The sequence below is a fragment of the Parafrigoribacterium soli genome, from assembly GCF_040227235.1.
GTDB lineage: Bacteria > Actinomycetota > Actinomycetes > Actinomycetales > Microbacteriaceae > Parafrigoribacterium_A > Parafrigoribacterium_A soli.
This window is the reverse complement of sequence record NZ_JBELNZ010000002.1, coordinates 229,649-285,815: the sequence shown is the minus strand read 5'-3', so window position 1 is coordinate 285,815 and position 56,167 is coordinate 229,649. Positions and strand designations below refer to the sequence as shown.

The window sequence follows — 56,167 nt, the reverse complement described above, 5'->3', positions numbered from 1 at the left end:
CTTGTTCGAATGCCAGCTCGTCGCGAGGGGACCGGTTTCGGCTTCACCATCGCCGACGACCGCGGCGACGAGCAGGTCCGGGTTGTCGAATGCCGCACCGTAGGCGTGGGACAGCGAGTAGCCGAGTTCACCGCCCTCATGGATGGACCCCGGCGTCTCGGGTGCGACGTGGCTTGGAATGCCGCCGGGAAACGAGAACTGCCGAAACAGCTTTCGCAGGCCGTCCTCGCTGTGGTCGATCGTGTTGTACACCTCGCTGTAGGTGCCATCGAGGTAGGCGTTGGCCACCATGCCGGGCCCGCCATGACCGGGTCCCGCAATGTAGATGGTGCTGAGCGAACGCTCCCGGATGACGCGGTTCAGGTGCGCGTAGATGAAGTTGAGACCCGGCGTGGTGCCCCAGTGCCCGAGCAGTCGAGGTTTGATGTGGTCCCTGCTGAGGGGTTCGCGAAGGAGCGGATTGTCGAGCAGGTAGATCTGCCCCACCGAGAGGTAGTTCGCCGCCCGCCACCACGCGTTCAACTCGTCGAGAGCGGCCGAGGGCAGTTCTCGATTCTCAACGTAGGGCCAGGCGCCGGTCTGATTCCGGTCGAGTTCGGGCTTGTTGTCGCTTGGTGAATTCGCGCTCGTCACCAAGCCATTCCAGCAGGTTCGCGCACTGGTCTCTAGTGCCGAAGGTCCCTTCGCCTAATGGATGAGGACCTTCAGCGCATCGTGCTCCGCGGCGTTGCCGAACACCTCGTAGGCCTCGAGGATCTGGTCGAACGAGAACTCGTGGGTCACGAACTTCTCTGCAGGCAGCTTGTGCTGGGCGACCAGCTTCAGCAGCATCCCGAGCGTGTTCGTGTTGACGAGGCCCATGGCGATGTCGATGTTCTTGATCCAGAGTTCGTTGAGCGCGAGTTCGGCCGGTTTTCCGTGCACTCCGATGTTCGCCACGTGACCGCCTGGGCGCACGATCTGAGTGGCCATCGTGAAGGTCTGCGGAACGCCCACGGCCTCGATCGCCACGTCGACGCCGTGACCATCGGTCAGCGCCATGACCTGTTCCTTCCAGTCCCCTGCGCCGGAATTGACCGTGTCCGTGGCGCCGAAGTCGTGTGCGCGCGCGAGTCGGGCGTCATCGAGGTCGATGGCGATGACCCTCGACGGGCCATACAGTCCCGCCGTCATGACCGCGGCGAGACCCACCGGTCCCGCTCCGATGACCGCGACAACGTCGCCCGGGGTGACGTGGCCGTACTGCACGCCGATCTCGAATCCGGTGGGCAGGATGTCAGACAGCAGGATGCCTTCGGAATCGCTGACGCCTTCCGGCACGGGGTACACCGAGTTCTCGGCGAACGGCACTCGCACGTATTCGGCCTGGGTTCCGTCGATCATGTAGCCGAAGATCCAACCGATTCCGGGCGTGCCCTCGGGATCGAGGCAGTGGCTGTACAGCCCCTTCCGGCAGTTGGGGCAGCGTCCGCACGAGCTCACGCAGGCCAGGATGACGCGATCGCCGACGTGCAACCGCGTGACGCCCGAGCCCACCTCCGTGACGATCCCGATTCCCTCGTGCCCGAGGATGCGGCCGACCTCAACCTCGGGCACGTCGCCCTTGAGAATGTGGAGATCGGTGCCGCAGATGGTCGTGGCAACCATCTTCACGATGACATCCGTGGACTGCTGGATGACGGGCTGGGGAACGTCCTCCCAGCTCTTGAGTCCTGGACCGTTGTAGACAAGCGCTTTCATGACTGCTCCTCATGGACCGAGCGATGAGACAGGTGCGTCTCTTTCGCTCAGTCAAACCCCGTGGTGCAGGTCGCTTACAGAGTCGAAGGTCCCACGCGCGATGCGCCCGTCAGCCGCCAACGAGGGTCGCGAAACGTTCGCGGGTCTGCTCGTCGGAGGGAGTCATGAAGACCAGTCGTGTTCCCAGCCTCGGCGCGAGCCAGGTCGTCGACAGGTCGAATCGCATGAGGCCGACCTGCGGATTGCGGATCTGCTTCCACTCTGGCACCGCTTCGGACACGTCGTGCGAGTTCCACAGCCGGGCGAACTCTGGCGAGGCGGCGAGAAGTCGGTTCACGAGCGACTGCCATGACGGGTCATCGCTGTGCGTGGGCCACTGTGCGCGCAGGCGCCCCACCGAGCGACGAGCGAGCCCGTGCCATTCAACGATCGCCCGGCGCCATTCCGGGTCGGTGAAGGTCAGCCACAGGCTGTTGCGCTCCATCTGCGGCACCTCGTCGAGATCGCCAATGAGCCGTGCGTAGCCGCGGTTGTAGGCGAGGATGTCGAACCGGGCATTCTGCACGTATGCGGGCCACGGGTCCACGGCCTCCAGCACGCGGAGCATCGCCGCGTCGACCGCATGATCCCGCTCGATCGCGGGTGGCGTGGAGCCGACGAGACTGAAGACGTATGACCGTTCGTGGCGGTCGAGACGCAGGGTGCGCGCCACCGCTTCCAGCACCTGTTCCGATATCCGGATGTCGCGACCCTGCTCGAGCCAGGTGTACCAGGTGACGCCGATGCCGGCGAGGGCTGCGACCTCCTCCCGGCGAAGCCCCGGCGTGCGCCTGCGCCCGCCCGGGGGCAGACCAACATCGTCCGGCATGATTCTCGCGCGCCGGGAGCGAAGGAACTCGGCGAGTTCGGTGCGCCGATCGGTGGACGACGCACCCGCCGACTGGGGGGTGGCCGCAGTACTAGGATAAACACGCTCTTGGTACCCGGTTGTCATGCATTGACTATAGCTTCATGACCACCATTACAGACAGTCCAGCGCACCTCCGACCGCTCTCCCGCCTCGGCGTACTCGTCATGCTCACCGCGCCGTTTCTGGCGGGTCTCGACTTCTTCATCACGAACGTCGCGCTGCCGACGATCGAGCGCTCGCTCGGCGCATCCGCGGGCTCGCTCGCGCTCATCGTCGCCGGCTACGGAATCGCCTATGCGGTGTTCCTCGTGCTTGGCGGTCGGCTGGGCGACGAATACGGCAGGCGACGGCTGTTCGTGATCGGGCTCGCGTCGTTCGTCCTCGCGTCACTGCTTGCCGGGCTCGCGCCCACGCTGCCCATACTGATCGCCGCTCGCGTGGCGCAGGGAACCGCATCGGCGCTCATGACGCCGCAGACGCTCGCGACCTTCCAGAGCACCTTGGCGGGCACCGCGAGGGGTCGCGCCATCGCGAGTTATGCCGCTGCGGGCGGGCTCGCGGCCGCCGTCGGGCAGCTCCTCGGCGGCATCCTCGTGTCGGCGTTCGGCTGGCGATCGATCTTTCTGGTGAACGTGCCGGTCGGACTGTGTGCGCTGCTGCTCGTGCGGTTCTGTGTTCCCGCCTCGCGATCACAGGCGCGGGTGGGCGTCGATGCCGTGGGCACCGTGCTGCTCGGCTGCTCGCTTGCCCTCTTGCTCATCCCGCTGACGGAGGGGCCGGCAGCGGGATGGCCGTGGTGGACCTTCGCGTCCCTCGGGGCATTCGTCGGCCTGGCCGCTGTGTTCGTCCGCTGGTCGCTTACCGCCGCGAGCCGAGGCGTAACCCCGCTGCTCCCCCTCTCTCTCGTGCTGGGCGCCCCGTCGATGCGGCGTGGCCTGCCCGTGCTGGTCGTGTTCTTCGCCGTCTTTGGAGCGTTCATGTTCGTGTTCGCGCTCGTGGCGCAGGACGGCCTCGGACTGTCGTCGCTTGCGGCCGGGCTTGCCATCACGCCGGTCTGCGTGGCGTACTTCATCACGTCGTTTCGAGTGCCCCGGCTCGTGGAGCGGTTCGGCAAGCGAGTGCTGATTGCCGGACTCGTGCTCGAGGGCGTCGGGTTCGCCGGTGCGGTGGCGGTCGTTGTCGCGTGGTGGAGCGTTCTCGGTGGAGCTCTCGCACGCTCGTGGGCACCCGTCGCGCTCGTTGTCATCGCGCTCATCATCGTGGGAATCGGACAGGCACTCGGGGTGGGCGCACTATTCCGGCTGGTGCTCTCGCAGGTGCCGGTATCATCCGCGGGCGTGGGAGGAGGGGTGCTCGTCACCACTCAGCAGGGGGCGCTCGCTCTCGGTGTGGCCGCGCTCGGCTCCGGGTTCGCTGCGCTGGCGGCAGGCCCAGGCGTGGTCACGGGCACGCTCGTTGTGGGCGGCATCCTGGTGGTGGTGACCCTCACTCTGTCCATCGCGGCGCGCGTCCTGCCCAGCGACGAGGCGTGAGGCTGCGTTCAGCAGACCGGGCCGTATGGTACGCGGCGTCGTTGCCGGGTGCCAGGCCTTCCACCCTGCCGCCCGCGAGCGTTGACTGGAGGAGAGATATCTAAGGAGACACGATGGCAGTGAAACTGAATGATGAAGCACTCACCCACGCTCGCGACCTGGTCAAGAAGGGCAAGGTCGTGCACGACGAACGTGGCGACTGGAGCGAGGATGCCCCCTCCACCGACCAGCAGAACGAGTTCATCGAGCGCGAGGGCTGGCACGAGTACGGGCTCTGGCACCTGGGAATCGATACGGATGAGAGCGAAGAGACCAAGGGTCGCTACAGCTTTCCCTTCGGCGACTTCTCCAGGGTGCATCGCTGTGCGGTGATCTCGCTCGAATCGCGCGCCGCCCAGAACGACCACGACGACATCTCGACCTCGACGAAGAACCTGCTGAAGCTCATCGATTCATGAGGCGGGTGCGCACGCCGAGCGTGCGGCGCAGTTGTACCGCTGGCGGGAAGGCCTAGTGCGCGCGGAGCATGGCGGAGAACGCCATGATGGTGAGGACCACGACGATCACTCCGGTGACGATCATGCTGGCGATGACGACTGTTTCCATGCCGCCATTCTCCCCTAGATCGTGTCGACGATGTTGACACGGGACACAACGCACGCTCATCCGAGGGATGTACCGTGTGGAGGTGTCGAGGTCTTCGATGACCCATTCCCGAAAAGCGGAGGACGAGCATGAGCAATTCAACGAGTGACGGACGGGGCGGCTCGTATCGCCGCGGTTTCGAGCGGTCGGGCTTCGAGCGGGCCGGCTTCGAGCTGTGGGAGGCGGCCGGTAGGGTGCGCGCCGCGTTCGAGGACGGTTTCGACAGGCACGTCGCGCCGAAGTTCGGCCAGGGTGACGTGCGTGCCGTCATCCTGACGCTCCTTGCGGAGGAGCCGATGCACGGCTACCAGCTCATTCGCGAGATCGAGACCCGTAGCGATGGTGCGTGGAAGCCCACGCCGGGCTCCGTCTACCCCACCCTTCAGTTGCTTGCAGACGAGGGTCTCGTCACCGCGCAGGAGGCCGAGGGGAAGAAGCGTTACTCGCTCACGGAGAGTGGAAGGACGGAGGCAGCGGCTGCGGGACCCGCACCGTGGGAGACGCCGTCGGTGCACGACGCGGCCCTGCTGCCGAAGGCCGGCGCGAAGCTCGCCCACGCCGCCTCCCAGGTGGCCCACAGCGGCACCCCCGAGCAAATTCGCGAGGCGGTTGCCGCGATCGACGAAGCCAGACGAACGCTGTACTCGATCCTCGCCAAGGACTGACCGGATGCCGCCTCGGGGCGGGCCGGGACGCGCGATGACCGGCCAGGCACATCCGCGCGCCCGCTATCGCCGCATCCTGCGCTTCGCCGCGCGCTACATCGTGCGCGAGTGGTGGTTCGAACTGTTCCTGCCCCGGATCGGACTCGCGCGCATCGGACGGCGCGGAAGGATTGAGCGAGCCCGCGGGATCGCTCGAAACTTCCATTCCCTCGCGATCGAACTCGGCGGCCTCATGATCAAGGTCGGCCAGTTCATGTCGTCGCGGCTGGACGTGCTGCCACCCGAGATCACGAGCGAGCTCGAGGGTTTGCAGGACGAGGTGCCGCCGGTCGACTTCGAGCTCGTGCGCGAGCTCGCCGAAGCCGAACTCGGCATGCCGCTGGCACGCGCGTTCTCGTATGTGGATCCGACACCGGTCGCCGCGGCCTCGCTCGGACAGGTGCACCGGGCGAGACTCGTGCCAGCGGATGCGGCGGACGTGGGCTTCGAGAACGTCGTGGTTAAGGTACAGCGCCCCGGCATCGACGCGATCGTGCGAATCGACATCGCGGCGCTCCGCAGGATCGCCGGCTGGCTCGACCGGGTGCGGTTCATCTCGCGCCGCGTGGACCTGCCCGCGCTGCTCGACGAGTTCGCCGCCACCAGCATCCAGGAGATCGACTACCTGGGCGAGGGCGCCAATGCCGAGCGGTTCGCCGGGCATCCGCGGGTGCGCACCCCCGCGATCGTGTGGGAGCGCACGACGCGTCGAGTGCTGACACTGTCGGACGTGACCGCCATCAAGATCAACGATCGGGATGCGCTGCGAGCGGCCGGCATCGACCCGTCGGCGGTCGCGGACGAGCTTGCGAGCGCGATGTTCGACCAGCTCTTCGTGCACAGCTTCTTTCACGCGGACCCGCATCCGGGCAACATCTTCGTCACGCCCGGCCGCGACGCGGATGCGAGCGACTGGGCGCTCACCTTCGTCGACTTCGGGATGATGGGCGAGGTTCCCGATGTGCTGAGGAATGGGCTGCAGCGACTCATTGTGGCCGTAGCCTCCAGAGACTCCAAGGCCCTGATCGCGAGCATCCGTGACATGGGAGTGCTGCTGCCCTCTGCCGAAAGCGCGCCGCTCGAGCACGCCATGAACGAACTGTTCGACCGCTTCGGAGGCATGGGATTCGCCGAACTGCAGAAGGTTGACCCGGACGAGTTCAGGGACTTCGCCGACAAGTTCGGCAGGGTCATGCGCACGATGCCCTTCCAGCTTCCCGAGAACTTCCTGCTCATCATCCGCGCTGTGTCGGTGACCTCGGGCGTGTGCACGGCGCTCAATCCGGCGTTCAACGTGTGGACGGCCATCGAGCCATACGCGAGGCGGCTCACGCGCACGGAGGGCGCACGCACGGTGCGCAACCTGGCCCAGCAGGCGGTCGACACGGCGGGAGTGATCGCGCGACTGCCCCGGCAGCTCGACGAACTCGCGTCGCTGATCCAGCGCGGCCAGCTCTCGGTGGAGACCCCGGGCGTCGATCGCCGCCTCAAGGCGCTCGAAGTGCTGGTCAAACGAGCGGGCGCATCGATTGTCTTCACGGCGCTCCTGATCGGCGGCATCCTCCTCAGGGAGAGCGATCCGATCCTGGGTGGTGTGCTCATGTGGGCATCCGTGGTTCCGCTCGTCTACTCCCTGCTCGCGGGCGTCTCCGGTCGCGACCGCTCCTGAATCGGCGGGGCGGGGCCGCGCGGCCGAGTAGCGTTGACGGCATGACGACTTCTGAAGCGACCGCAACGACCTTCTCCGAACTCGGGCTGAGTGATGCGGTGCTGAAGGCGGTCGCCGACGTCGGCTACGAGACGCCCTCCGCCATTCAGGCCGCGACGATTCCGCACCTGCTCGCCGGCCGCGACGTGGTGGGGCTCGCCCAGACCGGTACGGGCAAGACCGCCGCGTTTGCGCTGCCCATCCTGTCCCGCCTCGACGTGACGCAGAAGAGCCCGCAGGCGCTCGTGCTCTCCCCCACTCGCGAACTCGCCCTGCAGGTCTGCGAGGCGTTCGAGCAGTACGCGGCCCACCTGCGCGGCGTGCACGTGCTGCCCGTCTACGGCGGACAGGCCTATGGCGTGCAGCTCTCGGCGCTGCGCCGCGGGGTGCACGTCGTCGTCGGCACTCCCGGGCGCATCATGGACCACCTCGCCAAGGGCACGCTCGATCTGTCCGAGCTCAAGTACCTCGTGCTCGACGAGGCGGACGAAATGCTCAAGATGGGCTTTGCCGAGGACGTCGAAACGATCCTTGCCGACACCCCCGACGACAAGCAGGTCGCCCTGTTCTCGGCGACCATGCCCGCCCAGATCCGCCGAATCTCGAAGAAATACCTGAGAGACGCGGAAGAGATCACGGTCAAGAACAAGACCACGACCTCGGCGAACACGACCCAGCGCTACCTCATGGTCTCCTACCCGCAGAAGGTGGATGCCCTCACCCGCATCCTCGAGGTCGAGAACTTCGAGGGAATGATCGTCTTCGTTCGCACCAAGAACGAGACCGAGACGCTCGCCGAGAAGCTGCGCGCCCGCGGCTACTCTGCTGCGGCGATCAGCGGCGACGTGGCTCAAGCCCAGCGCGAGCGCACCGTGAACCAGTTGAAGACCGGCAAGCTCGACATTCTGGTGGCAACGGATGTCGCGGCCCGCGGCCTCGACGTCGACCGCATCAGCCACGTCATCAACTACGACATCCCGATCGATACCGAATCGTATGTGCACCGCATCGGACGCACGGGCCGCGCCGGACGCAGCGGAGCCGCGATCAGCTTCGTCACCCCGCGCGAACGCCGCCTGCTCGACGCGATCGAAAGAGCCACCCGGCAGCCGCTGACACAGATGCAGCTCCCCTCGGTCGACGACGTGAACGTGACGCGACTCGCGCGATTCGACGATGCCATCACCGAGGCCCTCGGCCAGCAGGAGCGCATCGCGGCCTTCCGCGACATCGTCGGTCATTACGTCGCGCATCACGATGTGCCCGAGGCGGATGTCGCTGCCGCTCTCGCCGTCGTCGCCCAGGGCGACACTCCCCTGCTGCTCGAGCCCGAGGATCCGCGGGCCAGGCGCGACGAGCGCTACGGTCGCGGCGAGGCGGATGCACGGCCCGAGAGGGAGCATCGCGAGGAGCGGCGTGCCCGGTCGACCAAGCCGATGGCGCCGTATCGCATCGAGGTCGGCAAGCGGCAGCGGGTGGAACCGCGACAGATCGTAGGAGCGCTCGCCAACGAGGGCGGCCTGAGCCGCGATGACTTCGGCCACATCCAGATCCGCCCGGACTTCTCCATCGTCGAGCTGCCGGCCGACCTTCCGCGTGATGTGCTCGGCAGGCTTCGGGACACCCGCATCAGCGGAAAGCTCATCGAGATCAAGCCGGATCGTCGCGGCGGGCCCCGGCGCGATGACCGGGGCGAGCGCGGTGATCGGGGCGATCGCCCTGCGCGCAAGCCACGCTATTGACGCGAGCGGTGCGGAATAGCTCGCTGCGCGCGCGGGTTGTCAGGCTTATGGACCTCAAGGACATTCCCCTGACCACCATCGACGGTGAGTCAACATCTCTCGCCGCGTACGACGGGCAGGTCAAGCTCATCGTGAACGTCGCATCGCGCTGCGGCCTCGCCCCGCAGTACGAAAAGCTCGAGGCGCTGCATAAGCAGTACGCCGACCGCGGCTTCACCGTGCTCGGCTTCCCGAGCAACCAGTTTCTTCAGGAGCTGAGCGACTCCGAGAAGATCAAGGCGTACTGTTCGGCCACGTGGGGAGTCACATTCCCCATGTTCGAGACGATCAAAGTGAATGGCAAGTCCCAGCATCCGCTCTACGCAGAGCTGACCAAGACGGCGGATGCCCATGGCAAGGCGGGCAAGGTCAAGTGGAACTTTGAGAAGTTCGTCGTTACAGCGGATGGAGCGGTGCACCGCTTCCGCCCCACCACGGAACCCGATGACCCGGCCATCGTTGGTCTGATCGAATCCTCGCTCTCCCCCGCATCCGCCTGATCGTGCCCGTCGCGCGAGCTAGTCGTACGCTCGCGCAACCCGCCAGTGGCGATCCTCAAAGCGCAACTCGAACATGTGAGTGACGCCATCGTCGGTGGTCCCCTGCAGCCGCCAGCCCGACGAGGATGCTCTGGATGGGAGATGGGTGAGTCCGAAGAAGTCCTCCCCCAGTACCGTGGGCGTGTCGCTCACCCGATAGCGCCGACCCTGCCAGACCAGCCGTTCAGGAACGCCGTTTTGCCACCACACCGACACGGCGTCTGCGGTTCTCATGACATTCATCGTGACTCTCCCAACGATCGAACCTATGTTCGAATTAGTAGAGCCTAAGCCCGTCGCGGATGACACGCCAAGCCCCGAGATGACGACGGCGCGGAATCGCTCTCCCCATCTTGACTCGAACGGCATTCGAACCTATGTTCGAGCAAAACCGGTGCGAGATGAGGGGAGCCGAGATGCCGCAACCGAAGTCCGATCGTGCTGCCTTCGCCCCCCGCTCCTGGACGCGGCTCGACCACCGGCTGCAGGAGGTGAGCCCCGGCACGTTCCAGGTGCGGGACCGAGGCGGTCGCCAGCTCGGCTGGATCACCACGCTCGGCCCGCGTTTTCGCGCGCACGGCGACGCGCAGTCGCTCGAACAGTCCGCGGTGCTCGGCACCTTCCTCTCGGGAACGGCGGCGCTGCGACTCGTGATCGGCAACTACGACATGACGGTGCTGCGGGCGACGGTGCTGCGGGAGGTGCAGGAACTGGAGCGCGAGTTCGAGGCTAAGCGGCATCCGTCAGCTGGGGACCATCGTCCTTCGAGCCGAACGGGCGCACCTCACGAAAATCGAGGGACTCGGCCACCGGAACGGACGCAGCGACCGCAGCGTCCATGAGCGACTGGTCACCGGCCTGCTGCGGGTCGAGCCAGTCCTCCCAGAACTCCCTGGGCAGCACCACGGGGTTGCGGTCGTGGATCGATCGCAGGTGCGGTGCGGCATCCGTGGTGATGTGTGCGGCCGTGAGCACCCAGGCGCCGGGATGCTCCTCGGGCACCGCGAGGTCACGCCACCACCAGAACAGGCTCGCGAACGCAAGCGCGCCATCCTCCGAGTGGATGAAGTACGGCACCTTCTTGCCCGCGCGCAACTGCCACTCGAAGTAGCCGCTCGCGGGCATGAGGCCCCGGTGCGCCTTGAGCGCGTAGCCGAACTTCTGCCCGGCCGATTCCGCGCGGATGTTGATCTGCGGTCGGCCGGCGAGCGATCCCTGCCTCGGGCGCGCGAGGTTCCACACGGCACTGTCGAGGTGCCGCAGCCCATCGTTCGACGACTGCCGCACGAACTGCACCCGGTCGGTCGGATGCACGTGCCACGACGGCACGGGAATCGGATCGCCGATCACCGTGGTGTCGAAGATCTCACCGAGCTCCTCGTTGCCGAGGCTGGAAACAAAGCGTCCGCACATGAGACCACGCTAGTTGCGATCAGGGTCGAGCGGGAGGCGCATCGAGGCCGCCCATGCGTTCGAGCGCCGCCTGCACGAGCGCGGTAGCGGCATCCGGAATCACGTGCTCGTTGAGGTAGGTGCCCTCGAGCCAGGACAGCACCTCGTCTGCCGGCAGGCCCACCGCCTGCCAGTCGATGCCCGGGATCGCCATGGTCACCGGCTCGCCCGCGGGGTTCAACCAGGCTTTCGCGATCGGCTTGGGCTCCTCGGCGGAATCGCTCCAGAACAGGGCGACCGGATGATTGTCGCCCTCGACGTGCTCCTGGTTCACCTCGCCGGCGCCGAGCCACGGCAGGGTGAGGATCTCGCCCTCGATCTCCACCTCGAGGAGATCGAGCTGGGCGGGCTCGGTGGAACAGGCGTACAGGGTGTAACCGGCTTCGAGCCAAGCCACGGCCTCCTCGATGTCCTCGAGGAGATCGGGCATCACCGAGTGTGCCCCGGTGATGAGCGCCGAAGCCCACTCGACGAGCGCCGCCGTGTCGCGGCCGGGCCATGGGCTCTTGTCCCGGTGCTCGCCATCCTCCCCGTGGAAGTGGTGCTGCACACCGTCTCCCCCGGTCGTCAGGTGGAGTTCGCCGCCGGGTGCGGCGATGTAGAGGGCCGTCTCGCGTTCCTCGTCATCCCAGTCCAGGTCGAGCTCCGGGCGGGCGAATCGTGCGGGAAGGAGAAGTCTCGAGGCCGGCTTGTCGCCGAGTTTCAGCACGGCACCGAACGTGCGGTTCGGCAGGCGGAGGCTCATGTCTGTCACGGGTGCTGTTCTCCTTGAACTCTGTCTATCGAGGATAGGGGCATTTGCAGAGCCTCGTTGAAGGGTCGTCGAGCACGGCTGGGCTACGATTCATCGAGCGGTACCGGCCGAGTCGAACAGAGGTGATCCCATTACTGCGTCGCTGATCCTCGACCTGCTCTTACTGCTTGCCCTCGTCGGATACGCGGTCTATGGCTACCGGGTCGGCCTGGTGGTGAGCCTCGCCGGCATCCTCGGCATCGCGGTGGGTGCCATCGCCGCCTTCATCGCCATCCCGCTCGTCGCCGGCTGGGTGAACGACAACGTCTGGCGGATTCCCGCCGTGCTGATCTCGATGCTCGTGCTGCTCGCGCTCGGCCAGGTGCTCGGTCTCGCGGTGGGTCGCGTGATCCGTCGCGGTCTCTACCGCACGCCGTTGAAGATCGTTGACCGGCTTCTCGGTTCCGCGCTCGACCTCGTCGTTGCCGCCCTGCTCATGTCGATGCTCGCGTTCAGTATCAACGCGCTCGGCGTGCCCTTCCTCTCCCAGGCGATCGGTTCCTCCCGGGTCATCTCGACGGTCAATGCCCTGACACCCGATCCGGCCGAGGCCTGGCTCGCCCAACTGCGCTCGCTCGCGGTAGAGGATGGGCTGCCGGTGATCGTCGACGCGCTCGCGCCGCACAGCGCTCCGCCCGCGCCGAAGGTCGTGCCGGACAGCAAGGCTCTTGCCGCCGCAGCGAACTCCGTCGTCAAGATCACGGGGAACGCGTTCCAGTGTGGTCAGAACCAGTCCGGCTCCGGCTTCGTCGTCTCTCCCGGCCGCGTCGTCACCAACGCGCACGTCGTCGCCGGCGTGACCGCTCCCGTCGTCGAGCCGCGCGGTGGCGGAGCCTTCGCGGGCCGCGTGGTCTACTTCGACCCGGCTCACGACCTCGCCGTGATCTCGGTCAAGGGACTGCCGACGGCTTCGATCCCGCTCGGCAGCAACCTCGCGCCGGGCGCCGCGGCCGCTTTTGACGGCTACCCCCTCGGCGGCCCGTTCCAGACCGGTGCGGCAACCGTTCAGAGCGTCCCCACCGTGGAGATGCGCGACATCTACGGGGACAATCCGCAACCGGTGGAACTGTATTACCTGTCCGCCACCGTGCAGGAGGGCAACTCGGGTGGCCCGCTGCTGAACGAGGCCGGGCAGATCACGGGGGTCGTGTTCGCGAAGTCGACGACCTCGGCATCCGTCGGCTACGCGCTCACGATGAAGGAACTCTCCCCCGTGGCGAGCCGCGCCGCCGCCTTGTCGACGCCGGTCGGATCCGGACACTGCATCAAGCGTTAGCTGTCAGACTTGCTGCACACCCCACGGAAAGCTCTCGACAGCGCAGAAGGAGATTCGCCGCGTGCTGAATGACTGGCCACTCGATCAACTGCAGCAGTACCGACCAGAGATTGCCGAACCGCCCGGTCTGTCCGACTTCTGGGACGGCACGCTCGCCGAGACCCGCGCGCACGACCTGAACGCGCGGTTCGAGCTCGTCGATACGGGGCTCACCCTCGTGGACACCTACGACGTCACTTTCGCCGGGTACGGCGGACACCCGGTGCGCGGATGGTTGCGGGTGCCCGCGGGTGCCACGAGCGCTCTGCCCACCATCGTCGAATACCTCGGCTACGGCGGCGGCCGCGGGCTCGCCCACGAGCCGGTGCTCTGGCCGCTCGCAGGTTACGCCCACTTCCTCATGGACACCCGCGGTCAGGGCTCGGTGTGGAAGGTCGGCGCCACCCCGGATGCCGAGCCCGGCTCGAACCCGGAACAGCCCGGTTTCATGACGCGCGGCATTCTCTCGCCAGAGACGTACTACTACCGCAGGCTCATGACCGACGCCGTTCGCGCCGTCGAGGCCGCGGCAACGCATCCGTCTGTCGATGCGGAGCGCATCGTCGTCAGCGGCACGAGCCAGGGCGGCGGCCTCGCGCTCGCCGTCTCCTCACTCGTGCCGGGGCTCGTGGGCGTCATGGCCGACGTGCCGTTCCTCTCGCACTTCGAGCGGGCGATCGTGATCACCGACAACAACCCGTACGCGGAGATCACGCGCTACCTCTCGATCCATCGCGACCGCATCGAACAGGTGATGGCGACGCTCTCGCACTTCGACGTCGCGGGGCTCGTGCGTCGATCGAGCGCGCCCGCGCTGTTCTCGGTGGCGCTGATGGACACCACCTGTCCGGCATCGACCGTCTACGCCGCGTACAACAACTACGCGGGCCCGAAGGAGATCAGGGTCTACCCGTTCAACAACCACGAGGGTGGACAACTCGACCAGGACAGGGAGAAGCTGGCGTGGTTGCGAAAGGTGCACAGTCTATGAGTGACAAGTCCATGAGCGAGACCATCCCTCCCCTCGGCCTGATGCTCGACCTGGACGGACCGATCTCGAGCCCGGAGGAACGCAGAATCGCGATCCCCAGCATCCGGGAGAACCTGGTTCTGCTGGCCGGCGCGGGTGTGCCGATCGCCTTCATCACCGGTCGCTCCGATACCTTCGTGCGGGAGCAGATCGTTGAGCCGCTGCGGTCCGACGGACTCTCGCCCGATGCCCGGATGTTCGCGGTGTGCGAGAAGGGTGCGGTCTGGGCGCCGATCGTGGCCGACGGCATGGCCGAGCTGACCATCGACCGCGAGATCGCCCTGCCCGCCGCGTTCGCCGACGACATCCGGGAACTGACGCAGCGAGACTTCGCCGACACCATGTTCTTCGACGAGACGAAGCACGCCATGATCACGCTCGAACAGCGCAGGGACGTCTCGAGCGAGCGCTATCAGGAGGCGCAGCAGCGCATGAACGAGGCCGCGTTCGACGCTCTCGTGCGGCACGGGCTCGGTGCGCGTCTCGGCGATCGAGAGACTCCGGATGCCGAGGGCCGCGTGCCATTCCGGGTCGATCCCACGATCATCTCCACCGATATCGAATCGGTGACCCTCAACAAGGACATCGGTGCCGGACGCGCCCTCGACTACTTCTCGCAGAACGGACCGCTCCCCCGCACCTGGCGCACCGTCGGCGACTCGCGCAGCGACTACCTCATGGCCGACCACCTGCATGCGAACGGCTTCGAGGTCGCCCACGTCGACGTGCGGCCCTCGGAGGGCATCCTGGAACGGCCATACCGGATCATCACCGAGGGGGATGCGATCAACGACGAGGCCGGGGCGGCCTTCCTCGAGCACTGGGTCGGCACCCTGGGGCTGCGCGGCTGAAGGCCGTGGCATGACCGGCACACGAATCCTGATCGTCGAGGACGACCCCGAGATGGGTCGTCTGATCGAGCGCGGCCTGCGGGCCGAGGGCTACGACGTGGTCTCCGCGGCGAACGGTGTCGACGCGCTCATCGCCGCGAGCAGGGAGGACTTCGCGCTCGCCGCCGTCGATGTCATGCTGCCGCACATGTCGGGATTCGAGGTGTGCAGGCGCATCCGCGACTCCGGCAGCACCATGCCGCTGCTGCTGCTCACCGCGCGCAATGCTGTCGAGGACCGGGTGTTCGGTCTCGACTCCGGTGCCGATGACTACCTCACCAAGCCCTTCGCCTTCGCGGAACTCGCCGCGAGGATTCGTGCACTGCTCCGGCGGGATGCGAACGGCGGCAAGCTCAGCCTGACGGTCGGAAACATCGTTCTCGACTCCGCATCCATGCGCGTCACCGTCGGCGAGAGGCAAGTGGCGATGAGTCCCAAGGAGTTCGCCCTGCTGCGCCTGCTGGCGACGCGGCTGAACGCGACCGTCAGCCGAGTCGCGATCCTCGAGGAGGTCTGGGGTTCGGCCGAGAACATCGACCCCAACATCGTCGAGCAGTATGTGAGCTACCTGCGACGCAAGCTCGACCCGCTGGCATCCGGTGTGCGGATCATCACGGTGCGTGGCAGCGGCTACCAGTTGGGACTCGCGGAGTGACACTCCTCTCCCGCCTGTCGATCCGCTGGCGGATCACCCTCGGTAGCCTCCTGATCGCCGCGGTGTTCTTCGGCGGAGCTGGAGCCGTCTTTCGGCTGCAGGTCGACTCGATCCTGCACCGCACCGCATCGACGCTCCTGGCGAACGATGCGGAGCAGTTCGAGAACTCACTCCTGAAGAATGGCGGCGCGGCCGTGGATGAGCCGGGACGAGGCCAGCTCGTCGCCGTCGTGAGCCCCACGGGCGTCGTCGAGGTCGACACGCTGCCGCGCATGCTGGCCGTCCGCCTCGACTCACTGCTGAACTTCGACACGACCGTGCACACCATCGAGGGAAAAGACGACAGCTACCTCGTGCGGAACGCCGCGGTGAAGACCAAAGTCGGCACCTGGCACGTCGTGACCGCCCGCAACCAGGAGGCGTTCACCATCCTGCTCGACCAGCTCAGCATCGCGCTGCTGGTGGCGGCGGGGCTGCTGCTCGTCGGCTTCGGGGTGGCCTCCTGGCTGCTCACCGCGGCCGCGCTCAGACCGGTCACGAGGATGCGCAGGCAGGCGGAGGTGCTGAGCGCCCGCGGCTCCACAGAGCCTCTCGCAACCGGACCAGCCAGGGACGAGCTCTCCGCCCTGGCCACGACACTCAACGAGTTCATCCTGCAGTTGCGCCTGGCAGCGGAGCGCGAGCGCCAGATGGTCTCGGACGCCAGCCACGAACTGCGCACGCCCATCGCCATTCTGAAGACCCAGCTCGAACTCGCGCACCTGGCCGCGGGCGACGCCGTGGCGCTCGAGGCGGAGATCTCGGCGGCGGAGCACTCCGTGGAGCGGCTCGCGCGCCTGGCGAACGGCCTGCTCGAACTCTCCCAGGTGCAGGCGGGCTCTCCGGATGTGGCGAGCCCGTTCGAGACACTGGCGGCGGAACTTGCGAGCTCGGTGGATCGCGCACGGCTGCTTGCCGCATCCACGAACATCACGGTGGACTTCGAGATCACCGGCGACGTGGAACCGCTCGACTATCCGCTCGCCACGGAGAACTTCGGGCGGTTGGTGCGCAACCTCACCGCGAACGCGATCACCGCGCTCGGTGAGCTGGGTTCGGTGCGGGTCGGCCTCAGCCAGAGCGGCACGGCGCTCGTTCTCACCGTGAGCGACGACGGCCCCGGAATGCCTCCCGACTTCATCCCGGCGGCATTCGACCGCTTCTCCCGACCCGATGAGGCGCGCAATGCCGAGGCGGGTGGAGGCCTCGGTCTCGCGATAGTGCACAGCATCGTGACGGCCGCTGGTGGCACGGTGGTGCTGGAGAACCAGGCGGCGGGCGGCCTCCGGGTCACCGTCACGGTGCCGGCAGTAACCCCGCAGTGAACTTTTCGTACCACCCAGTGCTTTCTGTGTGAACTCTCATCGCCCGGCTGCCCAATCCGGGAGCTATCTCAGGCAGCGGTGACGAGTATGGAAGAACAGGGCGAGCGATCGGTGTCGCCCACGTTCTGACCGTCGGGAGGCTGCTGCGATGACCGCAACGAGCACTCCCGTCCGGCCCACGGCCGAGGTTGCCGGCAGCAACACGGATGCCGTGGTCGGCAGGCAGACTCAGCCGCGCATCCGGGGCATCGCGATCGTGTTCGGCCTGCTGGCCGCCGTCGTCTCCGTCGCCGGGTCCTGGATCCCGTCGTTCTGGGGCGACGAGGCCGCGAGCATCATGTCGGCCGAGCGTCCGCTCGACACGCTGTTCCCGATGCTCGGGCGCGTCGATGCGGTGCACGGGTTCTACTACCTGTTCCTGCACGGCTGGATCACCCTGTTCGGCGCATCCGAATTCTCGGTTCGACTACCGAGCGCGGTCGGCGTTGGCCTCGCCGCCGCGGGAACCGTCGTGCTCGCCGCGAAGTTCTTCGACCGCAGAATCGCGATCATCGCCGGGCTCGTCTTCGCGGTGCTGCCGCGCGTCACGTACATGGGCGCCGAGGCACGCTCCTACGCCCTCGGCACCGCCATCGCGGTCTGGCTCACCGTGTGGTTCGTGCTGCTGCTGCGCCGCCGCACGACGCGCATCCTGCCATGGCTTCTCTACTCGGCCGGGCTTGCCCTCGCGGTCTACTCCTTCCTCTACCTCGTGCTGCTCGTGCTCGTGCACGCGGCGATGCTGGTCTCGGTCAGGCGCTCACGAGACGTGCTGCGACGCTGGCTCGGCTTCGCGGCACTCGGAGTGCTTCTGGCACTGCCCCTCATCGCCTTCGCGCTCGGTGAGCACGGCCAGATCTCCTTCCTGGGCAAGCGGCCGAAGTTCAGCGCGAACCACATCTTCGTCACCCAGTGGTTCGGCAACGGCTGGCTCGCGGCACTGTGCTGGGCGATCATCCTCGTCGCGATCACCGTCGCGGTCCGCTCCTGGTGGAGGAGTCGGCCGCGCGTGCTGCCGACCGGCATGGTGCTCATGGTCGCCTGGCTCGTGCTGCCCACCCTCCTGCTCGAACTGGGCAACATCTTCGTCGCTCCGATGTACACGACCCGCTACCTGTCGTTCTGCACGCCGGCCGTCGCCATCCTGATCGCCGCTGGCATCGCCGTGCTCGCACGCAACTGGATGAGGACCGCTGCGGTCGTACTTCTTCTCGTGCTCGCCGCTCCCGGCTATCTCGCCCAGCGCGGGCCGTACGCCAAGAACGGTGGGAGTGACTGGCGACAGGCATCCGCCCTCATTGCACAGCACGCCCGCCCGGGGGACGCCATCGTCTTCGACGCCGGAACGAAACCATCGCAACGGCCGCGCCTGGCCATGCGCCTCTATCCGAAGGACTACGTCGGGCTCGACGACGTCGGACTCATGACGCCCTACGCGCAGACGACCTCGCTCTGGGACACGGTGGCGCCCGTCGAGCGCGTGGCCGACGGCCTCGCGAGCACCAACACCGTGTGGGCGATGGAGCTGAAGCCGGGAGCGTCCACTCCGACGGACGTTGCCGAACTCCAGGATCTCGGCTTTCAGGTGCGTGACCAGTACCGCGTGCACCGCACCGTCGTCTACGAACTCAGCAGGGAGACATCATGAACCGCACCCTCGTCATCATCCCGACCTATAACGAGCGGGAGAACCTGGAATCCATGACGGAGCGGGTGCTGCTGAGCGCAACCGACATCGATCTGCTCATCGTGGACGACAACTCCCCGGATGGCACGGGGGCACTCGCGGAAGACCTCGCCTGGCGAGAACCGCGCGTGCACGTGCTGCACAGGCCGGGCAAGCAGGGACTCGGTGCCGCCTATCAGGCGGGCTTCAGCTGGGGGCTCGAGCGTGACTTCGAGGTGCTCGTGGAGATGGACGGGGACGGCTCACACAGGCCGGAGGAACTGCATCGGCTGCTCGAGGCCCTCGATCACGCGGATCTGGCCATCGGCTCGCGCTGGGTGGACGGCGGCCGGGTGGAGAACTGGCCACTGCGCCGGATGGTGCTCTCGCGTGCCGGGAGCCTGTATGCGCGGATCGCGCTTGGACTCCCCTTCCACGACATCACCGGTGGGTACCGTGCCTTTCGCGCCTCGACGCTTCGGGCGCTGGGCCTCGGCGACGTCGCCAGCCAGGGTTATTGCTTCCAGATCGACATGCTGTGGCACGCTTATCGAATGAGGCAGCGCATCGTGGAGGTACCCATCACCTTCGTCGAGCGCCGCTTCGGTGTGTCGAAGATGGATTCCGGCATCGTGCGCGAAGCCATCCTGCGGGTGACACAGTGGGGGCTCGCAGCGCTCCCGGCCAGACTGCTGCGGACGGCGGGACAGCCGGCTCGGCCCGTTACCTCAGAGCTTCCCGCCGGGGAGGTCGCGCATGTCTCGAGAGTCTAGATCCGCGTTCCTTCGGGAACTGATCAGCTTCGGGCTGGTCGGCGGCGTCGGCCTCGTGGTCGACATCGTGGTGTTCAACGCGCTGAGGACGACCGTGCTCTCCCCCACCGTCATGCACGGGGGCCCCATACTGGCGAAGGTCATCTCCACCTCGCTCGCGATCACCTGCAACTGGGTGGGCAACCGGCTCTGGACCTATCGGGATCGCAGGCGCAGTGACGTGGTGCGAGAGGGAATCGAGTTCGCGGTGGTCAGCGGTGCGGGCATGGCGATCGCCGTGGGCTGCCTGTGGATCTCCCACTATCTGCTCGGCTACACCTCCCTGCTCGCCGACAATGTCGCGACCAATGTGGTCGGTCTCGCGCTCGGCACGGCCTTCCGTTTCGCGCTCTATCGCTGGTGGGTATTCGGGGCCTCTCGCACGAAGGGAATGGCTCGCCCGGTTGCGACCCAGCCCCTGACGACCGGGTCTCTCGTGCTCGATAAGGACACTGTCAGCGGCAATTGACATACTCGAACATATGTTCGAACATGGGGGGATGTCCTCCGCCACCGCTGTCGCCTCGGGCGCTCCCGCGTCCAGCGCTCCTGCCTCCAGCGCTCTTGCCTCCAGCGCTCTTGCCTCCACGGGCGAGCGCGTGCGCGAGCTGCAGGAGCGCATCCGTAGCATGCAGGCGACGAAGCTTGACACCCGCAGCATTCCCACCCATCCGGCGTTCGCGGAGCTGCTGCCCGGTGGGTCCCTCCTGGCCGGGGCGAGCTATTCCGTCGAGAACTCGCTGACCCTGCTCATGGCGCTCCTGGCCGGTCCCTCTGCCGCCGGGTCGTGGTGCGGGGTGGTTGGCATCCCCGAGTTCGGCATCGAGGCCGCGGCAGGCTTCGGGATCGATCTCGATCGCCTGGCGCTCGTGCCGCATCCGGGTGAGCACTGGCTCACGGTGGCTGCCGCGCTCGCCGACGTGCTCACCGTCGTGGTGGTGAGGCCGTCGAAGCGGGCGAGCGATGGCGCCGTGGCGAGGCTCGCCGCCCGCATCCGTCAGCGCGGGGCGACCCTGATCGTGCTCGGCACCTGGCCGCAGAGCGAGGCGATGCTGAGCCTCAGCGAGAGCCGATGGGGTGGCATAGGTTCCGGCCACGGCTATCTCGCCGAGCGGCAGGCCACGGTCACCGTGACGAGTCGTGCGGGCGGGCGTCCGCGCAGCGGGCGGCTCTGGTTGCCGGATGCCCGGCAGCAGTTCCGAGCGGAGCAATCGAGCCGTTCCCTGCTTCACCAGGTCGCAGGATGAACCGCGCCATGGTGCTGTGGTGCCCGGACTGGCCGATCACGGCCACCATGCTCCATCGCAGACTCCCCGCGGATGCCCCGGTCGCGCTGATCGACCGAGGTCTCGTCTTCGCCTGCTCGGCCGCGGCTCGCAGCGAGGGGGTTCGTCGCGGGCTGCGCGTGAGGGAGGCGCAGGCGCGCTGCACGAGGCTTCTCGTCTTCCCCTATGACGCGGCCCTCGACAGCAGGGCGTTCGAGCCCGTGCTCGCCGCGATCGAAGAGACCATGCCCGGTGTGCAGCTGGTTCGTCCAGGCAGCTGTGTGCTACGCGCGAGGGGGCCAGCGCGCTACTACGGTGGCGAGGAGGAGGCGGCGCTCTGGCTGCTCGACCGGCTCGACGGCATCCAGGTGCACGGCGCCCGGGTGGGCATCGCCGACGGTCCGTTCACCGCGGAGCGGGCGGTGCGCCAGCAGAAGCGCCAGCGCATCCAGATCGTGCCAGAGGGCGAGTCGGCCGCGTTCCTCTCGCCCCTGCCTATCGAGCACCTCGGCGACGCCAGGCTGGTCGACCTCGTGCGTCGTCTCGGCATCCGCACCCTCGGTGACTTCGCCGCCCTGGATGTCGTGTCGGTTCGTGATCGCTTTGGCGAGTCCGGCGCGTGGCTGCACGCCCTCGCCGGGGGCCGGGACAGCCGGGCGATTGTGCCGAGGAAGCCGCCCGAGCAGTTGGACAGCACGATCGAGTTCTGGCCGCCCCTGGAGCGCATCGACCAGGTGGCCTTCGGGTTTCGCGCCTCGGCTGATCGCTTCATTCAGGGGCTCGTCGAGGCGAAGCTCGTGTGCACCGCGCTGCGAGTGGAGGTGGAGTCGGAGTCCGGTGAGATCTCGGAACGCGGCTGGCTGCATCCGAGGTCCTTCACCGCGGCGGATGTCGTGGACAGGGTGCGCTGGCAGCTTCAGGGCAGCGGCGGCGACAGCGGTCTCGCCTCTGGGATCACCAGGGTGCGGGTGGTGCCCGAGAGCGTCGACGCGATCGGCAACCACGAGGAAGGCCTGTGGGGAACCGGGCAGGATGAACGCATCCACCACGGGCTCTCCCGGGTGCAGAGCATGCTCGGGCACGGGGCCGTCGTCACCGCCACGGTGGGCGGGGGCCGCCTTCTCGCCGACCGGCAGCGTGCGGCCGCCTGGGGCGATCCGCTGCTCGCCGCCCGGCCGCAGGCCAGGCCCTGGCCGGGCTCGCTTCCCGCGCCCTATCCCGCGACGGTGTTTCCCCTTCCCCGGCTGGTCTCCGTGCTGACGATCACGGGAGAGCAGCTCGGGGTGGATGCCCGCGGCACGCTCACGGGCGAGCCGGTGAGGTTCTCCCCCACCAACTCCACGAGTGACCTGCGCGCGCTCACCGCCTGGGCGGGCCCCTGGCCGCTCGAGGAGCGGTGGTGGGACTCGAAACGCACGGGCCGTGGCATGATCAACCGATTCCAGCTGGTGGATGCCGACGGCATCGCCTGGCTCCTCGTACTGCAGGATGATCGCTGGTGGGCGGAAGCCAGGTACGACTGATGGGCCCGTGCTGATGGGCCTGTGCTGATGGGCCCGTGCTGATGGGCTGGAACAATCCGCCGATCCCCTGGTCCGAACTCGAGCGCGGCCTCTCGGGACGACCTCCCCTGGCCACCTCCGCGGAGAGCGAGAGCGAGGGCCCGTGGTCGCGCAAGCGTTCGGCTTACGAGCCACTCCCCCTGCCGGAGCCTGTCTCGGGCGTCCCCTATGCGGAGCTGCACGCCCACTCGAACTTCAGCTTCCTGGATGGCGCGAGCTCCCCGGAGGAGCTGCTCGAAGAGGCGGCCAGGCTCGGCCTGCACGCGCTCGCCCTCACCGATCATGACGGCTTCTACGGCGCGGTGCGGCTGGCCGAAGCCGCGGCGAGCTATGAGCGGGTCGGCACCGTCTTCGGTGCAGAGCTCTCCCTGGGCCTCGGCGCGCCGCAGAACGGATCGGCCGATCCGGAGGGTAGTCACCTCTTGGTGCTGGCGAGACGGGAGGAGGGCTACCACCGGCTCGCGGGAGCCATCACCTCCGCGCAGCTGGCGGGCGGCGAAAAGGGGCGCCCACTCTACGACCTCGACGAGCTCTCCCGGCGAGCCGATGGCCACTGGGTCATCCTCACCGGATGCCGCAAGGGCCGGGTGCGCCAGGCCATGATCGAGGGTGGCAGACATGATGGCGGCACGGCTGCAGCGCGTGAACTCGATCGGCTCGTGGAGCGATTCGGTCGCGACAACGTGGTGGTCGAGCTCATCGATCACGGCGGCCCGCTCGACAGCAGCTACAACGACGTGCTTGCGGCCCTCGCCGTGCAGCGCGGACTTCGCATCGTCGCGACGGGCAATGTCCACTACGCGACACCCGAGCGTCGTCACCTGGCCTCCGCGCTGGCGGCGGTGCGCGCCCGCAGGAGCCTCGAGGAACTCGATGGCTGGCTGCCGGCATCCGGGGTGGCGCACCTGCGCTCCGGGGCGGAGATGGCGGCGCGCTTCGCCAGGTATCCGGGGGCCATCGAGACCACGGTCGAACTGGCGGACGAACTCGCCTTCAGACTGCGCACGGCGAGGCCGGGCCTGCCGAGACAGGAGGTGCCGGCCGGGCACACCCCCATGAGCTGGCTGCGGCACCTCGTGATGGAGGCGATCCCGACCAGGATGCCGGGCCTCGACGAGGCGGGCCGGGAACGCATCGAGCGGGAACTCGAGGTCATAGAGCAGAAGGACTTCCCCGGCTACTTCCTCATCGTGCATGACATCGTGAGGTTCGCGCGCGGCCGCGGCATCCTCTGCCAGGGGCGCGGTTCCGCCGCGAACTCCGTCGTCTGCTACCTGCTCGACATCACCGCGGTCGACCCGATCTTCTACCGACTGCCCTTCGAACGATTCCTCTCCAGCACTCGCGACGAGGAACCCGACATCGACGTCGACTTCGACTCCGACCGTCGGGAGGAGGTCATCCAGTACGTCTACGGCAGATACGGGCGCGAGAACGCCGCCCAGGTGGCCAACCTCATCCAGTACCGTCCCAAGTTCGCCGTGCGCGACATGGCCAAGGCGCTCGGCTACAGCCCCGGCCAGCAGGATGCCTGGTCGAAGCAGGTGGAGCGCTGGGGCGGCGTCGTCTCGAGCGACGACCACGACATCCCGCCGGATGTGGTGGGCCTCGCAGCACAGGTCATCAAGGCTCCCAGACACCTCGGCATCCATTCCGGCGGCATGGTGCTCACCGACCGCCCGATCGGCGAGGTCTGCCCGATCGAACACGGCCGCATGAAGGATCGCACCGTGCTGCAGTGGGACAAGGACGACTGCGCCTGGATGGGGCTCGTCAAATTCGACCTGCTCGGGCTCGGCATGCTCTCCGCGGTGCAGCACTGCTTCGACCTCGTGCGAGACGGGCTCGGCGAGGAGTGGACTCTCGATCGCATCCCCAAGGAGGAGCAGGGGGTCTACGACCAGCTCTGCCTGGCCGACGCCGTCGGGGTGTTCCAGGTCGAGAGCCGCGCCCAGATGGGCATGCTGCCCCGGCTGCAGCCGCGAGAGTTCTACCACCTCGTCGTCGAGATCGCCGTCGTGCGACCCGGGCCGATCCAGGGCGGCGCCGTACACCCCTACGTGCGGCGCAAGCGGGGTGACGAGCCGATCAGCTACCCCCATCCGCTGCTCGAAGACGTGCTCGAGCGCACGCTCGGCGTTCCCCTGTTCCAGGAGCAGCTCATGCAGATCGCGGTGGCGGTGGGTGGCTGCAGCCTCGAAGACGCGGACCTGCTGCGCCGTGCCATGGGCTCCAAGCGTGGCCAGGAGAAGATCGAGTCACTGAGGCTGCGGCTCTACGAGGGCATGGCGAGCAACGGCATCGTGGGCCGGGATGCCGACGAGATCTATGCGAGGATCCAGTCCTTCGCGAGCTTCGGCTTCGCCGAGAGCCATGCGCTCAGCTTCGCCCTGATCGTCTATGCGAGCGCCTGGCTCAAGCTGCACTATCCGGCGGCCTTTCTCGCCGCCCTCCTGCGGGCCCAACCCATGGGCTTCTACTCGCCACAGACCCTTGTGGCCGATGCGCGCAGGCACGGCGTGGAGGTGTTGCGGCCCGATATCCTTCGCTCCGGAGTGAAGGCCGGGCTTGAGGCGCTTCGCCCGGGCGAGGCCCTGCCGACGGGCGACAAGGCATGCCTGCGGCGCGAGCAGCCGCCGATCGGTCCCTTCGACCGTGGGGCACATTTCGATGCGACCGAACACAGGCGCGACGGGGCTCTCGCGGTGCGACTGGGCCTCGCCGAGGTCACCGGAATCGGTGAGAATCTTGCCGCCCGCATCGTCGCCGAGCGCGAGGTGAACGGCGGGTACGCGAGCATGGGCGAACTGGTGCGGCGCGTCGGCCTGCAGACGGCGCAGCTCGAGGCCCTCGCCACCGCCGGTGCCTTCGAATCGCTGGGCCTGTCGATGCGGGAGGCGATGTGGGCGGCGGGTGACGCGGCCCAGGACCGAGCCGAATACCTGCCGGGCAGCATGGTCTCCGTGCAGCCGCCGCTGTTCTCGATGCCCTCTGCGGTGGAACAGCTCTACTCAGACCTCTGGGCCACCGGCATCTCCCCCAGCGATCATCCGCTGCGGCACCTTCGCCTCGATCTCGACCGCCGCGGGGTGATCAGCGCGACTGGCCTCGCGAAGACCGAGCCCGGCAGAAGAGTCGAGGTCGGCGGCATCGTCACCCACCGGCAGCGACCGCAGACCGCGAGCGGCATCACCTTCATGAACCTCGAGGATGAGACGGGCCTCGTCAACGTGGTGTGCAGCGTCGGCGTGTGGTCGCGCTACCGTCGCGTGGCCAGGGATTCCGCGGCGCTCATCGTGCGCGGCATGCTGGAGCGATCCCCCGAGGGAGTCACCAACATCCTCGCCGACCGCTTCGAACCGCTCTCGGTGCCGCTGAACAGCACCTCGCGAGACTTTCGCTAGGCGCTGAGCCCCTTCTCGGCCCGGGCCAGCAGCACGCAGGTGCAGAGCCCGTCGATCGCCGCCCGCACGTCCTTCAGCGAGGCGAAGCTCGGCGCGATGCGGATGTTCGAGTCGCGAGGGTCGTCATGGTACGGGAAGGTGGCGCCCGCAGCGGTCACCGCGATGCCTGCCTGCTTCGCGAGTTCGACGGCGCGGCTGGCGCAGCCCTCTCCCGCTTCGAGGCTCACGAAGTATCCGCCGGTGGGAACCGACCACTCCGCCGCGTTCCCCAGCCGCTCGGACAGGATCTGCTGCACGGCGTCGAACCTGGGGGCGAGAATGGCGCGATGCTTCTGCATGAGCGCCCGCACGCCATCCGCACTCTTCAGGAAGCGCAGATGGCGCAGCTGGTTGAGCTTGTCCGGTCCGATCGTCTGGGCCGAGAGGTGCCCGCGCAGCCAGGCCACGTTCGCCGGCGACGCGCCGAAGAATCCGACGCCCCCGCCGGGGAAGGTGATCTTCGACGTCGAGGCGAACACCAGCGGGCGGTTCGCGTTGCCCGACTGCTCCGCGAGGCCAAGCACGTCGATCACCGGCTCCTCGTCGTCGCTCAGATGATGCACGGCGTAGGCGTTATCCCACATCAGGCGGAAATCTGGTGCCGCGGTCTGCATCGAGACGAGCTGGCGCACCTCGTCCTCGCTATAGGTCACACCGGTGGGGTTTGAGTACATCGGAACACACCACATGCCCCGGATGCTCGCGTCGGAACCGGCGAGTTCGGCGATGGTCTCGAGGTCGAGGCGTCCGTTCACGAACGGGACCGGGATCATCCGGATGCCGAGCGCCTCGCAGATGGTGAAGTGGCGGTCGTACCCGGGCACGGGACACAGGAAGGCCACGTCGCGCCACGGCCCATCGCCATCCGGCACGCCGTGCAGCACCGCGTTCGCGAGCACGTCGTACATGATCGGCAGGCTCGTCGTGTTGGGTGCGATGAGCTGGTCGACCGTGATCTTCAGTAGCTCACCGAAGAGGGCGCGTAGCTCGGGCAACCCGTCGAGTCCGCCGTAGTTGCGCAGGTCGGTACCGGAGGCGTCCCGGAAGTCGCCCTCACCGGGCAGGGACAGCAGCGCGTTCGAGAGGTCGAGCTGTTCGGGCGACGGCTTGCCGCGCGTGAGGTCGAGGGTCAGCTTCTTGGCCTGGAGTTCTCGGTAGCTCTGCTCGAGCGTGGTGTCGGTCACGCGCTTAACGTTACCGGCCAGAACCCGCTCGTTTGCGCAGCAGATCGATCCTCGCCTGCAATTGCGTGACGCTCGCCTGGGCCACCGCGGGTCCCCCGCAGATGCGCCGCAGTTCCGCGTGGATGAGCGCGTGTGGTTCGCCGCTCAGCTTCGCTCGCATGCCCACGAGACTGTTGAGCAGGGTGCGCTGCTCCTTGAGCGTGCGGTACAGCGGAGGAGGCGGCTCCTCGCCCGCCGCGATGCGCGCTCGCCTGCGATCCTCGCTGCGACGGGACTGCCTCGCCTGCCGCGCCTTGAGGATCTCGCTCACCTGCTCGGGTTCGAGCAGGCCGGGAATACCGATGAAGTCCTCCTCCTCGAGGCTCCCGGGCTCGGCACTGAAGCCGAATTCGGTTCCCTCGTAGAGCACCCGGTCGAAGTTCGCCTGCGATTCGAGGGCCTTGAAATCGAACTCGTAGAGGTTCTCGGCCGACGCCGACTCGGAGCTGTTCGCCTCGGCGACGAGGTCGTCGTCGACGGCGAGCAGCAGGTCACCCGTGTCCCGATCGAGAGCATGGTCACGCTCGAGCTCCATCTGGCTGGCGAGGGCAAGGATGCTCGGCACGCTCGGCACGAAGATCGATGCGGTCTCGCCGCGCCGCCTGGTGCGCACGAAGCGCCCGATGGCCTGGGCGAAGTAGAGCGGTGTCGACGCGGAGGTCGCGTACACCCCCACGCCGAGCCTCGGGATGTCGACGCCCTCGGAGACCATGCGCACGGCGACAATCCAGCGCTCGCTCGACTTGGAGAAGGTCGCGATCCGATCGCTCGCCGCCTTTTCGTCCGAGAGCACGACGGTGGGCTCTCGACCGGTGATCGACTTGAGGATGCCCGCGTACGCGCGCGCGGCGAAGTGATCGGTCGCAATGACGAGGCCGCCGGCATCCGGAACGGCGTTGCGCACCTCGCTCAGTCGACGGTCCGCGGCGCGCAGCACCGACGGCATCCACTCGCCCTCGGGGTCGAGAGCGGTGCGCCACGCCTGCGCGGTGACGTCCTTCGTGTCGCCTTCGCCGAGGCTCGCCTCCATCTCGTCGCCCGTGCGGGTGCGCCAGCGCATCTTGCCCGCGTAGGCCATGAACATCACCGGGCGCACGACGCCGTCCTTGAGCGCCCTGCCGTAGCCATAAGAATAGTCGGCGTGCGAGGTGCGGATGCCGTGCTCATCCGGGTAGTAGGTCACGAAGGGAATCGGCGAGGTGTCGGAGCGGAACGGTGTGCCGGTCAGCGAGAGGCGCCTCGCCGCCGGCTCGAACGCCTCCCGAATCGCGTCGCCCCAGCTGAGCGCGTCGCCGCCGTGGTGCACCTCATCGAGGATCACGAGGCTGCGAGCACCCTCGGTGAGCTTGCGGTGCACGGCGGGGCGCGTGGCGACCTGCGCGTAGCTCACGGCGACGCCGTGATAGTGCCTGGCCTGCCTGCCGTGACTGTTCTTGAAGCCGGGATCCAGCCGGATGCCCACCCGGTGAGCCGCGTCGGCCCACTGCCGCTTGAGGTGCTCCGTCGGCGCAACCACGGTGATGCGATCGATGGTCTTGCGGGCGAGGAGTTCCGCGGCGAGCCTGAGCGCGAAGGTCGTCTTGCCTGCGCCGGGCGTTGCCGCGGCGAGAAAGTCCCGCGGTTCCCTCTCGAAGTAGGCGTCGAGCGCCTCCTCCTGCCAGGCTCGCAGCTTGTCTGCGGTTCCCCTGGCCGCGCGCTCCGGGAAGGCCGGAGAGAGATGCTCGGCTGCCGAGGTGCCGACCTGGTGGCCGAAGGGAAGCGGAGTACTCACTTGAGAAGACATTACCCGTCCACACCGACATGCTCCTGTTCGCCGGGTTGGCACCTCACCGCAGCTTGATGCATCGTTGACTGCATGACACAGCAACACCCGTGGTCTCGCTACGTCGCCATCGGAGATTCCTTCACCGAGGGCATCGGTGACCCCGAGCCGAAGAGCCCCGGCGGCTATCGCGGCTGGGCCGACCGCGTGGCCGAGGTGTTGGGCGAAGGCACGGACGATTTCGCCTACGCGAACCTCGCCATCCGTGGTCGGCTGCTGCAGCAGATCCTCGACGAGCAGATGGAGCCGGCCATCGAGTTGCGGCCAGACCTCATCACGATCTCGGCGGGCGGCAACGACATCATCAGGCCCAACACCGATCCGGATGACGTCGCCGAGCGGCTGGAGACGGGCCTCGCACGGCTCCGTTCAGACGGCGCAACCGTCGTGCTGTTCAACGGTCCGGATATCGGTATGACGCCGGTGCTCGGTCGTGTGCGCGGCAAGGTCGCGATCTACAACGAGAACCTGCGCGCGATCGCAGCTCGACACGACCTGGTCGTGGCCGACATGTGGGCCCTGCGTGAGCTCAAGGATCCACGGATGTGGGCACCGGACCGCCTGCACTTCTCCCCCATCGGCCACAACACGATCGCGAGGATGGTGCTCAACGCGCTGGGCGTCGAGAACGCGCTCGAACCGTATTCACCGGAGCCGCTGCCGCCGAGACCGTGGCGTCAAGCGAGGGTCGAAGACATCGGCTGGGCGCGCGAATACCTCGTGCCGTGGGTGATTAGGCGAATCCGCCACCAGTCTTCGGGCGACGGAATCAGCCCGAAACGTCCCGGTGAGGGTGACGCGTGGGGCGCCGGGCGCTGAGGCGCTAGCGCTCGCGCACTAGCGCTCGCGCACTAGCGCTCGGGGCCTTGCGCTCGGGGCCTAGCGACCGAACTGCGTCGCCGCGGGGCAATCGAAGGGGTCGCCGCCGGCGGACAGCCCGACCCGGTTGAGGTACTGCACGACCAGACCGTACGACTGCGTGAGCGTGGTCTCGGTGTAGAGAACCTTGTGCGTTGCGCAGTACTCCTTGGCGATCTGCTGCGCCTTCGAGAGATGCGGCCTCGGCATGTTCGGGAACAGGTGGTGCTCGATCTGGTAGTTGAGTCCGCCCATGAAGGTGTCCATCAGCCAGTTGCCCTTGATGTTGCGCGAGGTGAGAACCTGGCGGCGAAGGAAGTCGACCTTGCTGTCGTGGGCGAGGATCGGCATCCCCTTATGGTTCGGTGCGAACGTCGCGCCCATGTAGACGCCGAAGACCGCGACCTGCACGCCGATGAAGGCGAACGCCATACCGAGCGGCAGGAACAGGAAGATCACGGCGAGGTAGGCGCTGATGCGTGTGAGGAGCATTGTGATCTCGAGCCAGCGCTTGTCGACCTTGCCGCTGCCGAAGACGGTCTTGAACCCGAGGATGTGCAGGTTGATGCCCTCGAGCATGAGCGCCGGGAAGAAGAGGTAACCCTGGCGCTTGGTGGCCCAGGCGTATAGGCCCCGCGCCCTGGCGGCGTCCTCCGGAGTGAACGAGACGAAGTCGCGCTCGATGTCGGGATCCTTGCCGAGGATGTTCGGGTTCGCGTGGTGCCTCGAGTGCTTCGTCATCCACCACGAGTAGCTGATGCCGACGAAGAGATTGGCGAGCATGCGGCCCGCGAGATCGTTGGCCTTGCCGGAGGTGAACACCTGCCGATGGGCCGCCTCATGGGCGAGGAACGCGAACTGGGTGAGGATGATGCCGAGCGCGCCCGCGATGAGCAGCTGGTACCAGCTGTCGCCCAGCAGCACGAAGCCGGTGATAGCGCCGACGAGCGCGAGGCACAGGATGCTGAAGGTCGTCAGGTAGAAGCCGGTCCTGCGCCGCAGCAGCCCCGCGTCGCGCACCGTGCGCAGCAGTGCGGAGTATTCGGTAGTGGGATTGACCGAGTTGCCGCCCGGGCGCGTTCGCGTGAGAGTGATAACGGGAGCGGCAGAATCAGCCACGGTGCCTCGATTCGGAGGGTGACTTCCCAGCCGAAGATATGAAGCGGACGCTCCTGGATAGTGCAGACTCTACCGACGCTGGCTGTGAATGGCGTGAAGGTTATACGTTTTCTGTACACATTCCTGAAAAGGAATGTTAACCCAGCAGAGCGACCGGATTGCCAAGCCGCCACAGGGCGCCGGGGTCGTCAAGGCCCTTGTCGAGCTTCAGCGGCACCGAGATCTTCTTGCCCCGCACCGAGAAATCGACCGACCCCACGGTCGCTCCGGCACGGGTGAGCGAGATCGGTTCGCTGGTCACGGTGGCCGTGATCGGCGTATTGGCCCAGACGAGCACAGAGCGACTCGCGCTCGCGATCGCGCGGACCTTCGTCTTCCACGCTGTCGAGTAGGAGGCGAAGCTCTGGCCCTTCTTCGACAGCGACACGTCGTGGAATCCCCTTTTCGCTGTCGCGATCAGAGAGCGCACCGCGGTATCGAGAGACGGATGATCGGCGCCGCCGAGCGCGACACCCACCATCGTGACCCTGTGGCTCCCCACGGTGAACTCCGTCGAGAAGAGCAGGCAGGCTCCTGCCGCGTCGAGCGTTCCCGTCTTGATGCCGTCCACGCCGCCGTGTCCCAGGAGCCGGTTGGAGTTCTTGATGTCGCCGACCCCCGGCACGGAGACGCTCTTGGTCGCGACGATCATGGCAACGACCGGGTCAGCCAGCGCCAGCTTGCCGAGTGTCACCAGGTCGGCTGCGGTGCTGCGATTGCCGGGGTTCATGCCCGAGCTGTCGAGGAGTGTCGTGTCGTTCATGCCGTGTGCCGTGAGCCAGGCCGCCGCGGCGTCGAGGAATTTCTCCTGCGATCCGAACGCCCAGGTCGAATACGACTCGGCGTAGTTGTTGGCCGAGGCGATGAGCATCACCTCGTTCACCTGCAACTGACTGAGCACCATTCCGGCCCGCACCGGCTTGGTGGTGCCGTCTCGGTCACGGTATGCCTTGACGAGGGCGGCATCCTGTTCGGTGAACTGGATCGCCGGCCCGGAGTCGCCGAGCGCGAGCGGCCTGACGCTCAGCACCACGAGGCTCGTGATGACCTTGGTGATGCTGGCGATCGATCGCGGCTGTGTGCTTCCACTCGCGGCGAGCGTGCCGGGAAATCCGACGGCCCCGATCGCACTCGCTGCGACGCCGGGCCAGCTGAGCTGCGCGGCGGGCTGCGTCTCCGAGCCGGAGTGCTGCACCTCGGCCGCGACGGGTGCGATGGGCGCGAGCAGCGTCAGCGGCAGGTAGATCCCGGTCGCGAGCAGCACCGTGACGCCCGCGACGGCAGTGACCCGTCTCAGGGCATACTTCAGTCGTGGTCGCGGCTTCACGAGCCCATGATAGGCGGGCGCCGCGCGGCCTATCGCACGCGCAACGCCCAGAGCGCCACCGCGCTTGCCGACGCCACATTGAGCGAGTCCACCCCGTGCAGCATCGGAATGGTCACCACGGTGTCGGCACCATCGAGCGCTCGGCGCGTCAGCCCGTCACCCTCGGTGCCGAAGAGAATCGCGAGTTTCTCCGGCGGATGCTCGGCGAACTCGTCGAGACCGACCGCGTCATCCGATAGCGCCAATGCCGCGAGGTGGAGGCCCTCTGCCCTGAGGATGTCCGCGCCCTCCGGCCAGTCGGGCAGCCTCGTCCACGGCACCTGGAGCACCGTGCCCATGCTCACGCGCACGCTGCGGCGATACAGCGGATCCGCGCAACGCGGGGTGATGAGCACGGCATCGGCACCGAGGCCAGCGACGGCGCGGAAGATTGCGCCGACGTTGGTGTGGTCGACGATGTCCTCAAGCACGACGATGCGCCTGGCACCCGCGATCAGGGTCTCCACTGGGGCGAGCGTGGGGCGATGCATTGCGGCCAGCGCGCCACGGTGCAGGTTGAATCCGGTGAGCGACTCGAGCAGCTCCGGCGGTCCCACGTACACCGGCACGTCGTGGTCGGCGAGCAGGCGCTCCATGTCTGGTAGCCACTGCTCGAGCACAAGCACCGAGCGTGGGCGGTGCCCGGCGGCCAGGGCGCGGGAAATCACCTTGCTCGACTCCGCGATGTACAGGCCGCCTGCAGGCTCCGAGAGTCGCCGCAGCACCACGTCGGTGAGCTGGGAATAGTCGGCCAGGCCCTCATCGTTGAGATCTGTGATGCGGATGACCTGCACGAACACTCCCCTTCTCACTGGCCTGTCGGCTGCGGCGGCGACTCACGCTGCCAGCATTCGGAAACATAGCGGAAAACTGGAGTGTCTAGTGTGTGAGTCAGGCCGTGGTCGAGGAAGGGACGGATGGTGACGATGGAATTCGCCTCGAACGTCGTTTCCGCGCTGCCGGCATCCCAGTCGGCCGCTCTCGATGTCGCCGTAGAGTTGCTCGACGGCCGCACGACCGCGGTACTGACCGGCGCGGGCGTCAGCACCGATTCCGGCATTCCCGACTATCGCGGCGAGGGCGCACCGGTGCGCACTCCGATGACCTTTGCACAGTTCCTCTCCGGCCCCGAGTTCCGCCAGCGCTATTGGGCGGGCAGCCACCTCGGCTGGAAGCGCTTCGACGGCGCCGCGCCGAACGCGGGGCATCGCGCGCTGGTCAGGCTCGAAGAACGGGGCATCACGAACGGCGTCATCACGCAGAACGTCGACGGACTCCACCTGCGGGCTGGCTCGCAGCACGTCGTCGACCTCCACGGCACCATGGATACGGTGCACTGCCTGAACTGCGGGCAGGTCTTCGCACGCACGGACATCGCGAAGCGCATCGCCGCCTCCAACTCCTGGCTCGACGAGCCCGATTCGGTCGAGCTGGGCCCGGATGGCGACGTCGCGATCGCGCGCACCGCGGAGTTCGTCGTGCCCGAGTGCTCCGTCTGCGGCGGGATACTGAAGCCGAACGTGGTGTTCTTCGGCGAATTCGTGCCCACGGAGAAGTTTCACGAGGCGCTCTCGCTCGTGCAGGCGGCGGACGCGCTCCTCATCGCGGGCTCATCCCTCGCTGTCAATTCAGGCGTCCGGCTGCTCGATCGTGCGGCGAAGCGCCGCATCCCGATCGTGATCGTGAACCGTGGCGTCACCAAGGGCGACGCGCGAGCCGACGTTAAGCTGGATGCGGGTACCTCCGAGGTGTTCACCGCGATGGTGGAGCGGCTCGCTCCTTGATCTAGCCGCCCGCGTGGTGGGCCGCCCATGGCCACGAGTGCGAAGGACGGCAGCGATGACTTTTCTCTACCTCGTTCGGCACGGCGAGACCGACTGGAATCGCCAGCGGCGCATCCAGGGCAGCACCGACATCCCGCTCAATGCGACGGGGCGCCTCCAGGCCGAGCGCACCGGCAGGCTTCTGGCCCGCAGGTACTGGGACGGCATCTTCAGCAGTCCGCTCTCGCGCGCCTACGAGACGGCCGCGATCATTGCGGACGAACTCGGTCTGGGCGAACCGACCAGATTCGATGAGATCGTTGAGCGGGCCTATGGGGATGCCGAGGGACTCAACCACGAGGAACTGTCCCGGCTGTATCCCAGGGGCTCGTCGGTGCCCGGCCGCGAGAGCAGGGAGGATGTCGCCGCGCGCGTCGTGCCGGCTCTCGTGCGCCTCGCCGAGGAGCACCCGCGCCAGCACCTCATCGTCACCACCCACGGCGGGGTGATCCGCAGCGTCCTCAACACCATCGCGCCCGGTTCCCCCACTCATCGCGGTGTGCCGATCAGCAACGGATCCATCCACAGCTTCCGGCTGCGGGATGGCGAACTCGAACTGGTCGCCTTCGACGACCCGATCGAAGAGGCATCCGTGGAGCCGGGCTCCGCCGACCTCTCCGAGCAGAACGCGCTGGAACAGCGAGAGTCTGCGGAGGGCTAGCCCCCGATCGCCTCGCGCGGCACCGCGGATGAGCCCCGGTCGTGCTCGCTCGTGAGCGAGCTCAGCAGGGAGTAAAGGGTGCGAGCACCCACGTCCCAGTTGAACACCGCGCCCTGCTCGCGCGCGAGCGCTGTCAATCGGTTCCAGTCCTCGGCATTGTCGATTGCGAGCACGGCATCCGCGAAGGCGCGTGGGTCCTCCTGGTCGAAGAAGGTGGCGGCGTTTCCGCCCACCTCACGGAACACTGGGATGTCGCTGATCACGAGTGGCGTGCCGACGATCAGCGCCTCGATCAGCGGGATGCCGAAGCCCTCGTCGCGGCACGCCGAGACCATGGCGACCGCGTCGCGCAGCCGCTCCTGGTACTGCTCGTCTGTCACGCCGTTCTCGAAGACGATCGACCCCTCCGGGGCCAGGGCGCTCAGGCGTTCCCGCGCCTCGTCGCTGATGCGGCTGAGCAGGTGCAGCGTGTAGCCCGGCAGAAAGTGCATGCCCTTCGCGAGGGTCTCGACGTTCTTATTGGGCATGAAGGTGCCCATGTACACAAGCATCTTGGAGTCAGGATGGCTGCGCACCGGCGCTCCGACATCGGGCACGCCCGGCCGGATCACGGTGATCGGGCGCTTGGTGAGCTTCGCCTCCGCCATCTCGCGTTCGCAATTGTATGAACCGGTGACCACGGCGTCGCCCCGGTTGAGCGTGATGCGCTGCGGCCAGTAGAACAGGTGATACGCCCACCAGCCCCCCCGAATGGCCCAGTTGAACTCCCGGGGTGGGGTGCGGGTGCGGTAGAACACCATGTCGTGCAGCGTCAACACGAGCTTGAAGCGACGGCCCACCGAACCGATCGTCTGCATGGGGCTGAAGACGACATCCGGATGCTCGCGGTTGAGCGTGAGCAGCGGGATCCAGGGCTCGAGCAGGCTCGTTCCCGGGCGTGACTTGATCCACGGCAGGTCGGGCAGCATCTTCAGCTGCCGAGTGTCGCTGATCAGCATCGTCACGGGATGCAGCCTGGAGAATGCCTCGACGAGTCCCGCGGTGTAGCGACTTATTCCGTCGTGCCGCTCGAATCGGGTGTAGCGGCAGTCGAAGATGACTTTCACCGCTCGCTGGGCTCCGCCAGGAATTCGCGGATCGCGTCTGCGGCAAGCGCGGGCACCTCATAGTGGATGAGGTGGCCGACCCCCTGCAGCACCGTGAGGCTCGCGTGCGGGAAGAGTTTCTCCAGTTCGAACTGGGCGGATACCGGCGTGATGTCGTCCAGTTCGGCCGCGACGAGGAGCGTCGGAACCTCGATCGCGGCGGCGAAATCGCTCACGTCGGCGCTGATCGACGCCTCGAAGGCCTCGACCACGACATCCCTGCTGGCGAAGCGGTTGAAGTAGGTGTGGTGCTCGGCGTGGATCCAGCGGCGGAGCGCTCTGTCTTTCGTCTTGGCGAGCGTCACACTCATGAAGTGCACGATGAGCCAGCGCTTGAGCAGGAAGCTGCCGACCTTTTCCGGCAGTCTGCCGGCGAGCCGGTAGTAGAGCACCGTGAGCTTGGTGGCGAGCGGCTTCGGGCCATCGAGACCCGAGATCGCGATCGGGTTGATCAGGATGAGCCGCGGCGTATCGAGACCGAGCACGATCGCCTGCGAGGAGATGATCGAGCCAAATGAGTGCCCGAGCGCCACGGCATTGCCGCTGAGCCCCAGCGCGTCGAAGAAGGCGATGAGCCAGCGGGCGTAGCCCTCGATGCTGTGTGGCACCTCTGTCAGCGGCGTGGACTCACCGAAGCCCGGAAGGTCGGGGCTGATCCAGCGCACTCCCGGCAACTGAGCGATCACGGGCTCGAGTCCGTGATGCTCACCCCGATAGCCGTGCGAGACCACCACGGTCGTCGCGGCGTGCGGATCGCCATAGATCCAGTACCGGGTTGTGCTTCCGAGCACGGACACCTCGTGTCGCTCGACGGGGATGTCAGCGAGCAGGGCAGCGAAGGGAGATTCGACGATCATTTGTGCCAAGTCTACGGATGTCGCACAGCACAAGCGCTTGCACAGCCCATCTAGACTCGAAGAAGTCCAAGTGCGACCAGGAAACGCCCCGAGAGGAGTGCCGTGAGCTTCACCGCACCCATTCAACTGCCCGGTTTGACGCTCGATCCCCGGTGGTACAGGCGATCGGTGTTCTACGAGGTCATGGTGCGCTCGTTCGTCGACAGTAACGGCGACGGGGCCGGTGACATCCAGGGACTCATCTCCCGGCTTGACTACCTGCAGTGGCTCGGCATCGATGCGCTCTGGTTGCCGCCGTTCTTCCAGTCACCGCTGCGCGATGGCGGATACGACGTCTCGGACTTCCACTCGATCCTGCCCGAGTTCGGCACGCTCGACGAGTTCAAAGACCTCGTCACCAAGGCCCACGAGCGCAACATGCGCATCATCATCGACTACCCGCTCAACCACACCTCGGACCAGCACGAGTGGTTTCAGCAGTCGCGCACCGACCCCGAGGGACCGTACGGCGATTTCTATGTCTGGAGCGGCACGGACGAGAAGTATCCGAACATCCGCATCATCTTCGTCGACACCGAGGAATCGAACTGGGCGTTCGACTCGGTGCGCCGCCAGTTCTACTTTCACCGCTTCTTCTCTCACCAGCCCGACCTGAACTTCGAGAACCCTGCGGTGCGGGAGGCAGTGGCCGAGGTCATCCGCTACTGGATGGATCTCGGCGTCGACGGCATGCGGCTCGACGCGATCCCCTACCTCTTCGAGTCGGAGGACGGCAACGGCGAGGGGGAACCGCCGACGCACGACTTCATCAAGGGACTGCGCGAGATGGTGGACCGGGACTACCCCGGTCGCATCCTCGTCGCCGAGGCAAACCAGTGGCCCCGCGAGGTCGCCGCGTTCTTCGGAACCGAAGAGGAGCCGGAGTGCCACATGGCGTTCGACTTCCCCGTCATGCCGCGCATCTTCTACTCCCTGCGGTCGCAGCAGGCCGGCGAACTCGTGCGCGTGCTCTCCGAGACTACGGACATTCCGGAGGGCGCGGGCTGGGGCGTCTTCCTACGTAACCACGACGAGCTGACGCTCGAGATGGTCTCCGAGGAATACCGACAGGCCATGTACGGCTGGTACGCCTACGACCCGCGGATGCGCTCGAACATCGGCATTCGGCGCAGGCTCGCTCCCCTGCTCGACAACTCGAGGGCAGAGCTCGAACTGGCGCACGCCCTGCTGTTCTCGCTCCCCGGCAGCCCGTTCCTCTACTACGGCGACGAGATCGGGATGGGCGACAACATCTGGCTGCCCGACCGCGACAGCTCGCGCACCCCGATGCAATGGACACCCGACCGCAATGCAGGCTTCTCGTCCGCAGACCCGGGCAAGCTCTACCTGCCCGTCGTGCAGTCCCTCGTCTACAACTACACGCTCATCAACGTCGAGTCCCAGCTCGCCCAGTCGCGCTCGCTGCTGCACTGGGTGCGCAACGTGATCCATGTGCGCAAGGCGCATCCGACCTTCGGTCTCGGCAGCCTCACGGTGCTCGAGACCGATCACGAGTCAGTGCTCGCGTTCGTGCGCTCCTACGCCGGTTCCGGCACCCAGTTCGGGGACTCGAGCGAGGACGTGCTCTGCGTGTTCAGCTTCGCGCACAATCCCGTCTCCGCCACCATCCGGGCGGAACAGTTCGCGGGTTCAGCGCTCTTCGACCTGTTCGGCGGCAGCGAATTTCCCTCCTTCGGTGACGACGGATCGCTCACTCTCACCCTCGGCACGCAGAGCTTCTATTGGCTGCACATCGGGACGCCAAGCACTGTCGGTGGTCGCCCCTAGGCTTGCAGCGTGACTACGACATGGTGTGACGAACTCGGTGTATTCGACCTCGAAACGACGGGCATTGACGTTGAGGCGAGTCGCATCGTCTCGGCGCACGTCGGCGTGATCAATACGCACGGCGAATGTATAGAACGATTCGACTGGCTAGCGGATCCGGGAATCGAGATTCCGCTGCAGGCCAGCGCCGTGCACGGGATCACGACCGAACGCGCTCGTGCGGAGGGTCGCATAGCGGCGGAGGTCGTGTCCGAGATCGTTGACGCGCTGCGTGGCCTGTTCGCTCGCGGGCTTGCCGTGACGATCTACAACGCGCCGTATGACCTCACCCTGCTCAATCGAGAGGCCATCCGCTACGGAATCGCGCCGCTCGACACGCCCTCTCCGATCATCGACCCGCTCGTGATCGACAAGGCGCTCGACAGGTACCGCAAGGGCAAGCGCACCCTGGAGGCGGCCGCGCTCCTATACGGCGTCGAACTGCTCGACGCGCACGATGCCGGTGCGGATGCGATAGCCGCGGGCAGAGTGGCCCAGGCGATCGCCCGCGCGTACCCCGATGGCCTCGGAGCAGACGTGACCGAGCTTCACGGCCTGCAGGTCGGTTGGTGTGCCGAGCAGGCCGCGAGCTTCCAGGAGTACATGCGCCGCACCAGGCCCGACTTCACGACCTCTGGCGGCTGGCCAGAGCGCTAGCACCGGCGCTAGCGCTGGCGCCAGTACCAGCGCTTAAGCGAAGAAGGCGACCCGCGGTGCGGGTCGCCTTCCGTGAAGAGCTGTGTGTTGTCGATTAGACGCCGAAGCCCTTGTAGCGGGAGTTGAACTTCTCCACGCGGCCGGCGCTGTCGAGGATGCGCTGCTTGCCCGTGTAGAACGGGTGCGAAGCCGACGAGATCTCGACGTCGATCACGGGGTAGCTGTTGCCGTCTTCCCACTCGATCGTCTTGTCGCTGCTCGCGGTCGAGCGGGTCAGGAAGGTCGCACCCGACGCGAGATCGCGGAAAACGATCGGGGCATAAGTGGGGTGGATGTCAGACTTCATGGTTGTTCCTTGGATTGACGTCGGTGTGGATGCGCGCATACTCGCCGCGCACAAGCTGCAAAAGACTTGGCAGAGCAGGCCAGCTATCTACGATATCAGAACTACGCGGCCCTCGCGGTGAAGCGGCCGTTGTTGTGCTCGACCGTGAGCTCGAGACCGAAGGTCGCACTGAGATTCTCCGAGGTCAGCACCTCGTCGATCGGACCGGCAGCCTGCACCGCTCCGCCCCGCAGCAGCAGCGCGTTGCCGAAGCCGCGCGGGATCTCTTCGACGTGGTGGGTGACCATGATGATCGCCGGCGCCTCGGGTGCGCTGGCATAACCGCCAAGCAACTGCAGGAGCTCTTCACGAGCGCCGAGGTCGAGGCTTGCGGCAGGCTCGTCGAGCAGCAGCAGTTCAGGGTCCGTCATCACGGAACGAGCGATCTGCACGCGCTTTTGTTCGCCATCGCTGAGATCGCCGAATCGGCGCTGTTCGAGCGCGTCGAGCCTCCATTCGGCGAGCACTCGCTGCGCCCTGCGTACGTCAATCTCCTCGTAGGCCTCGTTCCAGCGACCCGTGACGGAGTATGCGGCGGTCAGGACGACGTTCAGCACGGTCTCGCTCGGCGGGATCCTGCGCGCGAGTGCCGTGGAAGCGAAGCCGATGCGGGGTCGCAGCTCGAAGACATCCGTGGCACCGAGGCGGTCATCGAGGATGTGAGCGGTACCCGAGGTGGGGTGCATCATCGCGGCGGCCACCTGCAGCAGCGTGGTTTTGCCCGCACCATTGGGTCCGAGCACGACCCAGCGCTCGTCTCCATCGATCGTCAGAGTCACTGAATTGAGGATCGGATTTCCATCGCGAACGACGGTGACGTCGGAGAGCTCGAGAACGCTGGCCATGCCTCAACCCTAACGCGAGACGGCAGTGAGCCGACGCCGCCACGAGGCTGTCTTCGGGCTGCGTCTCAGAGGAGCGAGCGGTAGATCTCCTGGGTCCTGCGGCTGATCCTGTCCCAGCCGAACTCGCGTTCTGCGCGGGCACGACCGGCCTCGCCCATACGCTCGGCGACCTCTGGGTCCGACACGACCTCGGCGAGAGCCCTCGCCAGGTCCTGCACGAAGCGTTCCGCATCCACGGGGGTCCCGGTTCCGTCCTGCAGCTGCTCGATCGGCACGAGTCGCCCGGTGACGCCATCCTCGACGACCTCGGGAATTCCGCCAGTGGCGGTTCCCACGACGGGTGCGCCGCAGGCCATCGCCTCAAGGTTCACGATTCCGAGTGGCTCATAAATCGAGGGGCAGACGAATGTCGTGGCCGCCGTGAGCACGGCAGACAGCTCGTGCTGGCTCAGTAGACGCTCGATCCACACCACACCGCTGCGGTTCGCCTGCAGGCTCGCCACGCCCGCGCGCACCTCCTCGAGGATCTCAGCCGTATCCGGGGCTCCGGCGCAGAGCACAAGCTGCACCTCGGGCGGGAGCAGTGCCGCCGCCCTGAGCAGGTACGGCAGACCCTTCTGCCTCGTGATCCGACCGACGAAGACCACGGATGGTCGCGAGGGATCGATGCCGAGGGAGCCGAGCAGGTCGTCATCCGACACCGGGTGCCAGCGCTCGAGGTCGATTCCGTTGTGCACCACGTGCACCCTCTGTTCGTCGAGGGTCGGGTACGAGCGAAGGATGTCGGCGCGCATTCCATGGCTCACGGCGATGACCGCATCGGCCTCTGTGAAGGCACCGCGCTCGAGCCAGCTTGAGACGCGGTATCCGCCGCCGAGCTGCTCCGCCTTCCACGGCCTGAGCGGCTCGAGGCTGTGCGCGGTGACCACGTGGGGAATGCCGTGCAGCAGCTTGGCGAGGTGTCCCGCACCGTTGGCGTACCAGGTGTGCGAGTGCACGAGATCTGCGCCGGCCACGTCCTGTGCCATTTGCAGGTCGACGCCGATGGTGGCGATCGAGGGATTGGCGCCGGTCAGTTCGGCCGGGACGAGGTAGTTCTGCACACCGGGCTCGTCGCGCGGCCTGCCGAAGCAGCGCACGACAACATCGAGATCGGCACGCAGGGAGCGCACGAGCTCGGCAACATGCACACCTGCTCCCCCGTAGACCTCCGGCGGATATTCACGGGTAACGACGTCGACTCTCACATCAGGAACGCTAGTACACGAGGCGCCCCACCCTTACTCTGGGAGCATGGCGACCAAGAAGATTTTCGGGATTGTGCTGGCCGGCGGCGAAGGCAAGCGGCTCATGCCGCTCACGGCAGACAGGGCAAAACCGGGTGTGCCCTTCGGCGGCAACTACCGACTGATCGACTTCGCGCTCTCCAACCTGATCAACTCGGGCCTGCGGCAGATCGTCGTCCTGACCCAGTACAAGTCGCACAGCCTCGACCGTCACGTCTCGCAGACCTGGCGCCTGTCCGGGCTTACGAACTCGTACGTGGCTTCCGTTCCCGCGCAGCAGCGCCTCGGCAAGCGCTGGTTCGCAGGCTCCGCGGATGCCATCCTGCAGAGCCTGAATCTGCTGAGAGACGAGAAGCCCGACATCGTCGTCGTGGTCGGTGCCGACCACGTCTACCGCATGGACTTCAGCCAGATGATCGACGCGCACATCCAGTCCGGTGCCGGCGTGACCGTCGCGGCCATCCGTCAGCCGATCGGTCTCGCCGACCAGTTCGGTGTCATCGAAACGAGTGCAGACGACCCGACCAGGATCGCCGCCTTCCACGAGAAGCCGAAGAACCCGATCGGGCTCACCGACTCCCCCGGCGAGGTTCTCGCCTCCATGGGCAACTACGTGTTCGACGCGAAGGTGCTGATCGACGCGGTACTCCGCGACGGTGAATCACCGGAGTCGAACCACGACATGGGCGGCGACATCGTCCCTGACTTCGTCGCTCGAGGCGACGCGGCCGTGTATGACCTCAATCGCAACGAGGTGCCGGGCGCGACCGACCGCGACCGCTACTACTGGCGCGACGTGGGAACCATCGACTCGTTCTTCGACGCGCATCAGGACCTCATCTCGGCGCTGCCGATCTTCAACCTGTACAACACCGAGTGGCCGATCCACAGCCAGCAGTTGAACTCACCGCCGGCGAAGTTCGTGCGGGATGCGCATGGAAACGTCGGCACGACCATCGATTCGATCGTCTCGCTCGGTTCGCTGCTCTCCGGTGCGCACATCGAGCGGAGCGTGCTCGGACCGTGGGCCACGATCGAGTCCGGCGCGAAGGTCACGGATTCGATCGTCTTCGACCGGGTGCGTATCGGGCCGAACGCCGTCGTGCGGAGGGCTATTCTGGACAAGGAAGTCGTGGTTAACGAAGGCGCGACTGTCGGTGTCGATCCGGAAGCCGACAAGGCGCGCGGGTTCACCGTCACGGACTCCGGCATCACCATTGTCGGCAAGGGTGTCCACGTCGTTTAGATCCTCCTCGCGCTGACCTTTCCCGGTGCGCGACCGCACAGGAATGGCCACACGAATACATGGCACAGACCCTCCTGCCCGGGTTTCTCGTCGTCCTTGACGTCGATTCGACCCTCATCGAGAACGAGGTCATCGAACTTCTCGCCGAAGCCGCCGGTTCCCTCAGCCGCGTGGCCGACATCACCTTCCGCGCGATGAACGGCGAACTCGACTTCGAGCGGTCTCTTCGCGAACGCGTCGCGACCCTCGCCGGCCTCGATGACGGCGTTTTCGAGCGCGTGGCCGCACAGATCCGGGTGACCGCCGGTGTCGCCGAGATGATCGACGGCGTGCACGCGGCGGGCGGCAAGGTTGCCGTCGTCTCCGGCGGCTTCCACGAGCTCGTGGATGACCTCGCCGAGCGCCTCGGGCTCGACTACTGGCGTGCCAACCGGCTCGAGGTCGTCGACGGCAGGCTCACCGGTGGGCTCCACGGCCCCATCATCGACGCCGCCGCGAAGGCAGCGACTCTGCACGAATGGGCTTTGGATGCCGGCGTCCCGATGCGTCAGACGGTCGCGGTGGGCGATGGTGCGAACGACCTGCCCATGATGGCCGCAGCTGGCCTCTCGGTGGCGTTCGATGCCAAGGCTCCGGTGCGCGACGAGGCAGACCTGATCATGGATCGCCGCGACCTCGGACAGTTGCTGCCACTGCTCGCGCTGCGGGGCTAGTGCCCCATTCCGAGGCCGCCGTCGACAGGGATGACGGCACCGGAGATATACCCGGCGTCGTCTCCGGCGAGCCATGCGATGACCTTCGCCACCTCGGCGGGAGTGGCAAAGCGACCGATGGGAATCGACTTCAGGTACTCGGCCTGCTGTGCCTCGGGCAGCTCTGCCGTCATGTCCGTCTCAATGAATCCGGGAGCCACGACGTTCGTCGTGATGTTGCGTGAGCCGAGTTCCCGCGTGAGCGACCGCGCCATGCCGATGAGTCCGCTCTTCGACGCCGAGTAGTTGACCTGACCGGCCGAGCCCAGCATTCCCACGACGCTCGAGACGAGTACGATACGACCGAATCGTGCCTTGAGCATTCCCTTCGAGGCGCGCTTCACCACCCGGAAGGCCCCGGAGAGGTTGGTGTCGATCACCGACGTGAAGTCCTCCTCGCTCATCCGCAGCAGGAGCGTATCCCTCGTGATCCCCGCGTTCGCGACGAGCACCTCGACTGGGCCGAGCTCACGCTCGATCTCGGTGAAGGCCTCATCGACCGATGCGGCATCCGTCACATCCGCTCGAACGGTGAGCGCGCCGACCGGCCCGCTGCCCGAACGCGCGGTCACGGCGACGCGGTGACCGGCGGCGATGAATTCTTCGGCGATGGCGAAGCCAATGCCCCTGTTTCCTCCGGTGATCAGTACGGTCCTGGGCGTGGTCATAGCTCTCACTTTCGCGGGGATCGGCACTTTCGCCGAATGGGATTCAGCCACCGGAGGAACGACACCGGCACTACCGGCGAACTTCCACAATCTTAGTCTTAGGCTTGGGGTGAACCCATGGCCAAGCAACAGTCGATCACCTCCCTCCCGCGGTCCCCAGAAGACGACCGTCGCAGCCGCATGCTCAAGTACTCCCTGACCATGGGCATCCGCCTGGTCTGCATCGTGCTGTGCCTGTTCGTGCAGGGGTGGTGGCTACTGGTCTGCGCCGCCGGAGCCATCGTTCTGCCGTACATCGCGGTCGTACTCGCGAACAGCGTCAGCCGGCCATCGACCACTCCGGTGATGCGGCCCGGCACGGTCGTGCCCGTGCGTCCCACCGACCCGCCCAAGCAGTGACCCTATGACGAACGCCGAATCCCCGGGCGAGCAGGTGTGCTCGCGCGCCGGCTGCACGAACCCGGCCCTCTGGAACGTCAACTGGCGCAACCCCAAAATCCATACGCCCGACCGGGTGAAGGTCTGGCTCGCCTGCGACGAGCATCGAAATTTCCTGTTCCACTATCTCGCGACGAGGTCGTTTCCCGTCGTGGTGACTCCGCTCGACGAGCACGTGGACCGCGTGCCCGATGCACCGGTCGATGCGCCGTGAGCGGTTGGCGCATCCTCCTCACGCGACGCTGGCTCGGTTATCTCGCGTTTGCGATCGCCTTCGCCATCGCGTGCGCGTTTCTGTCATCGTGGCAGTTGGCCAGGGGCAAGCAGGCGGTGGCGGCGAACGCGGTTGTCACAGCCAACTTCGATGCTCCGCCCATCGCGCTCGACGAGGCGCTTCCGAGCCTCACGTCGTTCCGAGCGGAGCAGGAATGGCGTCGAGTGCGTGCGACGGGGCATTACCTGCCGGATGAGCAACTACTCGTGCGCAACAGGCCGACGAATGCCGGGCCCGGTTTCGAGGTACTCACTCCCCTGCGCCTCGCCGACGGTTCGATCTTCATCGTTGACCGCGGCTGGGTGCCGACGGGCGATCGGCAGGACGCCCCGGATTCCGTGCCCGCGCCACCGGATGGCGAGGTCACGGTGACCGCGAGGCTCAAGCCCGCCGAGCCGAAGTCGGATTCGCGCGGCGGCAGCGGCAATCAGATCGCCACTATCGACCTGAAGCAGGTCAGCGCGCGCGTCCACGGCCGGGTGTACACGGGAGCGTATGGACTGCTCGCCTCGCAGACGCCCGCGGGAAGCCCGATCACGCCCGTGCAGGCCACGGCACCGGTGCAGGACGAGGGTCTGCACTGGTCATACATGATCCAGTGGGTCATCTTCGCCCTCATCGGGTTCTTCGGTCTCGGCTACGCCGTTCGGCAGGAGTATCGCCTCCGCAACGCCGAGGACCCCGCCGAGCGCGAGCGTGCGGAGGAACGGGCGCGCAGGCGCGCTGCGAAGAAGAGCGATGCGGATGTCGAGGACGAGATCCTCGACGGAGCCCTGCGCTAGCCGCGCCGCTGCCGATCAGGCCAGCGACACCAGTTCCGCGTAATCCCGGTTCCACATGTCCTCGACGCCATCGGGCAGGATGAGCACGCGCTCGGGGTTCAGCGCCTCCACAGCGCCCTCGTCGTGGCTCACCAGCACGACCGCGCCCGCATAGTTCGCGAGCGCATCCAGGATCTCCGTCCTCGACGCGGGGTCGAGGTTGTTGGTCGGCTCGTCGAGAAGTAGCACATTGGCACCGGAGACGACGATCATCGCCAGCGCGAGACGCGTCTTCTCGCCTCCCGACAGCACGCCGGCGGGCTTGTGCGAGTCGTCTCCTGTGAACAGGAAGGAGCCGAGCACGCGCCTCGCCTCGGTCTCGGTGATGTTCGGTGACGATGACACCATGTTCTGCAGCACGGTGCGCTTCACATCGATCGTCTCGTGTTCCTGCGCGTAGTAGCCGATGCGCAGTCCATGGCCGGGTTCCACCTGGCCGGTGTCGGGCTCATCGACGCCCGCGAGGATGCGCAGCAGCGTCGTCTTGCCCGCTCCGTTGAAGCCGAGCACCACGACCTTCGTTCCGCGATCGATCGCGAGGTCGACGGCCGTGAAGATCTCCAGCGAACCGTAGCTCTTGCTGAGGTTGCTCGCCATGAGCGGGGTGCGGCCGCAGGGCGCGGGTTCGGGGAAGCGCAGCTTGGCCACGCGGTCCGCAACGCGCACGTCTTCGAGACCGGAGAGCATCTTTTCGGCGCGCCGCACCATCTGGTGCGCGGCGGCCGCCTTCGAGGCCTTCGCGCCGAACTTGGCCGCCTGCAACTGCAGCACTGAGGCCTTCTTCTCGACGTTTGCGCGTTCCTTCTTGCGACGCTCCTCGTCCGCGGCGCGCTGGCGCAGGTAGTGCTTCCAGCCCATGTTGTAGATGTCGATCACCTGGCGGTTCGCGTCGAGGTAGAACACGCGGTTCACGGTCTCTTCGACGAGCGCGATGTCGTGGCTGATCACGATGAGCCCGCCCTGGAAGGCCTTGAGGAACTCCCTGAGCCACACGACGGAGTCGGCATCCAGGTGGTTCGTCGGCTCGTCGAGCAGCATCGTCTCGGCACCCGAGAACAGGATGCGCGCGAGTTCGATCCGGCGACGCTGCCCGCCCGACAGGGTCGAGAGCGGCTGGTCGAGAATGCGGTCCGGCAGGCTGAGGTTGCTCGCGATGGATGCCGCCTCCGCCTCGGCCGCATACCCGCCGAGGGCGAGGAATCGGTCTTCGAGCTTGCCATAGCGGTCCATGGCGGCGGAGCTCACCGCGGTGTCACCGCTGCCCATCGCATGCTGGGCCTCCTGCATACCGAGCACGATCTGCCCGAGGCCACGGGCATCCAGGATGCGCGTTCTCGCGAGATCTTCGGGGTTGCCACTGCGCGGATCCTGCGGCAGGTAGCCCACCTCGCCGACGCGATCGATGGTGCCGCCGGTGGGCTGGCCTTCTCCGGCGAGGATCTTCGTCAAAGTGGTCTTACCCGCTCCGTTGCGGCCGACCAGGCCGACTTTATCGCCGCGTTCGATGCGAAAGGTGACGTCCTCCATGAGCACCCGGGCACCAACCCGCAGTTCGACGTCGTGCACGCTGAGCACAGGCAAAGTCCATTTCTTTGTGTTGCCGCGACAACGGAAGCCAAGGGGGTAGGCACCTAGTATATTTCGTGAGCGGTGCATGAATGCCCGCACTCGAAGGAGAACGAATGTCCAACCTGACTCTTGCCATCGGCCGCCCGACCATCGCCGACCGTGTTTTCGCACGCGGCCTTCCCATGGATATAGCCCTCATCGCTGCAGGCGCCGGGCTCACGGCGATAGCAGCTCAGGTAAGCATTCCGATCTGGCCGGTGCCGATTACGGGCCAGACGCTCGCCGTCCTGCTCGTCGGCAGCACGCTGGGCGCGCTTCGCGGCACGCTCTCGATGGTGCTCTACGCTGTCCTCGGAATCGTCGGACTGCCGGTCTTCAGCGATGCAACCCATGGCATCAACGTCATTCTCGGCCCGACAGGTGGCTACATCGTCGGCTTCGTCCTCGCGGCAGCGCTCACCGGATGGCTCGCACAGCGCGCCTGGGATCACCGCATCGTCGGTGCGATCCTGTCCTTCTCCGCGGGAACCGTCGTGACGTTCGCGATCGGACTCCCCTGGCTCGCCGCGACTCTCCACCTGAACCTCGAGCAGACGCTGGAGGCCGGCCTCTACCCGTTCATCCTCGGCGGCGCCGTGAAGGCGCTCATCGCGGCGGCCATCGTGCGGTTCTCCTGGCACCAGATCGCGGCGGCAGACGATCGCGACGAGCGGGACCGCGGCTTCTAGAACCAGATTAGAACCAGAAAGGGTCGCCGACGCGGCTGCTCACATGGCGAAGCCGAGGGCTCGCATCATGTCGCGGCCGTCGTCGGTGATCTTGTCCGGTCCCCACGGCGGCATCCAGACCCAGTTGATCCTGAACTGGTCGACGACGCCGTGCAGCGACTCGGCTGTCTGCTCCTCGATCACGTCGGTGAGCGGGCAGCCAGCAGACGTCAGCGTCATGCTGATGATGAGCGCGTCGTTCTCGTCGTCCCAACTGAGGTCGTAGATCAGGCCGAGGTCGACGATGTTGACCCCGAGTTCAGGGTCCATAACATCCTTGAGCGCCTCTTCGACCTGGTCGAAGACGGCGGGAGCCAATGCGACAGCCATAGAACTAACCTACTTTCGACTCTGCGAGATAGCGATCATAGCCCTCGTTCTCGAGAGTATCCGCGAGCTCGGGGCCGCCACGCTCGGCCACGCGGCCGTTGACGAAGACGTGCACGAAGTCTGGCTTGATGTAGCGCAGGATGCGCGTGTAGTGGGTGATGAGCAGGATGCCGAGGCCGGTGTTCTCCTTCGCGCGGTTCACACCCTCCGACACGATCTTGAGCGCATCGACATCGAGCCCGGAGTCGGTCTCATCGAGAATTGCGAAGCGCGGCTTGAGAACTTCCAGCTGCAGGATCTCGTGGCGCTTCTTCTCGCCACCCGAGAAGCCCTCGTTGACGCTGCGATCCGCGAACGACGGGTCCATGCGCAGGTTCTTCATGGACTCCTTGATCTCCTTCATCCACCCGCGGATGGCCGGCGCTTCACCATCGAGCGCGGTCTTGGCGGTGCGGAGGAAGTTCGACACGGCGACTCCGGGGATCTCCACCGGGTACTGCATGGCGAGGAAGAGACCGGCGCGTGCCCGAGCGTCCACGGTGAGCGAGAGCAGGTCGACGCCATCGAGCGTCACGCTGCCGCTCTCGACGTGGTACTTCGGATGCCCCGCGATCGTGTACGCGAGCGTGGACTTTCCGGAGCCGTTGGGTCCCATCACGGCGTGGGTCTCGCCGTCGCGCACGGTGAGGTCGACGCCCTTGAGGATCTGCTTCGCTCCCTGCTCGGTCTCAACGCTGACGTGCAGGTCTTTGATGTCAAGTACAGACATGGTCTGGCTGCTTTCCTTGGGTTAGTTGTTGAGGACGGGCGTCGGGTCGATATAGACGTCGCCATCCTGAATCGATACGGAGAAAACGGGTACCGGCTCGAAGGCCGGAAGAGTGAGTGCCTTGCCCGTAAGGAGCGAGAACTTGGAGCCGTGCGCCCAGCACTCGATGGTCTCGCCCTCGACGAAACCCTCCGCGAGCGAAATGTCCCCGTGAGTGCAGGTGTCTCCGATGGCGTGCACGACGCCGGCGGAGTCCCTGACCACGGCAATGGGAACGTCATCGATGACGACGCGCACCGCGGCTCCCACCTCGATTTCGGACTCGGCACAGATCTTGACGGGCATGGATCAGACCGCCTTGCTGTTCAGCAGTTCCGCCTCGATGGCGTCCTGCAGTCGAGACTCGAGCTCGGGGAAGCCGATCTTCTGCACGATCTCGGAGAGGAATCCGCGCACGACCAGACGGCGCGCCTCGTCCTCCGGGATGCCTCGCGCCTGCAGATAGAAGAGCTGCTCGTCGTCGAAGCGGCCCGACGCACTCGCGTGGCCAGCGCCGAAGATGTCGCCGGTCTCGATCTCCAGGTTCGGAATGGAATCGGCACGCGCACCCTCTGTCAGCAGCAGGTTGCGGTTCTGCTCATAGCTGTCTGTGCCGGGAGCACTGGGGCGGATGAGTACGTCCCCGACCCACACCGTTCGTGCCCCGTCGCCCTGAAGCGCGCCCTTGTAGCTGACTCTGGACTTCGTGCTCGGTGCATCGTGGTTGACGAACACCTGCTGCTCGAGGTGCTGACCGCCGTCGGCGAAGTAGACGCCGTACAGCTCGGTGTCGCCGCCCTCGCCGCCGAGGTGGACGGAGGGATTGATGCGCAGTACCTTGCCGCCGAGCGACACGAGTACGTGCTTGAGGTGTGCGTCGCGCTGCACCTCGGCGAAGTGGCTTGCCAGGTGCACGGCGCCGGAATCCCACTCCTGTACCGAGACGACAGTGAGGTTCGCGCCCTCCTCCACGAGGATTTCGACGTTCTCGGTCAGTTGGGCCGAGCCACTGTTGTCGATGATGACGAGACCATTGCTGTGCTTCTTGGCGGTGATCACGAGGTGGGCGGCGCGAGCAGCGGGACCGAAGGAACTGCGGGCGATCGTGACGCGCGACGGCTCTTCACCGTCGATGGTCACGGCAAGCGCGCGCGTGAAACTGCTCCAGGCGTTGGCGGATGCGCGCTCCTCCGGCGTGCCCACCCCGCCGATGCGAGGATCGTCGCGGTCGATCCAGTCGACGGAGACGTTGCCCGCGGACGTGAGGTCGAACTCGTATTCGCCGCCGTCGGGCGTTTCGGTGAGGAGGGTGCGGAGCAGCGCAACGGGCGTGTGCTTCCACTCGGCCTCGAGCCCCGTCACCTGTTCGAAGTCAGAAACGTCGAACGAGCTGTAGCGCGCCGATCGCGTCTGCACGGGGATGAGACCCCAGCCACCGTCGGTGTGCTGCTTGGAACCGAGACGCGAGTGGTCGATCTGGGCTGAGTCTGTGGGCAAGGTCGTAGGAATCGCGTTGGCTGACATCTAGCCGACGGATCCTTCCATGCCCATTTCGATGAGTTTGTTCAACTCGAGCGCGTACTCCATCGGGAGTTCTCGAGCGATCGGTTCGATGAACCCTCGAACGATCATCGCCATGGCTTCGTCCTCCGGCATTCCGCGCGACTGCAGGTAGAAGAGCTGCTCTGCGCTGACCCTGGAGACCGTGGCCTCGTGACCCATCTGCACGTCGTCCTCGCGGATGTCGACCGTCGGATACGTGTCGGAGCGGGAGATCGTGTCGACGAGCAGCGCGTCGCAGCGCACGGTGTTCGCCGAGTGGTGAGCACCCTTGGCGATGCGCACCTCCCCGCGGTAACCGGAACGTCCGCCGCCTCGAGCGATCGACTTCGAGACGATCGAGGACTGCGTGTACGGGGCCATGTGGATCATCTTGGCGCCGGCATCCTGATGCTGGCCGGGGCCGGCGAATGCCACGGAGAGGGTCTCTCCCTTGGCGTGCTCACCCATCAGATAGATCGAGGGGTACTTCATGGTGACCTTCGAGCCGATATTGCCGTCGACCCATTCCATCGTCGCGCCCTCGTAGGCCATGGCCCGCTTCGTGACCAGGTTGTAGACGTTGTTCGACCAGTTCTGGATCGTCGTGTACCGAACGCGCGCGTTCTTCTTCACGATGATCTCGACAACCGCCGAGTGCAGCGAGTCTGAGGAGTACACGGGCGCCGTGCAGCCCTCGATGTAGTGGACGTAGCTGCCCTCATCGGCGATGATCAGCGTGCGTTCGAACTGGCCCATGTTCTCGGTGTTGATGCGGAAGTAGGCCTGTAGCGGGATCTTCACGTGCACGCCCGGCGGCACGTAGACGAAGGAACCGCCCGACCAGACTGCGGTGTTCAGCGCGGCGAACTTGTTGTCGCCGGCGGGAATGGCGGTACCGAAGTACTCCGTGAAGAACTCCGGGTGCTCGCGCAGTGCGGTGTCGGTGTCGAGGAAGATGACGCCCTGCGCCTTGAGGTCCTCATTGATGGTCTGGTAGACGACCTCGGACTCGTACTGAGCGGCGACGCCGCTCACGAGCTGCTGCCGTTCGGCCTCGGGGATACCGATTCGCTCGTAGGTGGTCTTGATGTCGTCCGGGAGTTCCTCCCAGCTCATCGCCTGCTTCTCGGTCGAGCGAACGAAGTACTTGATGTTGTCGAAGTCGATGCCGGAGAGATCAGCACCCCAGGCAGGCATCGGCTTCTTGAAGAAGATCGACAGCGCCTTGAGGCGATTCTTGAGCATCCACTCCGGTTCGCTCTTATGAGCCGAGATGTCGGCGACGACCTCGGGCGAGATGCCACGTTTCGCGGATGCGCCAGCGACGTCGGAATCCGACCAGCCGAATTCATAGATCCCCAAGCTTTCGAGCTCGGGCCGGTCGATTAGGACGTCTGACATGACTCTCCTCTTTTCCTGCTGTTGCAAACCCCGCTGGCCTGACCAGTATTCCTCGCGCAGTGCGACGAGGGCTCGGGTGATGGTGCCGTGGTGGCGGGCGCTCCTGTGTGGTGAACGCCACGGTGTGGTGGTCGCCTGTGATGAGCGCCGACGTTATGAGCGGATCGAGTCATCGCAACGACATTCGACCAGCTATGGGATTAACCCTGACTTCGGCGTCAACAGTCACGCGGTGATGCCCCTGCAACTGAACCAGTACCCCAATCTTACAGGCTCAGGGCCTCTTGTGGCAGGAATTGCTCCCGCGCCGGCGCGCGGAACAGCGCAGGGTTGACCTCCAGGAGCACCCGCAGCGCGCCGACCCAGACGAGTGCGGCACCGAGCAGATGGATCGCCACGAGCAGCGCGGGAAGCGAGTCGAGCGCCTGCGTGACCCCGATTGCGCCCTGCACCACGACGACGACGACGAAGACCACGGTCCTGAAGCGGGCGAGAGCAGCACGAGGTTCGCGGCGCAGAACAAGCCACAGCACGATGGCGAGAAGGAGCACCGTCGCGCCGAGCACACCGTGCGCGATGGTCACGGCGATCCAGTCGAGCGGCATCCGCTTGACCTCGGCGGAGTCGCCGGAGTGCGGGCCGGAGCCGGTCACGAGGGTACCGACGACGATGAGCACGAGTGTGAGGAGCACGAGCGCCCAGCTCAGCCCGCGTGCGCGAGGGGCCGCGGGCAGCGGCGCTGCCTGCTCACGCTCGTGCACGCGATGCCAGGTCAGGGTGGTGGTGGTCAGGAGCGCGATCGCAAGGACGAAGTGCATGGCGACGATCCAGGGGTTGAGCCCGGCGAGCACCGTGAAGCCGCCGGCGACCGCGTTCGCGACGACGAGCCAGAACTGCGACCAGGCGAGGCGGGTGAGCGAGCGCTGCCTCGGCTTCTGGAGTCTGGCGGCGATGATCACCCAGGCGACGGGCACGGCGATGAACGCACTGAACAGGCGGTTCGCGAACTCGATGATGCCGTGAATGCCCATGACGCCGGTCGGGGCGAGCGAGTCGGTGTTGCAGTTCGGCCAGGTGGGGCAGCCGAGACCGGAGCCGGTGACACGAACCACGCCGCCCGTGAGGATGATCAGGATGCTCACCACCAGCGCGGCGGTGGACGACCAGCGTAACGCGCGTGAGGTCAGGGTGAAGCGATCGGCCAGCAGGTCGAATGGGGTGCGCATGGCGATCAGAGGGCGAACAGCGTGAAGTGAAGCAGCGGGTCGAGTCCCACGGCGACGAACAGCACGGTCAGGTAGCTGATCGAGCTGTGGAAGACGCGCATCGGCTTGACGTCATCGTGCCGGATCGCCGTGGCGTACAGGCGATGGGATTCGAAGATGAACCAGGCACCCGACGTTGCGGCGATCGCCGTGTATAGCACACCCATGTTCGCGACCGGTACGAGCAGCAGCGAGCAGGCCACCGTCGCCCAGGCGTACAGGATGACCTGCAGGCCGACCTGGGTGCGGCCGCGAACGACGGCGAGCATCGGGACGTTTGCGGTCGCGTAATCGGTGCGATATTTCATCGACAGCGGCCAGTAGTGCGGCGGCGTCCACAGGAAGATCACGACGAAGAGGATGAACGGGGTCCAGCTGAGCGAGTTCGTCACGGCGCTCCAGCCGATCAAGACCGGGAAGCACCCGGCGATGCCGCCCCAGATGATGTTCTGCGAGGTGCGGCGCTTGAGTACGAGCGTGTACAGCAGCACATAGAACAGCAGTGCAACGAGCGAGAGCACGGCGGAGAGCCAGTTGACGAGAAGGCCGAGCCAGACGACGGATGCCGCCCCGATCGCCCAGGAGAACACGAGGGCCTCGCGGTCCGAGAGTTCGCCGGTCACGAGCGGACGCTTGCTCGTGCGCTTCATCACGCGATCAATGTCGCGGTCGATGTAACAGTTGAACGCCCCAGCGGAGCCGGCGCTCAGCGCGCCGCCGACGAGAGTGGCGAGCACGAGCCACAGGTTCGGGATGCCGCCCTGAGCGAGGATCATCACGGGCGCGGTGGTCACGAGCAGGAGCTCGATGATGCGCGGTTTCGTCAACGCAACATAGGCGCGAAGTTTCCGCGAGAATCCGATGCTCTCGCGCTCGGCGCGAGTCTGTACAGCTACGTCCATCACTCCTCTTATGGGGTCTCCCCCCGCATCGATTCTAGGCGGTAGTCGTAGCGGGCGAGTGCGCGAGGATTTCGGTGCGCGCAAGCGACCGACCCCGGCTTTTCTCTATACTTGGAAGTGCTTGCCAGCCGCGGACCTTCTTATCCCCGACCTCCCACCCAGTGGTGCGGTTCATCGGGTTGCCTGTGGCAGTGCCGATGACGTCCGGGCGAGTGCACACTCAGAGTGATCGATCCCGCCACGGGCGGTCGCCGTCAACGAAGGGTCATCAAGCACGTGACAACTTTCCAATGGGATCCCATCGACAACAAGGCAGTGGACACCGCACGCGTGCTCGCCGCGGACGCCGTGGAGAAGGTGGGCAACGGCCACCCCGGCACCGCGATGAGCCTCGCTCCCGCCGCCTACCTGCTCTTCCAGAAGGTCATGCGCTCCGACCCGAGCGACCCACAGTGGGTCGGCCGCGACCGCTTCGTGCTCTCCTGCGGCCACAGCTCGCTCACCCAGTACGTGCAGCTCTACCTCGGCGGATACGGTCTCGAGTTGAGTGACCTCGAGGCCTATCGCACCTGGGGCTCGAGGACCCCCGGCCACCCGGAGTACGGCCACACCGCGGGCGTCGAGATCACGACGGGCCCGCTCGGCCAGGGCCTCTCATCCGCCGTCGGCTTCGCCTACGCCGCTCGCTACGAGCGCGGCCTGTTCGACCCGGAGGCTGAAGAGGGCACGAGCCCGTTCGACCATCACATCTATGTCATCGCCAGTGACGGCGACCTCGAAGAGGGCGTGACGAGCGAGGCCTCCTCGCTCGCAGGTCACCAGAAGCTCGGCAACCTGGTCGTCATCTACGACGACAACCAGATCTCGATCGAGGGCGACACCAACATCGCGTTCACCGAAGATGTGCGTGCGCGGTACGAGGCGTACCACTGGCACACCCAGGTCGTCGACTGGAAGAAGACCGGCGTCTACAAGGAAGACGTCGCGGAACTCTTCGCGGCGATCGAGGCCGCGAAGGCCGTGACCGACCAGCCATCGCTGATCGTGCTGCGCACCATCATCGGCTGGCCTTCGCCCGGCAAGCAGAACACGGGCAAGATCCACGGATCCGCGCTGGGCGGCGACGAGGTCGCCGCGGTCAAGGAGGTGCTCGGTTTCGACCCGAAGCAGTCGTTCAACGTCGACTCCGAGGTCATCGAGCACACCCGCAAGCTTCTCGAGCGCGGCAAGGCGGCTCGCGCCGAGTGGCAGAAGAGCTTCGACGCCTGGTCCAACGCGAACCCGGAGAAGCGCGCACTGTTCGATCGCGTCGAGTCCGGCGCACTGCCTGACGGTGTCGAGGATGCGCTCCCGGTCTTCGAGCCGGGCAAGGACGTCTCCACGCGGGCCGCATCCGGCAAGGTGCTGACGGCTCTCGGCGCCGTCGTTCCCGAGCTCTGGGGCGGATCCGCCGACCTCGCGGAGTCCAACAACACGACCATCGAGGGCGCAGAGTCCTTCGTGCCGAAGACACACTCCACCCACGAGTGGGACGGCGACCCTTACGGCCGTGTGCTGCACTTCGGTATCCGCGAGCACGCGATGGCG

The 56,167-nt window shown here is 66.5% G+C and carries 54 protein-coding genes (2 of these 54 cut by a window edge); 29 read left to right on the top strand and 25 right to left on the bottom strand.

All coding sequences use genetic code 11. The annotated features are described in order from the left end of the window. The 3 genes from ABUA37_RS05550 to ABUA37_RS05540 form a co-directional block, all read right to left on the bottom strand. Nucleotides 1-633, bottom strand: the 5' portion of a protein-coding gene (locus ABUA37_RS05550; RefSeq protein ID WP_349898136.1) for a phosphoketolase family protein. It extends 1,866 nt beyond the left edge of the window; 633 of the gene's 2,499 nt are visible here — the first part of the coding sequence; the start codon lies at nucleotides 631-633; its stop codon lies beyond the left edge, outside the window. Nucleotides 634-687: 54 nt separating this feature from the next. Further along, nucleotides 688-1,740 (bottom strand): zinc-dependent alcohol dehydrogenase family protein, encoded by a 1,053-nt coding sequence (locus tag ABUA37_RS05545; RefSeq protein WP_349898135.1) that lies wholly within the window; start codon nucleotides 1,738-1,740, stop codon nucleotides 688-690. 109 nt (nucleotides 1,741-1,849) lie between these two features. Then, the gene (locus ABUA37_RS05540) at nucleotides 1,850-2,734 is read right to left on the bottom strand and encodes a helix-turn-helix transcriptional regulator (protein WP_349898133.1); all 885 of its coding nucleotides are present in this window, start codon (nucleotides 2,732-2,734) and stop codon (nucleotides 1,850-1,852) included. Between the two features lie 17 nt (nucleotides 2,735-2,751). On the opposite strand from ABUA37_RS05540, the gene ABUA37_RS05535 reads away from it, so the two are divergent. The 6 genes from ABUA37_RS05535 to ABUA37_RS05510 all read left to right on the top strand — a co-directional run bounded on the left by ABUA37_RS05535 (nucleotide 2,752) and on the right by ABUA37_RS05510 (nucleotide 9,520). Then, nucleotides 2,752-4,182 (top strand): MFS transporter, encoded by a 1,431-nt coding sequence (locus tag ABUA37_RS05535; RefSeq protein WP_349898132.1) that lies wholly within the window; start codon nucleotides 2,752-2,754, stop codon nucleotides 4,180-4,182. Between the two features lie 113 nt (nucleotides 4,183-4,295). Continuing rightward, on the top strand, nucleotides 4,296-4,640 hold the full coding sequence (locus ABUA37_RS05530) for a hypothetical protein (RefSeq protein WP_349898131.1): 345 nt from the start codon (nucleotides 4,296-4,298) through the stop codon (nucleotides 4,638-4,640). Nucleotides 4,641-4,916: 276 nt separating this feature from the next. Then, nucleotides 4,917-5,492 (top strand): PadR family transcriptional regulator, encoded by a 576-nt coding sequence (locus tag ABUA37_RS05525; protein WP_349898130.1) that lies wholly within the window; start codon nucleotides 4,917-4,919, stop codon nucleotides 5,490-5,492. 34 nt (nucleotides 5,493-5,526) lie between these two features. Then, complete coding sequence (locus tag ABUA37_RS05520; RefSeq protein WP_349898129.1) at nucleotides 5,527-7,200, top strand: ABC1 kinase family protein; 1,674 nt, start codon at nucleotides 5,527-5,529, stop codon at nucleotides 7,198-7,200. Nucleotides 7,201-7,241: 41 nt separating this feature from the next. Beyond that, nucleotides 7,242-8,981 (top strand): DEAD/DEAH box helicase, encoded by a 1,740-nt coding sequence (locus tag ABUA37_RS05515; RefSeq protein ID WP_349898128.1) that lies wholly within the window; start codon nucleotides 7,242-7,244, stop codon nucleotides 8,979-8,981. 47 nt (nucleotides 8,982-9,028) lie between these two features. Beyond that, complete coding sequence (locus tag ABUA37_RS05510) at nucleotides 9,029-9,520, top strand: glutathione peroxidase (RefSeq protein ID WP_349898127.1); 492 nt, start codon at nucleotides 9,029-9,031, stop codon at nucleotides 9,518-9,520. Between the two features lie 18 nt (nucleotides 9,521-9,538). Here the strand turns inward: ABUA37_RS05510 and ABUA37_RS05505 are convergent, their stop codons facing one another. The 3 genes from ABUA37_RS05505 to ABUA37_RS05495 form a co-directional block, all read right to left on the bottom strand. Beyond that, nucleotides 9,539-9,793, bottom strand: a complete 255-nt coding sequence (locus ABUA37_RS05505) for a hypothetical protein (RefSeq protein ID WP_349898126.1) — start codon at nucleotides 9,791-9,793, stop codon at nucleotides 9,539-9,541. 495 nt (nucleotides 9,794-10,288) lie between these two features. Beyond that, nucleotides 10,289-10,972: an SOS response-associated peptidase gene (locus tag ABUA37_RS05500; RefSeq protein WP_349898125.1), complete on the bottom strand. Its 684-nt coding sequence runs from the start codon at nucleotides 10,970-10,972 to the stop codon at nucleotides 10,289-10,291. Between the two features lie 19 nt (nucleotides 10,973-10,991). Continuing rightward, nucleotides 10,992-11,765 (bottom strand): hypothetical protein, encoded by a 774-nt coding sequence (locus tag ABUA37_RS05495; protein ID WP_349898124.1) that lies wholly within the window; start codon nucleotides 11,763-11,765, stop codon nucleotides 10,992-10,994. Nucleotides 11,766-11,853: 88 nt separating this feature from the next. Between ABUA37_RS05495 and ABUA37_RS05490 the strand changes: the two genes are divergently transcribed. From ABUA37_RS05490 to ABUA37_RS05440, 11 genes are all read left to right on the top strand, one after another. Next, the gene (locus ABUA37_RS05490; protein WP_349898634.1) at nucleotides 11,854-13,080 is read left to right on the top strand and encodes a MarP family serine protease; all 1,227 of its coding nucleotides are present in this window, start codon (nucleotides 11,854-11,856) and stop codon (nucleotides 13,078-13,080) included. A gap of 61 nt (nucleotides 13,081-13,141) precedes the next feature. Further along, nucleotides 13,142-14,110 carry an acetylxylan esterase gene (locus ABUA37_RS05485; RefSeq protein ID WP_349898123.1) on the top strand — a complete coding sequence of 323 codons (969 nt, stop codon included), beginning with the start codon at nucleotides 13,142-13,144 and terminating at the stop codon, nucleotides 14,108-14,110. Further along, on the top strand, nucleotides 14,107-15,000 hold the full coding sequence (locus ABUA37_RS05480; protein ID WP_349898122.1) for an HAD family hydrolase: 894 nt from the start codon (nucleotides 14,107-14,109) through the stop codon (nucleotides 14,998-15,000). The genes ABUA37_RS05485 and ABUA37_RS05480 overlap by 4 nt, the downstream gene beginning before the upstream one ends. Nucleotides 15,001-15,010: 10 nt before the next feature. Beyond that, entirely contained in the window at nucleotides 15,011-15,694 is a 684-nt protein-coding gene (locus tag ABUA37_RS05475) for a response regulator transcription factor (protein ID WP_349898121.1), read from the top strand. Then, entirely contained in the window at nucleotides 15,691-17,058 is a 1,368-nt protein-coding gene (locus ABUA37_RS05470; RefSeq protein WP_349898120.1) for a sensor histidine kinase, read from the top strand. Before ABUA37_RS05475 ends, ABUA37_RS05470 begins: the two co-directional genes overlap by 4 nt. A gap of 148 nt (nucleotides 17,059-17,206) precedes the next feature. Beyond that, nucleotides 17,207-18,745, top strand: a complete 1,539-nt coding sequence (locus ABUA37_RS05465; RefSeq protein ID WP_349898119.1) for a glycosyltransferase family 39 protein — start codon at nucleotides 17,207-17,209, stop codon at nucleotides 18,743-18,745. Further along, entirely contained in the window at nucleotides 18,742-19,536 is a 795-nt protein-coding gene (locus tag ABUA37_RS05460; RefSeq protein WP_349898118.1) for a polyprenol monophosphomannose synthase, read from the top strand. The genes ABUA37_RS05465 and ABUA37_RS05460 overlap by 4 nt, the downstream gene beginning before the upstream one ends. Next, nucleotides 19,520-20,044 (top strand): GtrA family protein, encoded by a 525-nt coding sequence (locus ABUA37_RS05455; RefSeq protein ID WP_349898117.1) that lies wholly within the window; start codon nucleotides 19,520-19,522, stop codon nucleotides 20,042-20,044. Before ABUA37_RS05460 ends, ABUA37_RS05455 begins: the two co-directional genes overlap by 17 nt. 31 nt (nucleotides 20,045-20,075) lie before the next feature. Further along, nucleotides 20,076-20,822 (top strand): hypothetical protein, encoded by a 747-nt coding sequence (locus ABUA37_RS05450; protein WP_349898116.1) that lies wholly within the window; start codon nucleotides 20,076-20,078, stop codon nucleotides 20,820-20,822. Further along, nucleotides 20,819-22,363, top strand: a complete 1,545-nt coding sequence (locus ABUA37_RS05445; protein ID WP_349898115.1) for a DNA polymerase Y family protein — start codon at nucleotides 20,819-20,821, stop codon at nucleotides 22,361-22,363. Before ABUA37_RS05450 ends, ABUA37_RS05445 begins: the two co-directional genes overlap by 4 nt. A 41-nt stretch (nucleotides 22,364-22,404) precedes the next feature. After that, on the top strand, nucleotides 22,405-25,806 hold the full coding sequence (locus ABUA37_RS05440; protein ID WP_349898114.1) for an error-prone DNA polymerase: 3,402 nt from the start codon (nucleotides 22,405-22,407) through the stop codon (nucleotides 25,804-25,806). On the opposite strand, the gene ABUA37_RS05435 is transcribed toward ABUA37_RS05440, so the two are convergent. Further along, nucleotides 25,803-27,029 (bottom strand): aminotransferase class I/II-fold pyridoxal phosphate-dependent enzyme, encoded by a 1,227-nt coding sequence (locus ABUA37_RS05435; protein WP_349898113.1) that lies wholly within the window; start codon nucleotides 27,027-27,029, stop codon nucleotides 25,803-25,805. The two genes, ABUA37_RS05440 and ABUA37_RS05435, sit on opposite strands and share 4 nt — an antisense overlap. Nucleotides 27,030-27,039: 10 nt before the next feature. Beyond that, a complete protein-coding gene (locus ABUA37_RS05430; RefSeq protein WP_349898112.1) occupies nucleotides 27,040-28,851 on the bottom strand; it encodes a DEAD/DEAH box helicase in 1,812 nt (603 codons plus the stop codon). Nucleotides 28,852-28,923: 72 nt separating this feature from the next. On the opposite strand from ABUA37_RS05430, the gene ABUA37_RS05425 reads away from it, so the two are divergent. Next, a complete protein-coding gene (locus ABUA37_RS05425; RefSeq protein WP_349898111.1) occupies nucleotides 28,924-29,709 on the top strand; it encodes an SGNH/GDSL hydrolase family protein in 786 nt (261 codons plus the stop codon). Nucleotides 29,710-29,769: 60 nt separating this feature from the next. Here ABUA37_RS05425 and ABUA37_RS05420 read toward each other — a convergent pair whose 3' ends face one another. The 3 genes from ABUA37_RS05420 to ABUA37_RS05410 form a co-directional block, all read right to left on the bottom strand. Continuing rightward, the gene (locus tag ABUA37_RS05420; protein WP_349898110.1) at nucleotides 29,770-30,867 is read right to left on the bottom strand and encodes a fatty acid desaturase family protein; all 1,098 of its coding nucleotides are present in this window, start codon (nucleotides 30,865-30,867) and stop codon (nucleotides 29,770-29,772) included. Nucleotides 30,868-31,003: 136 nt separating this feature from the next. Next, a complete protein-coding gene (locus ABUA37_RS05415; protein WP_349898109.1) occupies nucleotides 31,004-32,233 on the bottom strand; it encodes a D-alanyl-D-alanine carboxypeptidase family protein in 1,230 nt (409 codons plus the stop codon). A gap of 29 nt (nucleotides 32,234-32,262) precedes the next feature. After that, nucleotides 32,263-33,066: a TrmH family RNA methyltransferase gene (locus ABUA37_RS05410; RefSeq protein ID WP_349898108.1), complete on the bottom strand. Its 804-nt coding sequence runs from the start codon at nucleotides 33,064-33,066 to the stop codon at nucleotides 32,263-32,265. Nucleotides 33,067-33,198: 132 nt separating this feature from the next. Between ABUA37_RS05410 and ABUA37_RS05405 the strand changes: the two genes are divergently transcribed. Both ABUA37_RS05405 and ABUA37_RS05400 read left to right on the top strand, forming a co-directional pair. Further along, nucleotides 33,199-34,056, top strand: a complete 858-nt coding sequence (locus tag ABUA37_RS05405; protein WP_349898633.1) for a Sir2 family NAD-dependent protein deacetylase — start codon at nucleotides 33,199-33,201, stop codon at nucleotides 34,054-34,056. 55 nt (nucleotides 34,057-34,111) lie between these two features. After that, entirely contained in the window at nucleotides 34,112-34,756 is a 645-nt protein-coding gene (locus ABUA37_RS05400) for a histidine phosphatase family protein (protein ID WP_349898107.1), read from the top strand. Here the strand turns inward: ABUA37_RS05400 and ABUA37_RS05395 are convergent. Then, nucleotides 34,753-35,862, bottom strand: coding sequence for a glycosyltransferase (locus ABUA37_RS05395; RefSeq protein WP_349898106.1), 1,110 nt, complete (start codon nucleotides 35,860-35,862; stop codon nucleotides 34,753-34,755). The two genes, ABUA37_RS05400 and ABUA37_RS05395, sit on opposite strands and share 4 nt — an antisense overlap. Then, entirely contained in the window at nucleotides 35,859-36,758 is a 900-nt protein-coding gene (locus ABUA37_RS05390; RefSeq protein WP_349898105.1) for an alpha/beta fold hydrolase, read from the bottom strand. Before ABUA37_RS05390 ends, ABUA37_RS05395 begins: the two co-directional genes overlap by 4 nt. 102 nt (nucleotides 36,759-36,860) lie before the next feature. Here ABUA37_RS05390 and treS point away from each other — a divergent pair, with 102 nt between their 5' ends. Both treS and ABUA37_RS05380 read left to right on the top strand, forming a co-directional pair. Then, the gene (treS, locus tag ABUA37_RS05385) at nucleotides 36,861-38,585 is read left to right on the top strand and encodes a maltose alpha-D-glucosyltransferase (RefSeq protein ID WP_349898104.1); all 1,725 of its coding nucleotides are present in this window, start codon (nucleotides 36,861-36,863) and stop codon (nucleotides 38,583-38,585) included. Between the two features lie 9 nt (nucleotides 38,586-38,594). Further along, nucleotides 38,595-39,281, top strand: a complete 687-nt coding sequence (locus ABUA37_RS05380) for an exonuclease domain-containing protein (RefSeq protein WP_349898103.1) — start codon at nucleotides 38,595-38,597, stop codon at nucleotides 39,279-39,281. A 94-nt stretch (nucleotides 39,282-39,375) separates the two neighbouring features. Here ABUA37_RS05380 and ABUA37_RS05375 read toward each other — a convergent pair whose 3' ends face one another. The 3 genes from ABUA37_RS05375 to glgA all read right to left on the bottom strand — a co-directional run bounded on the left by ABUA37_RS05375 (nucleotide 39,376) and on the right by glgA (nucleotide 41,758). Next, entirely contained in the window at nucleotides 39,376-39,627 is a 252-nt protein-coding gene (locus tag ABUA37_RS05375; protein WP_349898102.1) for a type B 50S ribosomal protein L31, read from the bottom strand. Nucleotides 39,628-39,728: 101 nt separating this feature from the next. Continuing rightward, nucleotides 39,729-40,511, bottom strand: coding sequence for an ABC transporter ATP-binding protein (locus ABUA37_RS05370; protein ID WP_349898101.1), 783 nt, complete (start codon nucleotides 40,509-40,511; stop codon nucleotides 39,729-39,731). A 65-nt stretch (nucleotides 40,512-40,576) separates the two neighbouring features. Beyond that, entirely contained in the window at nucleotides 40,577-41,758 is a 1,182-nt protein-coding gene (gene glgA / locus ABUA37_RS05365) for a glycogen synthase (protein WP_349898100.1), read from the bottom strand. A 46-nt stretch (nucleotides 41,759-41,804) separates the two neighbouring features. Between glgA and glgC the strand changes: the two genes are divergently transcribed. Continuing rightward, nucleotides 41,805-43,043, top strand: coding sequence for a glucose-1-phosphate adenylyltransferase (gene glgC, locus ABUA37_RS05360; protein ID WP_349898099.1), 1,239 nt, complete (start codon nucleotides 41,805-41,807; stop codon nucleotides 43,041-43,043). Between the two features lie 59 nt (nucleotides 43,044-43,102). Next, a complete protein-coding gene (serB, locus tag ABUA37_RS05355) occupies nucleotides 43,103-43,756 on the top strand; it encodes a phosphoserine phosphatase SerB (RefSeq protein WP_349898098.1) in 654 nt (217 codons plus the stop codon). On the opposite strand, the gene fabG is transcribed toward serB, so the two are convergent. Further along, entirely contained in the window at nucleotides 43,753-44,463 is a 711-nt protein-coding gene (gene fabG / locus ABUA37_RS05350; RefSeq protein WP_349898097.1) for a beta-ketoacyl-ACP reductase, read from the bottom strand. The two genes, serB and fabG, sit on opposite strands and share 4 nt — an antisense overlap. 117 nt (nucleotides 44,464-44,580) lie before the next feature. Between fabG and ABUA37_RS05345 the strand changes: the two genes are divergently transcribed. From ABUA37_RS05345 to ABUA37_RS05335, 3 genes are read left to right on the top strand one after another with little or no spacing between them, the layout of a single operon-like run. Beyond that, nucleotides 44,581-44,862, top strand: coding sequence for a DUF3099 domain-containing protein (locus ABUA37_RS05345; protein ID WP_349898096.1), 282 nt, complete (start codon nucleotides 44,581-44,583; stop codon nucleotides 44,860-44,862). Between the two features lie 4 nt (nucleotides 44,863-44,866). Continuing rightward, on the top strand, nucleotides 44,867-45,115 hold the full coding sequence (locus ABUA37_RS05340) for a hypothetical protein (RefSeq protein ID WP_349898095.1): 249 nt from the start codon (nucleotides 44,867-44,869) through the stop codon (nucleotides 45,113-45,115). After that, nucleotides 45,112-45,957: an SURF1 family cytochrome oxidase biogenesis protein gene (locus tag ABUA37_RS05335; protein WP_349898094.1), complete on the top strand. Its 846-nt coding sequence runs from the start codon at nucleotides 45,112-45,114 to the stop codon at nucleotides 45,955-45,957. Before ABUA37_RS05340 ends, ABUA37_RS05335 begins: the two co-directional genes overlap by 4 nt. A gap of 15 nt (nucleotides 45,958-45,972) precedes the next feature. On the opposite strand, the gene ABUA37_RS05330 is transcribed toward ABUA37_RS05335, so the two are convergent. Next, nucleotides 45,973-47,571: an ABC-F family ATP-binding cassette domain-containing protein gene (locus ABUA37_RS05330; RefSeq protein ID WP_349898632.1), complete on the bottom strand. Its 1,599-nt coding sequence runs from the start codon at nucleotides 47,569-47,571 to the stop codon at nucleotides 45,973-45,975. A gap of 107 nt (nucleotides 47,572-47,678) precedes the next feature. Between ABUA37_RS05330 and ABUA37_RS05325 the strand changes: the two genes are divergently transcribed. Then, nucleotides 47,679-48,293 (top strand): biotin transporter BioY, encoded by a 615-nt coding sequence (locus ABUA37_RS05325; RefSeq protein WP_349898093.1) that lies wholly within the window; start codon nucleotides 47,679-47,681, stop codon nucleotides 48,291-48,293. 39 nt (nucleotides 48,294-48,332) lie between these two features. Here ABUA37_RS05325 and ABUA37_RS05320 read toward each other — a convergent pair whose 3' ends face one another. The 7 genes from ABUA37_RS05320 to ABUA37_RS05290 all read right to left on the bottom strand — a co-directional run bounded on the left by ABUA37_RS05320 (nucleotide 48,333) and on the right by ABUA37_RS05290 (nucleotide 54,580). After that, nucleotides 48,333-48,662, bottom strand: coding sequence for a metal-sulfur cluster assembly factor (locus tag ABUA37_RS05320; protein WP_349898092.1), 330 nt, complete (start codon nucleotides 48,660-48,662; stop codon nucleotides 48,333-48,335). Nucleotides 48,663-48,666: 4 nt separating this feature from the next. Continuing rightward, a complete protein-coding gene (gene sufC, locus ABUA37_RS05315; RefSeq protein WP_349898091.1) occupies nucleotides 48,667-49,431 on the bottom strand; it encodes a Fe-S cluster assembly ATPase SufC in 765 nt (254 codons plus the stop codon). Nucleotides 49,432-49,452: 21 nt separating this feature from the next. Further along, nucleotides 49,453-49,776, bottom strand: coding sequence for a non-heme iron oxygenase ferredoxin subunit (locus ABUA37_RS05310; RefSeq protein ID WP_349898089.1), 324 nt, complete (start codon nucleotides 49,774-49,776; stop codon nucleotides 49,453-49,455). A 3-nt stretch (nucleotides 49,777-49,779) separates the two neighbouring features. Then, nucleotides 49,780-50,967: a Fe-S cluster assembly protein SufD gene (gene sufD / locus ABUA37_RS05305; protein ID WP_349898088.1), complete on the bottom strand. Its 1,188-nt coding sequence runs from the start codon at nucleotides 50,965-50,967 to the stop codon at nucleotides 49,780-49,782. 27 nt (nucleotides 50,968-50,994) lie between these two features. Continuing rightward, nucleotides 50,995-52,413: a Fe-S cluster assembly protein SufB gene (gene sufB, locus ABUA37_RS05300; protein WP_349898087.1), complete on the bottom strand. Its 1,419-nt coding sequence runs from the start codon at nucleotides 52,411-52,413 to the stop codon at nucleotides 50,995-50,997. A 266-nt stretch (nucleotides 52,414-52,679) separates the two neighbouring features. Next, nucleotides 52,680-53,639 carry a COX15/CtaA family protein gene (locus ABUA37_RS05295; protein WP_349898086.1) on the bottom strand — a complete coding sequence of 320 codons (960 nt, stop codon included), beginning with the start codon at nucleotides 53,637-53,639 and terminating at the stop codon, nucleotides 52,680-52,682. Nucleotides 53,640-53,644: 5 nt separating this feature from the next. Continuing rightward, nucleotides 53,645-54,580, bottom strand: coding sequence for a heme o synthase (locus tag ABUA37_RS05290; protein ID WP_349898085.1), 936 nt, complete (start codon nucleotides 54,578-54,580; stop codon nucleotides 53,645-53,647). Between the two features lie 276 nt (nucleotides 54,581-54,856). On the opposite strand from ABUA37_RS05290, the gene tkt reads away from it, so the two are divergent. Continuing rightward, nucleotides 54,857-56,167 carry the 5' portion of a transketolase gene (gene tkt, locus ABUA37_RS05285; protein WP_349898084.1) on the top strand. It continues 783 nt past the right edge of the window, so 1,311 of the gene's 2,094 nt are visible here — the first part of the coding sequence; its start codon is at nucleotides 54,857-54,859; the stop codon falls past the right edge of the window.

Excerpts from the sequence above, each read along its gene's own strand:
- ABUA37_RS05505 (WP_349898126.1), bottom strand. The coding sequence starts at position 9,793 with ATGAGAACCGCAGACGCCGTGTCGGTGTGGTGGCAAAACGGCGTTCCT.
- ABUA37_RS05290 (WP_349898085.1), bottom strand. The coding sequence starts at position 54,580 with ATGGACGTAGCTGTACAGACTCGCGCCGAGCGCGAGAGCATCGGATTC.
- ABUA37_RS05375 (WP_349898102.1), bottom strand. The coding sequence starts at position 39,627 with ATGAAGTCTGACATCCACCCCACTTATGCCCCGATCGTTTTCCGCGAT.
- ABUA37_RS05530 (WP_349898131.1), top strand. The coding sequence starts at position 4,296 with ATGGCAGTGAAACTGAATGATGAAGCACTCACCCACGCTCGCGACCTG.
- ABUA37_RS05510 (WP_349898127.1), top strand. The coding sequence starts at position 9,029 with ATGGACCTCAAGGACATTCCCCTGACCACCATCGACGGTGAGTCAACA.
- ABUA37_RS05370 (WP_349898101.1), bottom strand. The coding sequence starts at position 40,511 with ATGGCCAGCGTTCTCGAGCTCTCCGACGTCACCGTCGTTCGCGATGGA.
- ABUA37_RS05345 (WP_349898096.1), top strand. The coding sequence starts at position 44,581 with ATGGCCAAGCAACAGTCGATCACCTCCCTCCCGCGGTCCCCAGAAGAC.
- ABUA37_RS05340 (WP_349898095.1), top strand. The coding sequence starts at position 44,867 with ATGACGAACGCCGAATCCCCGGGCGAGCAGGTGTGCTCGCGCGCCGGC.
- ABUA37_RS05430 (WP_349898112.1), bottom strand. The coding sequence starts at position 28,851 with ATGTCTTCTCAAGTGAGTACTCCGCTTCCCTTCGGCCACCAGGTCGGC.
- ABUA37_RS05310 (WP_349898089.1), bottom strand. The coding sequence starts at position 49,776 with ATGCCCGTCAAGATCTGTGCCGAGTCCGAAATCGAGGTGGGAGCCGCG.
- glgC (WP_349898099.1), top strand. The coding sequence starts at position 41,805 with ATGGCGACCAAGAAGATTTTCGGGATTGTGCTGGCCGGCGGCGAAGGC.
- ABUA37_RS05425 (WP_349898111.1), top strand. The coding sequence starts at position 28,924 with ATGACACAGCAACACCCGTGGTCTCGCTACGTCGCCATCGGAGATTCC.
- ABUA37_RS05445 (WP_349898115.1), top strand. The coding sequence starts at position 20,819 with ATGAACCGCGCCATGGTGCTGTGGTGCCCGGACTGGCCGATCACGGCC.
- ABUA37_RS05400 (WP_349898107.1), top strand. The coding sequence starts at position 34,112 with ATGACTTTTCTCTACCTCGTTCGGCACGGCGAGACCGACTGGAATCGC.
- ABUA37_RS05325 (WP_349898093.1), top strand. The coding sequence starts at position 47,679 with ATGTCCAACCTGACTCTTGCCATCGGCCGCCCGACCATCGCCGACCGT.
- ABUA37_RS05540 (WP_349898133.1), bottom strand. The coding sequence starts at position 2,734 with ATGACAACCGGGTACCAAGAGCGTGTTTATCCTAGTACTGCGGCCACC.
- ABUA37_RS05390 (WP_349898105.1), bottom strand. The coding sequence starts at position 36,758 with ATGATCGTCGAATCTCCCTTCGCTGCCCTGCTCGCTGACATCCCCGTC.
- ABUA37_RS05440 (WP_349898114.1), top strand. The coding sequence starts at position 22,405 with ATGGGCTGGAACAATCCGCCGATCCCCTGGTCCGAACTCGAGCGCGGC.
- ABUA37_RS05500 (WP_349898125.1), bottom strand. The coding sequence starts at position 10,972 with ATGTGCGGACGCTTTGTTTCCAGCCTCGGCAACGAGGAGCTCGGTGAG.
- ABUA37_RS05525 (WP_349898130.1), top strand. The coding sequence starts at position 4,917 with ATGAGCAATTCAACGAGTGACGGACGGGGCGGCTCGTATCGCCGCGGT.
- ABUA37_RS05405 (WP_349898633.1), top strand. The coding sequence starts at position 33,199 with ATGGAATTCGCCTCGAACGTCGTTTCCGCGCTGCCGGCATCCCAGTCG.
- sufB (WP_349898087.1), bottom strand. The coding sequence starts at position 52,413 with ATGTCAGACGTCCTAATCGACCGGCCCGAGCTCGAAAGCTTGGGGATC.
- sufC (WP_349898091.1), bottom strand. The coding sequence starts at position 49,431 with ATGTCTGTACTTGACATCAAAGACCTGCACGTCAGCGTTGAGACCGAG.
- ABUA37_RS05480 (WP_349898122.1), top strand. The coding sequence starts at position 14,107 with ATGAGTGACAAGTCCATGAGCGAGACCATCCCTCCCCTCGGCCTGATG.
- ABUA37_RS05520 (WP_349898129.1), top strand. The coding sequence starts at position 5,527 with ATGACCGGCCAGGCACATCCGCGCGCCCGCTATCGCCGCATCCTGCGC.
- ABUA37_RS05320 (WP_349898092.1), bottom strand. The coding sequence starts at position 48,662 with ATGGCTGTCGCATTGGCTCCCGCCGTCTTCGACCAGGTCGAAGAGGCG.
- ABUA37_RS05535 (WP_349898132.1), top strand. The coding sequence starts at position 2,752 with ATGACCACCATTACAGACAGTCCAGCGCACCTCCGACCGCTCTCCCGC.
- ABUA37_RS05450 (WP_349898116.1), top strand. The coding sequence starts at position 20,076 with ATGTCCTCCGCCACCGCTGTCGCCTCGGGCGCTCCCGCGTCCAGCGCT.
- ABUA37_RS05455 (WP_349898117.1), top strand. The coding sequence starts at position 19,520 with ATGTCTCGAGAGTCTAGATCCGCGTTCCTTCGGGAACTGATCAGCTTC.
- fabG (WP_349898097.1), bottom strand. The coding sequence starts at position 44,463 with ATGACCACGCCCAGGACCGTACTGATCACCGGAGGAAACAGGGGCATT.
- ABUA37_RS05295 (WP_349898086.1), bottom strand. The coding sequence starts at position 53,639 with ATGCGCACCCCATTCGACCTGCTGGCCGATCGCTTCACCCTGACCTCA.
- ABUA37_RS05460 (WP_349898118.1), top strand. The coding sequence starts at position 18,742 with ATGAACCGCACCCTCGTCATCATCCCGACCTATAACGAGCGGGAGAAC.
- ABUA37_RS05545 (WP_349898135.1), bottom strand. The coding sequence starts at position 1,740 with ATGAAAGCGCTTGTCTACAACGGTCCAGGACTCAAGAGCTGGGAGGAC.
- ABUA37_RS05475 (WP_349898121.1), top strand. The coding sequence starts at position 15,011 with ATGACCGGCACACGAATCCTGATCGTCGAGGACGACCCCGAGATGGGT.
- ABUA37_RS05515 (WP_349898128.1), top strand. The coding sequence starts at position 7,242 with ATGACGACTTCTGAAGCGACCGCAACGACCTTCTCCGAACTCGGGCTG.
- ABUA37_RS05465 (WP_349898119.1), top strand. The coding sequence starts at position 17,207 with ATGACCGCAACGAGCACTCCCGTCCGGCCCACGGCCGAGGTTGCCGGC.
- serB (WP_349898098.1), top strand. The coding sequence starts at position 43,103 with ATGGCACAGACCCTCCTGCCCGGGTTTCTCGTCGTCCTTGACGTCGAT.